At 73.2% G+C, this 57,671-nt stretch carries 45 protein-coding genes, 1 tRNA gene and 1 pseudogene (2 of these 47 cut by a window edge); 21 read left to right on the top strand and 26 right to left on the bottom strand.

The genetic code is table 11. The features are described 5' to 3' along the window. The 3 genes and pseudogenes from tsaD to alaS form a co-directional block, all read left to right on the top strand. On the top strand, positions 1–878 hold the 3' portion of the coding sequence (gene tsaD / locus ACFWRO_RS05825; RefSeq protein ID WP_384505428.1) for a tRNA (adenosine(37)-N6)-threonylcarbamoyltransferase complex transferase subunit TsaD. Its footprint begins 184 nt before the window's first position; 878 of the gene's 1,062 nt are visible here — the last part of the coding sequence; its start codon lies off the left edge, out of view; its stop codon occupies positions 876–878. After that, positions 875–1,573 (top strand): annotated as a pseudogene (locus ACFWRO_RS05830) (GNAT family N-acetyltransferase); the annotation flags it as partial. The gene tsaD and the pseudogene ACFWRO_RS05830, both read left to right, overlap by 4 nt. A gap of 200 nt (positions 1,574–1,773) precedes the next feature. Next, positions 1,774–4,419 carry an alanine--tRNA ligase gene (gene alaS, locus ACFWRO_RS05835; RefSeq protein WP_384505431.1) on the top strand — a complete coding sequence of 882 codons (2,646 nt, stop codon included), beginning with the start codon at positions 1,774–1,776 and terminating at the stop codon, positions 4,417–4,419. On the opposite strand, the gene ACFWRO_RS05840 is transcribed toward alaS, so the two are convergent. The 4 genes from ACFWRO_RS05840 to ACFWRO_RS05855 all read right to left on the bottom strand — a co-directional run bounded on the left by ACFWRO_RS05840 (position 4,406) and on the right by ACFWRO_RS05855 (position 6,445). Beyond that, the gene (locus ACFWRO_RS05840) at positions 4,406–4,987 is read right to left on the bottom strand and encodes a CGNR zinc finger domain-containing protein (protein WP_384504786.1); all 582 of its coding nucleotides are present in this window, start codon (positions 4,985–4,987) and stop codon (positions 4,406–4,408) included. The two genes, alaS and ACFWRO_RS05840, sit on opposite strands and share 14 nt — an antisense overlap. A 236-nt stretch (positions 4,988–5,223) precedes the next feature. Beyond that, positions 5,224–5,355 (bottom strand): hypothetical protein, encoded by a 132-nt coding sequence (locus ACFWRO_RS05845; protein WP_384505462.1) that lies wholly within the window; start codon positions 5,353–5,355, stop codon positions 5,224–5,226. A 71-nt stretch (positions 5,356–5,426) separates the two neighbouring features. Further along, positions 5,427–6,068, bottom strand: a complete 642-nt coding sequence (locus ACFWRO_RS05850) for a phosphoribosylanthranilate isomerase (protein ID WP_384504788.1) — start codon at positions 6,066–6,068, stop codon at positions 5,427–5,429. A 304-nt stretch (positions 6,069–6,372) separates the two neighbouring features. Next, positions 6,373–6,445: transfer RNA gene (locus ACFWRO_RS05855), tRNA-Arg, on the bottom strand. A gap of 302 nt (positions 6,446–6,747) precedes the next feature. Here ACFWRO_RS05855 and ACFWRO_RS05860 point away from each other — a divergent pair. From ACFWRO_RS05860 to ACFWRO_RS05875, 4 genes are all read left to right on the top strand, one after another. After that, positions 6,748–8,352, top strand: a complete 1,605-nt coding sequence (locus ACFWRO_RS05860) for a dynamin family protein (protein ID WP_384504791.1) — start codon at positions 6,748–6,750, stop codon at positions 8,350–8,352. 6 nt (positions 8,353–8,358) lie between these two features. Beyond that, positions 8,359–10,143 (top strand): GTPase, encoded by a 1,785-nt coding sequence (locus ACFWRO_RS05865; RefSeq protein WP_384504794.1) that lies wholly within the window; start codon positions 8,359–8,361, stop codon positions 10,141–10,143. A gap of 197 nt (positions 10,144–10,340) precedes the next feature. Continuing rightward, a complete protein-coding gene (locus ACFWRO_RS05870; protein ID WP_384504797.1) occupies positions 10,341–10,841 on the top strand; it encodes a single-stranded DNA-binding protein in 501 nt (166 codons plus the stop codon). Between the two features lie 278 nt (positions 10,842–11,119). Then, entirely contained in the window at positions 11,120–12,529 is a 1,410-nt protein-coding gene (locus ACFWRO_RS05875; RefSeq protein ID WP_384504800.1) for a Cys-Gln thioester bond-forming surface protein, read from the top strand. A 96-nt stretch (positions 12,530–12,625) separates the two neighbouring features. Here ACFWRO_RS05875 and ACFWRO_RS05880 read toward each other — a convergent pair whose 3' ends face one another. After that, positions 12,626–13,420 carry an SDR family NAD(P)-dependent oxidoreductase gene (locus ACFWRO_RS05880; protein WP_384504803.1) on the bottom strand — a complete coding sequence of 265 codons (795 nt, stop codon included), beginning with the start codon at positions 13,418–13,420 and terminating at the stop codon, positions 12,626–12,628. Positions 13,421–13,549: 129 nt separating this feature from the next. Between ACFWRO_RS05880 and ACFWRO_RS05885 the strand changes: the two genes are divergently transcribed. Together ACFWRO_RS05885 and ACFWRO_RS05890 are read left to right on the top strand one after the other, a co-directional pair. Continuing rightward, the gene (locus ACFWRO_RS05885) at positions 13,550–14,593 is read left to right on the top strand and encodes an RNA polymerase subunit sigma-70 (protein WP_384504806.1); all 1,044 of its coding nucleotides are present in this window, start codon (positions 13,550–13,552) and stop codon (positions 14,591–14,593) included. A gap of 96 nt (positions 14,594–14,689) precedes the next feature. Next, positions 14,690–14,965 (top strand): hypothetical protein, encoded by a 276-nt coding sequence (locus ACFWRO_RS05890; RefSeq protein ID WP_384504809.1) that lies wholly within the window; start codon positions 14,690–14,692, stop codon positions 14,963–14,965. Between the two features lie 22 nt (positions 14,966–14,987). On the opposite strand, the gene ACFWRO_RS05895 is transcribed toward ACFWRO_RS05890, so the two are convergent. Next, positions 14,988–15,389 carry a hypothetical protein gene (locus ACFWRO_RS05895; protein ID WP_384504812.1) on the bottom strand — a complete coding sequence of 134 codons (402 nt, stop codon included), beginning with the start codon at positions 15,387–15,389 and terminating at the stop codon, positions 14,988–14,990. Between the two features lie 244 nt (positions 15,390–15,633). Between ACFWRO_RS05895 and ettA the strand changes: the two genes are divergently transcribed. The 3 genes from ettA to ACFWRO_RS05910 are packed head-to-tail and all read left to right on the top strand — an operon-like array spanning position 15,634 to position 18,376. After that, positions 15,634–17,298, top strand: a complete 1,665-nt coding sequence (ettA, locus tag ACFWRO_RS05900; protein WP_384504814.1) for an energy-dependent translational throttle protein EttA — start codon at positions 15,634–15,636, stop codon at positions 17,296–17,298. Positions 17,299–17,300: 2 nt separating this feature from the next. Next, a complete protein-coding gene (locus tag ACFWRO_RS05905) occupies positions 17,301–17,732 on the top strand; it encodes an acyl-CoA thioesterase (protein WP_384504817.1) in 432 nt (143 codons plus the stop codon). Further along, on the top strand, positions 17,729–18,376 hold the full coding sequence (locus ACFWRO_RS05910; protein WP_384504820.1) for a hypothetical protein: 648 nt from the start codon (positions 17,729–17,731) through the stop codon (positions 18,374–18,376). Before ACFWRO_RS05905 ends, ACFWRO_RS05910 begins: the two co-directional genes overlap by 4 nt. An 86-nt stretch (positions 18,377–18,462) precedes the next feature. On the opposite strand, the gene ACFWRO_RS05915 is transcribed toward ACFWRO_RS05910, so the two are convergent. The 4 genes from ACFWRO_RS05915 to ACFWRO_RS05930 all read right to left on the bottom strand — a co-directional run bounded on the left by ACFWRO_RS05915 (position 18,463) and on the right by ACFWRO_RS05930 (position 26,381). Beyond that, complete coding sequence (locus tag ACFWRO_RS05915) at positions 18,463–19,416, bottom strand: ABC transporter ATP-binding protein (protein ID WP_384504823.1); 954 nt, start codon at positions 19,414–19,416, stop codon at positions 18,463–18,465. Further along, positions 19,413–22,235: an FtsX-like permease family protein gene (locus tag ACFWRO_RS05920; protein WP_384505434.1), complete on the bottom strand. Its 2,823-nt coding sequence runs from the start codon at positions 22,233–22,235 to the stop codon at positions 19,413–19,415. Before ACFWRO_RS05920 ends, ACFWRO_RS05915 begins: the two co-directional genes overlap by 4 nt. Positions 22,236–22,402: 167 nt before the next feature. Continuing rightward, complete coding sequence (locus tag ACFWRO_RS05925) at positions 22,403–25,807, bottom strand: ABC transporter permease (RefSeq protein ID WP_384504826.1); 3,405 nt, start codon at positions 25,805–25,807, stop codon at positions 22,403–22,405. A 169-nt stretch (positions 25,808–25,976) separates the two neighbouring features. Further along, positions 25,977–26,381, bottom strand: a complete 405-nt coding sequence (locus ACFWRO_RS05930) for a globin (RefSeq protein WP_384504829.1) — start codon at positions 26,379–26,381, stop codon at positions 25,977–25,979. Between the two features lie 97 nt (positions 26,382–26,478). Here ACFWRO_RS05930 and ACFWRO_RS05935 point away from each other — a divergent pair, with 97 nt between their 5' ends. Further along, positions 26,479–27,453, top strand: a complete 975-nt coding sequence (locus ACFWRO_RS05935) for a methyltransferase domain-containing protein (protein ID WP_384504831.1) — start codon at positions 26,479–26,481, stop codon at positions 27,451–27,453. 17 nt (positions 27,454–27,470) lie between these two features. Here the strand turns inward: ACFWRO_RS05935 and ACFWRO_RS05940 are convergent, their stop codons facing one another. The 14 genes from ACFWRO_RS05940 to ACFWRO_RS06005 all read right to left on the bottom strand — a co-directional run bounded on the left by ACFWRO_RS05940 (position 27,471) and on the right by ACFWRO_RS06005 (position 46,237). Beyond that, positions 27,471–28,661 carry an FHA domain-containing protein gene (locus tag ACFWRO_RS05940; protein WP_384504834.1) on the bottom strand — a complete coding sequence of 397 codons (1,191 nt, stop codon included), beginning with the start codon at positions 28,659–28,661 and terminating at the stop codon, positions 27,471–27,473. Positions 28,662–28,702: 41 nt separating this feature from the next. After that, positions 28,703–30,052 (bottom strand): VWA domain-containing protein, encoded by a 1,350-nt coding sequence (locus tag ACFWRO_RS05945; RefSeq protein WP_384504837.1) that lies wholly within the window; start codon positions 30,050–30,052, stop codon positions 28,703–28,705. A 56-nt stretch (positions 30,053–30,108) separates the two neighbouring features. Next, positions 30,109–31,452, bottom strand: coding sequence for a protein phosphatase 2C domain-containing protein (locus tag ACFWRO_RS05950; RefSeq protein WP_384504839.1), 1,344 nt, complete (start codon positions 31,450–31,452; stop codon positions 30,109–30,111). Positions 31,453–31,454: 2 nt separating this feature from the next. Beyond that, positions 31,455–33,983 carry a tetratricopeptide repeat protein gene (locus ACFWRO_RS05955; RefSeq protein ID WP_384505436.1) on the bottom strand — a complete coding sequence of 843 codons (2,529 nt, stop codon included), beginning with the start codon at positions 33,981–33,983 and terminating at the stop codon, positions 31,455–31,457. Between the two features lie 11 nt (positions 33,984–33,994). Then, on the bottom strand, positions 33,995–35,296 hold the full coding sequence (locus tag ACFWRO_RS05960) for a hypothetical protein (RefSeq protein WP_384504841.1): 1,302 nt from the start codon (positions 35,294–35,296) through the stop codon (positions 33,995–33,997). Positions 35,297–35,311: 15 nt separating this feature from the next. After that, positions 35,312–36,337 (bottom strand): glutamate ABC transporter substrate-binding protein, encoded by a 1,026-nt coding sequence (locus ACFWRO_RS05965; RefSeq protein ID WP_384504843.1) that lies wholly within the window; start codon positions 36,335–36,337, stop codon positions 35,312–35,314. Between the two features lie 47 nt (positions 36,338–36,384). Then, positions 36,385–37,875: a hypothetical protein gene (locus tag ACFWRO_RS05970; RefSeq protein ID WP_384504846.1), complete on the bottom strand. Its 1,491-nt coding sequence runs from the start codon at positions 37,873–37,875 to the stop codon at positions 36,385–36,387. A 330-nt stretch (positions 37,876–38,205) separates the two neighbouring features. Continuing rightward, entirely contained in the window at positions 38,206–39,183 is a 978-nt protein-coding gene (locus ACFWRO_RS05975; RefSeq protein WP_384504848.1) for an N-acetylglucosamine kinase, read from the bottom strand. Beyond that, on the bottom strand, positions 39,174–40,439 hold the full coding sequence (locus tag ACFWRO_RS05980) for a 6-phospho-beta-glucosidase (protein WP_384504850.1): 1,266 nt from the start codon (positions 40,437–40,439) through the stop codon (positions 39,174–39,176). The genes ACFWRO_RS05975 and ACFWRO_RS05980 overlap by 10 nt, the downstream gene beginning before the upstream one ends. A 9-nt stretch (positions 40,440–40,448) precedes the next feature. Continuing rightward, positions 40,449–41,345, bottom strand: a complete 897-nt coding sequence (locus tag ACFWRO_RS05985) for a carbohydrate ABC transporter permease (protein WP_384504852.1) — start codon at positions 41,343–41,345, stop codon at positions 40,449–40,451. A gap of 2 nt (positions 41,346–41,347) precedes the next feature. Further along, positions 41,348–42,310, bottom strand: coding sequence for a carbohydrate ABC transporter permease (locus tag ACFWRO_RS05990; RefSeq protein WP_384504854.1), 963 nt, complete (start codon positions 42,308–42,310; stop codon positions 41,348–41,350). A 19-nt stretch (positions 42,311–42,329) separates the two neighbouring features. Then, complete coding sequence (locus ACFWRO_RS05995; protein WP_384504857.1) at positions 42,330–43,667, bottom strand: ABC transporter substrate-binding protein; 1,338 nt, start codon at positions 43,665–43,667, stop codon at positions 42,330–42,332. Positions 43,668–43,778: 111 nt separating this feature from the next. Then, positions 43,779–44,993, bottom strand: coding sequence for an ROK family protein (locus tag ACFWRO_RS06000; protein WP_384504860.1), 1,215 nt, complete (start codon positions 44,991–44,993; stop codon positions 43,779–43,781). A 182-nt stretch (positions 44,994–45,175) separates the two neighbouring features. Further along, positions 45,176–46,237: a mechanosensitive ion channel family protein gene (locus ACFWRO_RS06005; RefSeq protein ID WP_384504863.1), complete on the bottom strand. Its 1,062-nt coding sequence runs from the start codon at positions 46,235–46,237 to the stop codon at positions 45,176–45,178. Positions 46,238–46,483: 246 nt separating this feature from the next. On the opposite strand from ACFWRO_RS06005, the gene ACFWRO_RS06010 reads away from it, so the two are divergent. Beyond that, positions 46,484–47,047, top strand: a complete 564-nt coding sequence (locus ACFWRO_RS06010; protein ID WP_384504865.1) for an HNH endonuclease — start codon at positions 46,484–46,486, stop codon at positions 47,045–47,047. A 69-nt stretch (positions 47,048–47,116) separates the two neighbouring features. Here the strand turns inward: ACFWRO_RS06010 and ACFWRO_RS06015 are convergent, their stop codons facing one another. Continuing rightward, positions 47,117–50,236: a beta-N-acetylglucosaminidase domain-containing protein gene (locus ACFWRO_RS06015; protein WP_384504867.1), complete on the bottom strand. Its 3,120-nt coding sequence runs from the start codon at positions 50,234–50,236 to the stop codon at positions 47,117–47,119. Positions 50,237–50,449: 213 nt separating this feature from the next. Here ACFWRO_RS06015 and ACFWRO_RS06020 point away from each other — a divergent pair, with 213 nt between their 5' ends. The 3 genes from ACFWRO_RS06020 (at position 50,450) to ACFWRO_RS06030 (ending at position 53,120) form a co-directional block, all read left to right on the top strand. Then, on the top strand, positions 50,450–50,671 hold the full coding sequence (locus tag ACFWRO_RS06020) for a hypothetical protein (RefSeq protein ID WP_384504870.1): 222 nt from the start codon (positions 50,450–50,452) through the stop codon (positions 50,669–50,671). A gap of 62 nt (positions 50,672–50,733) precedes the next feature. Further along, positions 50,734–52,863, top strand: coding sequence for a 4-alpha-glucanotransferase (gene malQ, locus ACFWRO_RS06025; RefSeq protein WP_384504873.1), 2,130 nt, complete (start codon positions 50,734–50,736; stop codon positions 52,861–52,863). A 20-nt stretch (positions 52,864–52,883) separates the two neighbouring features. Continuing rightward, entirely contained in the window at positions 52,884–53,120 is a 237-nt protein-coding gene (locus ACFWRO_RS06030; RefSeq protein ID WP_384504876.1) for a hypothetical protein, read from the top strand. Positions 53,121–53,214: 94 nt separating this feature from the next. Here the strand turns inward: ACFWRO_RS06030 and ACFWRO_RS06035 are convergent, their stop codons facing one another. Further along, positions 53,215–53,730, bottom strand: a complete 516-nt coding sequence (locus ACFWRO_RS06035) for a MarR family winged helix-turn-helix transcriptional regulator (RefSeq protein ID WP_384504879.1) — start codon at positions 53,728–53,730, stop codon at positions 53,215–53,217. Between the two features lie 105 nt (positions 53,731–53,835). On the opposite strand from ACFWRO_RS06035, the gene ACFWRO_RS06040 reads away from it, so the two are divergent. From ACFWRO_RS06040 to alc, 4 genes are all read left to right on the top strand, one after another. Further along, complete coding sequence (locus tag ACFWRO_RS06040; RefSeq protein ID WP_384504882.1) at positions 53,836–54,780, top strand: EamA family transporter; 945 nt, start codon at positions 53,836–53,838, stop codon at positions 54,778–54,780. A 26-nt stretch (positions 54,781–54,806) separates the two neighbouring features. After that, complete coding sequence (locus ACFWRO_RS06045) at positions 54,807–55,757, top strand: DMT family transporter (protein ID WP_384504885.1); 951 nt, start codon at positions 54,807–54,809, stop codon at positions 55,755–55,757. Between the two features lie 35 nt (positions 55,758–55,792). Then, entirely contained in the window at positions 55,793–56,713 is a 921-nt protein-coding gene (locus tag ACFWRO_RS06050) for a LysR family transcriptional regulator (protein WP_384504888.1), read from the top strand. A gap of 65 nt (positions 56,714–56,778) precedes the next feature. Next, positions 56,779–57,671 carry the 5' portion of an allantoicase gene (alc, locus tag ACFWRO_RS06055; protein ID WP_384504892.1) on the top strand. Its footprint extends 253 nt past the window's final position, so only the first 893 of its 1,146 coding nucleotides appear in the window; its start codon is at positions 56,779–56,781; its stop codon lies off the right edge, out of view.

The raw sequence follows: 57,671 nt of genomic DNA on the forward strand, positions 1-57,671 counted from the left end.
ACCAGGCGGGGCTGCGCCTCGGCCAGATCGACGCGGTCGCCGTCACGACGGGCCCCGGGCTCTCCGGCGCCCTCCAAGTGGGCCTCGCCGGGGCCAAGTCGCTCGCGTACGCGGCGGGGGTCCCGCTCTACGGAGTGCACCACCTCGCCGGGCACGTCGCCGCCGACACCCTGGAGCACGGCCCGCTGCCCTCGCCGTGCGTGGTCCTGATCGTCTCCGGCGGCCACACGTCCCTGCTGCTCGTACGGGACCTGGTGCGCGAGCCGATCCTGCACCTGGGCGACACCCTCGACGACGCCGCCGGCGAGTGCTTCGACAAGGTCGCCCGCATCCTCGGCCTGCCCTACCCCGGCGGGCCCGCCATCGACCGGGCCGCACGGGACGGCGACCCGCGCGCTGTGAACTTCCCCCGGCCGCTGACCCGGCCAGGGGACGACCCGTACGCCTTCTCCTTCTCCGGCCTCAAGACCGCCGCCGCCCGCTGGGTCGAGAAGCATCGCCTCCAGGGCCAGGACGTGCCGGTCGCCGACGGCGCCGCCGCCCTCCAGGAGGCCGTCGCCGACGTGCTGACCCGCAAGGCGCTCGCGGCCTGCGAGGCGTACGACGTGAAGACGCTGATCGTGGTCGGCGGCGTCGCGGCGAACTCGCGGGTGCGGGGCCTCGCCGAACAGCGCTGCGCCGCCGCCGGGGTGGAGCTGCGCGTGCCGCCGATGACGCTGTGCACCGACAACGGCGCGATGATCGCGGCCGTCGGCGACCTCCTCGTACGCTCCGGGGCCGAACCCGCGCCACTGAACGTGTCGATCGACCCGTCCGCGCCCCTGGAGTACGCCTCCCTCACCCCGCTGCCGGCTCCCTCGGTGAGAGCCGCTTCATGACCGCCACGTCCGTCGTCGTCCGGCCGGTCTCGGGGAGCCGCCTGCTCGCGCACGCGGACGGCGTACGCGCCGTGTACGCGGACGCGTTCGGCGCCCCGCCCTGGGGCGAAGGCCCGGAACGGGCCGACACGTACCTCCGCCGACTCCGCGCGGACGTGGACCGGCCGGGCTTCACGGCGGCGCTCGCGGTGGCTGGCGAGGGCGACGGCGATGGCAACGGCTTCGGCTTCGGTGACTGCGTCGGCGACTGCGACTGCGACTCCGACTGCGACTGCGACGGTGACTGCGACGGAGCCGGAGCCGGAGCCGGAGCCGGCGGCAGCGTCGGCGGCACGGTCCTGGGCTGGGCGACGGCCTGGACCACCCCGTCCCCCTTCCCCACCGACCGCTGCTACCCGTCGATAGCGGCGGCACTGGGGGAGGCCCGTACCGGCGACTGGCTGTGCGGCGCCCGTGAGGTCGACGAACTCGCCGTCGCCACCCGCGCGCGGGGCACCGGCCTCGGCGCCCGGCTGCTGCACGCGGTCACCGAGGACCGCGCCGACGGCCGCTGCTGGCTGCTGACCTCGGTCGCCGCCCGCGCCGCCCTCGCCTTCTACGAGCGAGCCGGCTGGACCCAGGCCACCCACCCCGCACCCGGGGGAGCCGGCCACGCCGCCTTCCTCGGCCCACGACACCCGGCCCGCACAGCCGCACCTCGGGCCTGTCGTTTGGATCCGGCCGGGCTCGCGGGCCCTGGCGCCGTGCCTCGCCGCGTTGTCGTCGGTTGCCAACGCTCCGCGTTGACGCCCTCCTCCGCCTTGCGATCCACGGCACCAGACCCCGCTCCCTGATCCGGCCTGATCCAAACGACAGGCCCGAGCCCCCTCCGACCTCCACTGGAGCAGTGAGCCCCTTGCGTACCGCCGACATCCGCCAGCGCTTCCTCGACCACTTCGCGGCCCGGGGCCACGCCGTCGTACCGAGCGCGCCGCTGCCCACGCCCGACCCGACGCTGCTGTTCGTCAACGCGGGCATGGTCCCCTTCAAGCCGTATTTCACGGGCGAGGCCACCCCGCCGTGGCAGCGGGCGGCGAGCGTGCAGAAGTGCGTACGGACGCTGGACATCGAGGAGGTCGGCAGGACCACCCGGCACGGCTCCTTCTTCCAGATGAACGGCAACTTCTCCTTCGGGGACTACTTCAAGGAGGAGGCCATCGCCCACGCCTGGGAGCTGTCCACCGCGTCCCGCGCCGACGGCGGCTACGGCCTCGACCCGGAGAAGATCTGGGTGACCGTCCACCACTCCGACACCGAGTCCCGGTCCATCTGGCGCGCGGTCGCCGGGCTGCCCGACGAGCGGATCGTGGCCCGCGGCGACGAGGACAACTTCTGGTCCATGGGCGTCCCAGGACCCTGCGGCCCGTGCTCGGAGCTGTACTACGACCGGGGCCCGGCCCTCGGCCGCGAGGGCGGCCCGGCCATCGACGAGGACCGGTACATGGAGTTCTGGAACCTCGTCTTCATGCAGTACGAGCGCGGCGAGGGCCCCGGCAAGTCCGGCTACCCGATCCTCGGTGAGCTGCCCCGCCGCAACATCGACACCGGCATGGGCCTGGAGCGCATGGCCACCCTCCTCCAGGGCGTGGACAACCTGTACGAGATCGACGAGACCCGCCCGGTCCTGGACCGGGCGGCGGACCTGGCCGGTGTCCGCTACGGCGCCGACGCGCGGTCGGACGTACGGCTCCGCGTCGTGGCCGACCACGTCCGCACCGCCCTCATGCTCCTCGCCGACGGCACCGCCCCCGGCAACGAGGGCCGCGGCTACGTCCTGCGCCGCATCCTGCGCCGCTCGGTCCGCTCGATGCGCCAACTCGGCTTCCACGACCGGGCCCTGCCCGAACTGCTGCCGGTGGCCCGGGACTGCATGGCCCCCAGCTACCCGGAGGTCGTGGAGTCGTACGCCCGTATCGCCGACCAGGCGTACGGCGAGGAGGACGCCTTCCGTAAGACGCTCAAGCAGGGCACGACGGTCCTGGACACCGCCGTCGCCAAGGTCAAGGAGGACGGCGGCCGTTCGCTGCCCGGCGCGCAGGCGTTCCTGCTGCACGACACCTACGGCTTCCCCGTCGACCTGACCCTGGAGATGGCCGCCGAGCAGGGCGTCGAGGTCGACCGCGAGGGCTTCGCCGCCCTCATGAACGCCCAGCGCGAGCGGGCCCGCGCCGATGCCCGCGCCCGCAAGTCCGGCGGAGCGGCCGACACGTCCGCCCTCCGTACCGTCCTGGACGCGCACGGACCGACGGACTGGCAGGCGTGGTCGACGCCGACGACGGAGTCGAAGGTCCTGGCGGTCCTGGGCGCCGAGGGAACGATCCCGGTGGCGAGGGAGGGCGAGTTGGCCACCGTGGTCCTGGACCGCTCCCCCTTCTACGCGGAGTCGGGCGGCCAGGACAGCGACGCGGGCCGTATCTCCGGCGCCTCGGGCGAGGCCGAAGTACTGGACGTCCAACGGCCGTTGCCGGGCCTGGTCGTCCACCAGGTCCGGGTCACCGCGGGCGAACTCGCCGCCGGGGACGCGGTGGTGGCGGCCGTCGACCCCGAGTGGCGGCTCGGCGCCCGCCAGGCCCACTCCGGTACGCACGTCCTGCACGCGGCCCTGCGCGAGATCCTCGGCCCGACGGCCCTGCAGGCCGGTTCCTACAACCGGCCCGGCTACCTGCGCCTGGACTTCCCCTGGCGCGGCGCCCTCTCCGCGGCCGTACGGAGCGAGGTCGAGGAGGCCGCCAACCGGGCCCTGCGCCGCGACCTGCCGGTCGGCGTCCGCTGGATGACCCTGCCGGAGGCGAAGGAGCTCGGCGCGCTCGCCCTCTTCGACGAGACGTACGGGGAGAAGGTCCGGGTCGTCGAGATCGGTGGGGCCTGGTCGCGCGAGCTGTGCGGCGGCACCCACGTCGAGCACGCCGCCCAGATCGGTACGGTCGCCCTGACCGCCGAGTCCTCGGTCGGCGCGGGCATGCGCCGCCTGGAGGCGGCCGTGGGCGTGGAGGGCTTCGGCTACCTGGCCCGCGAGCGCGACCTGGTCACCCGCATCGCCGAGCAGCTGAACGCGCCCCGCGCCGAACTCCCCGAGAGGATCGCGGGCCTCATGGACCGCCTCAAGGCGGCCGACCGCGAGAACGCCCGCCTCAAGGCACAGGCCACCGCCGCCCGCGCCGCCGAGCTCGCGGGCCGGGCGGTCGACGCGGACGGCACCCTGGTCGTCACCACGACCACCGAAGGCCCGGCAGACGAGGCCCGCGCCTTGGCCTTTGCGATCCGCGACCGCCTCCCGCACGAGCGCCCCGGCGTCGTCGCTGTCGCCACCACGGCGGGCGGTCTGGTCCTGACCGTCAACACCCCGGCCCGAGAGGCCGGCCGGGACGCGGCCGCGCTCGTCAAGGAGCTCCTCGGCGGCCGGGGCGGCGGCTCGGCGGAGATCGCCCAGGGCGGCGGCATCCCCGCCGGGGACCTCGCCACGCTCCTGGCCGACCTGCCGCGCCGGGTCACGACCCGCTGACGGCGGCGCCCTCCTGACGCTTGCGGGCCCGGTAGGCGGCCACGTTGGCGCGGGTGGCGCAGCGGTCGGAGCAGTAGCGGCGCGAGCGGTTGGTGGAGGTGTCGAGGTAGGCGTTCCGACAGGGCGCCGCCTCACAGAGCCCGAGCCGGCCGGGCCCGTACGCCGTGAGGTGGAAGGCGAGCCCCATGGCGCAGAGCGCGGCGTACCCGGTGGTGGCGTTGGACGAGTGGTCGGCGAGGTGCATGTGCCAGCGGGGCCGGCCCTCGTCGTCGATCTGGTCGTGACCGGAGATCTGCGGAGAGACCGGGAACTCCAGGAGGAGGGAGTTGAGCAGATCGACGGTCCGGGTGTGATCGCCCGCGTCGGCGGCGACGAACACGCCCCGCAGCCGCGCCCGTACGGCCCGGAACCGGGTCAGATCGGCATCGGTGACCCGCCGGGCCATCTGCGCGGCGGGCCCGAAGAGCTCCTTGACCACCTCGACGGAGCTGAGCGAGTCCTGACCCTTCGCCGGCGCCTCGGTGTTGACGAGGCGGACGGCGTACTCCGCGTACTCGGCCAGTTCCACTCGTAGTCCTTCGCAGTCCTTGATCCGTAAGCAACCTGGTGAGGAAGAGGGTATTACGGACGCGCCGGACGGGTTCCGCCCTGGCTTCAGCCCATCCGGCGGGAGTGTCAGACCCGCGGCGGGCGCCACGACGGCTCAACCTGTCGGTATGAAGGAGAACGCGGAGCCGAAGCGGATGACGCCCCACTTCCAAGTGACTCGCCGCGCAGCCCTGCGCGCAGCTGCGGTCACCGCCACTACAGCCGTACTCCCCTGGGGAGCGGCGGCAGCCACCCCGCCCCGGACATCCGATCCAGGCCCATCCCGCCCGCGCCCAGCCGGGCGATCAGGCGATAGGCGCCGATGTGGCTGGGGTCTTCAGCGGTCAACTGATCCACATCGGGCAAGATAGCCCAACTCCCCATGTGGTACGGGGTGATTGGGGTAGGTCACTACTCCTTCACGCGGATGCGGATCGCGGACCGCGGGCCACGGGCCCAGCGCCACGGGCCGCCGCCAGGAAGGCGCGGATCAGCTCCGGGTCCTTCACCCCGCGGCTGGACTCGATGCCGCTGGAGACGTCGACGCCCCAGGGGCGGGCGGTGCGGGCGGCCGCGGCGACGTTCCCGGGGGTGAGGCCGCCGGCGAGCAGCCAGCGGACCTCGGGGCCGGGGAGCCGCTTGCCGGTGAGGTCCCAGGTCTCGCCCGCGCCGGGGACGGGTGCGTCGAGGAGCAGCACGTCCTCGCCGCGCTCGCCGAAGGCGGGGGCCTCGTCGCGCACGGACGCCGCGCGGATGAAGGTCCGCCCGGCGGGCAGGGCGGCGCGCAGGGCGTCGAAGTACGCGAGGTCCTCGTGCCCGTGCAGCTGGACGGCGCGCACGCCGGTGGCGTCGGCGAGGGCGCGTACGTCGTCGAGCGGCTGGTCGCGGAAGACGCCGACGGTCAGTACGCCGTCCGGTACGCGGGCGGCGAGCCGGGCGGCCGCGTCGGGGTCGACGCGGCGCGGGCTCTCGGCGAAGACGAACCCGATGGCGTCGGCGCCGGCCTCGACGGCGACCTCCACGTCGCACTCGGTGCGCAGCCCACAGACTTTGACGAACATGGCAGTCACTGTACGCAGGCGCCGTGCGCGGGGCTTCCGACCTGAAGAAGCGTCAGTTTCAATGGGCGCCGCGGAGACTCACCGCGGTTCGAACCCGCGCCGGAGAGGGTCCGCGTGCCCCGCATCGGGCCCGGCAGGCCCGCGCCCGCCCCGATCGGGTGCGTGCCGACAAGGCGTCCGCCTCCCGCAAGCGCCCCGGGTGTGCCCCACCCCCGCCAAGGGCCACGTCCGACCCCCGCGACATCCACCCAGAACCGGCCATGACCAGCAAAAAAGACCCTCCCGAAGGAGGGTCTGTGCGGAGCGCCCCCGGCAGGACTCGAACCTGCGGCCAAGTGCTTAGAAGGCACCTGCTCTATCCACTGAGCTACGGGGGCCGGGTGGTGGGTCGGTGGCCGGGAGCCCCTGGTGGGTGGGGCTTGGCCGGTCGGGACAAGGATAGGGCTCCGATCCCCTTGGCCCGGTTGCTTCACCTGCGTGCCACGATGTGGAGGTTCGGTGAAGCGGAACGATAATCGCAGGCAGGTGCGATTCCCGCAGTGTTTTTCACGCCACTCGGCCCGGGTGTTGTGCACTCGTTATGCCTGAGGCGCCCGTCATCCTTCGTTCCGTCGGCGCGCAGGGCCCTTATACGCTTCAAAAAGGCTCCAAAATTGGGCATTCTTCGCATGTGGTGACCTTGGACGAACGGCCTCAGCTGATCGACGCACTCTCCGCCCTGCGCGACTGTGTCGCCGCCGTGCGTCTCCCACTCCCCCTCCCAGGCGCCCCACGCGCCCGCCAGAGCCGGGCCGAGCTGCTCGCTCAGCTCGACGACTATCTGGTGCCCCGGCTGAAAGACCCCCACGCCCCCCTGCTCGCCGTCGTCGGCGGGTCCACGGGGGCCGGGAAGTCCACGCTCGTCAACTCCCTTGTGGGGCGCCGCGTCAGCGAGGCCGGAGTGCTCCGGCCCACGACGCGTACGCCCGTGCTCGTCTGCCACCCCGACGACCACCACTGGTTCGCCGGCATGCGCGTCCTGCCCCAGCTCACCCGCGTCTGGCTGCCCCAGCACGACGAGGAGGCCGGCGACGAGCCCCAGGAGGAGAACGCGCTCCGCGTCGAGACCTCCACCGCCCTCGTCCCCGGCCTCGCCCTGCTCGACGCGCCCGACATCGATTCCCTCGTCGTCGAGAACCGGCTGCTGGCCGCCGAGTTGATCTGCGCCGCCGACATCTGGGTCATGGTCACGACCGCCTCCCGGTACGCCGACGCCGTCCCCTGGCACCTGCTCCGTACCGCCAAGGAGTACGACGCCATGCTCGTCACCGTCCTCGACCGCGTCCCGCACCAGATCATCGGCGAGGTCTCCCGGCAGTACGAGGCCCTGCTCGACAAGGCCGGGCTCGGAGAAGTGCCCCGGTTCACCATTCCCGAGCTGCCCGAGTCCGCGGGCGGCGGCAGCGGGCTGCTGCCCGACAACGCCGTCGCCCCGCTCCGCGCCTGGCTCGCCCACCGCGCCCAGGACCCCGCGGCCCGCCAGCAGGCCGTCGGCCGGACCGCCACCGGCGTCATCGACTCCCTGGACCGCCGGATGCCCGAACTCGCCGCGGCGGTCGCCGCCCAGTACGCCGCCGCCGTCCGGCTCGGCGGCGCCGTCGAGGGGGCGTACGCGGAGCAGCGCGAGCGCGTCCGGCAGCAGCTGGGCCGCGGCGCCGTCCTCGCCGGCGACGCCCGTACCCGCTGGCGCGGCTACCCCCGCGACAGCACCGCCGGCGAACTGCTCGACGCCCTCGTCGAGTCGCTCGCCGCGCTGCTCCAGTGCGCGGCCGCCGCCGCCGACGAACGCGTACGGGAATCCTGGCGCCGCGAACCCGCCGCGGCCGCCCTCGGCACCGCCCACACCGCGCCCGACCGGGAGGCGGCCGAGCGGATCGACATGACCGTACGGCGCTGGCGGCGCGAACTCGACGAACTGGCCGAGGAAGAGCTGCGCACCACCGAACGGCCCGGCACCGCCCGTACCGCCGCGCCCGATGCCGACACCGTCGCCGCCCTGCTCGCCGCCGCCCTCCTCGGCGGCCGCCGCACCCGCAGCGCCGGCGAGCGCCTCGCCGAACTCCTCGGCGCCCAGGCCGCCCTCCGCCTGCGCGACAAGGGCGGTGCGCTGGTCATGACGTACCTCGATCGCGCCCTGCACACCGAACGCGACCGGCGGCTCGCCCCCCTCGACGCCCTCGACGTGACCCCCGAGACGCAGGCGGAGCTCATCGCCGCGCTCTCCGTACTGCAGAAGGAGAAGTGAGGACCGGTGAGCAGTAGCACGGTGGACGATCGTTGGGACGACGGGCTGATCGCGCGGAGGGCGGCCGAGCGGGGCGCACACGCCCCTGAGGGCGCCCCCGACGACCCTGCGGAGGACAGCCTTCCGGCCCTCGGCGGGCAGTACGGCGGCTCCCTGCGCACCCGCCTCGACGCCCTGCACGAACTCGTCGGCCTCTCCCGTACGCGACTGGCGAACGACACGCTCGCCGAGGCCGGACGCGTACTCGACGAGGCCGCCGCCCGCCAGCGGCTCTCCGCCCGGCACACCGTCGTCGCGATCGCCGGACCCACCGGCAGCGGCAAGTCGACGCTCTTCAACGCCCTCGCCGGCGTCCCCGTCTCCGAGACGGGGCTTCGCCGCCCCACCACCTCCGCGCCCATCGCGCTCAGCTGGTCCGAGGGCTCCGCCGGACTCCTCGACCGCCTCGCCGTCCCCGGCCGGCTCCGCCGCCGCCCCCTCGCGGGCGGCGCCGCCGACGAGGACCTCCAGGGCCTCGTCCTGATCGACCTGCCCGACCACGACTCGGCCGTCACCGGCCACCGCGTCCAGGTCGACCGCGTCCTGGGTCTGGTCGACGCGGTGATCTGGGTCGTGGACCCGGAGAAGTACGCCGACGCCGCGCTCCACGAGCGCTACCTGCGGCCGCTCGCCGGCCACGCCGAGGTCACCTTCGTGGTCCTCAATCAGATCGACCGGCTGGGCGGCGAGTCCGTCGACCTCGTCCTCGACGATCTGCGCCGCCTCCTCGACGAGGACGGCATGGCCCTCGGCGAACACGGCGAACCCGGCGCCACCGTCCTCGCGCTCTCCGCCCTCACCGGCGAGGGCGTCGGCGAACTGCGCGAACTCCTCGGCCGATTCGTCCAGGAACGCACCGCCCCCGCGCTCCGCCTCTCCGCCGACGTCGACGCGGCGGCGGCCCGGCTCCGTACGGCGTACGTCTCCGACGGCCAGACCGGCCTGGGGGAGCGGGCCCGGGAGGATTTCGCGGCCCGGCTCGCCGTCGCCGTCGGCGCCACCGCGGCGGGCGAGGCCGCCGAACGCGTCTGGCGCCGGGGCGCCATCCGCGCCTGCGGCACGCCCTGGCTGCGGCTCTACCGCTGGTACGAACGGCTCCGCGCGCACGGCTCCACCGACCCCCGCCTCCAGGCGCCGCTCGAGGACGAACTCACCGCCCGGCAGCGGGTGGAACAGGCCGTACGGGTCGTCGCCGACGACGCCTCGCGCGGGCTCCCGGCGCCCTGGGCGCAGGCGGTGCGCGAGGCGGCGGCCCGCGGCGCCGACGGGCTGCCGGAGGCGCTCGACGAACTCACCACGACCATCGGCGACCCGGCCGCCCGGCCCCCGCGCCCGGCGTGGTGGCCTGCGGCCGTCCTGGCGCAGGTCCTGATGACGTTCCTGCAGATCTTCGGCGCGGTGTGGCTGGTCGGCCAGATCGTCGGCGTCGTGGAGCCCGGACTGCTACCGCCCGTCCTCATCATGCTCGGTGGCATCGCGGGCGGCCCGTTGGTGGAGTGGGCGTGCGCGGCCGCGGTGAAGGGGCCCGCCAAGCGGTACGGCCAGGAGGCCGAACGGAAGCTGCGCGAGGCGGCGGCCGCGTGCGGACGGGCCCGCGTCCTGGACCCGATCGCGGCGGAGTTGATGCGGTACCGGGAGGTGCGCGACCAGTTCGTGACGGTGTCGGGGACGCGCTCGGGGGCACGGATGGCGCGGCTCGGCGCGGTCGGCATGCGGTGGGGCGGTACGAGGCCGGGGGCGCGGCTGAGGTGAGCCTCGCGTGAGTCCGCACCCTTCGGGGTGACGGAGTTTTCCCCAACCCGCCCTCCCTCCACAGGCCTCGGCGCGCTTCGCCGAACGGGTCCACCATGAGAGTCATGACGTTCATGAAGGCCATGAACGTCATGGAGCGCACCGAAGCACTCTGAAAGGCCTGAATGGCCTGAAAGGCTCGAAACGGGGGGAACGGCATGAACGACACGATGGTGACGCTCGTCGGGAACGTGGCCACGAGCGTGGAGTACCGGGACACGGCGACGGGCGGGGTGGCCCGGTTCAGGTTCGCGGTGACCGCGCGCCGCTGGGACCGGGAGCGGGGCACCTGGTCGGACGGAAACACCAGCTTCTACACGGTGTTCGCGTGGCGGGCGCTCGGCGCGAACCTCGCCGCGTCGGTCTCGGTGGGGGAGCCGCTGGTCGTGCACGGCCGGTTGCGGGTACGGGAGGAGGAGGTCGCGGGCGAGGACGGCGCCGGGCTCCCGGAGGGCCGGCGCAGGACGTTCGTGGACGTCGACGCGGTCGCGGTGGGCCACGATCTGACGCGCGGAACGGCGGCGTTCCGGCGGGTGGTGAAGGGCGAGCCACGGACGACGGAACGTCAGGGGAACGGAGCCGGGGGAGGGGTGGAGCGGGACCCCTGGGAGGCTCCGGAACCCTCGAAGACGGCCCAGGTGCTCGAACCCGTGCGGTGACCGGGAGTTGTGAGGTGATTTGTCGACTCCGTGACCTGCGGATTCCCGCTCGGAGGCGCCCGGTCATAACGATTCTGAGTCGGTATGGTTATCAGCTCGTATGGGCGGGCACTCGGGGCTTCCCCGTACCTAGGATTCCCAGGTACTCATACGGGACTTGAGTAAGCACTTGAGTCGACAGTGAGTCAACCGGGTCTGTGATTCTGCTGGCGATGCGCTCCCCCCACGTGTCATGTCATGACGGATGGCACGGAGCAGCTCGCCCGGAGGGGAAATTCATGTTTTCTGTTCGGAGGCGCGGCGTTGCCCGCCTTGCCGCCGCGACCGTGGTCTCCGGCCTCGTCGCTGCGGGTGCGATAGCTGTAGCGGGACCGGCGCTGGCCGAGGACGGGGCTGACGGCACCGGCGGCGCGACCGCCACGCTGGGCAAGCTCACCGTCTTCGACACGGTCAAGATCAAGGGCAAGGGCGAGATCTCCGCCGGCCTGTTCCAGATGCAGGCGACGCCCGGCGGCACGCTGCAGACCTACTGCATCGACCTGTACACCGGCGCCAAGACGGGCCAGGAGTACAAGGAGGTCGGCTGGGACCAGTCGTCCCTGCACAACAACGAGAACGCGGGCAAGATCCGCTGGATCCTGCAGAACTCGTACCCGCAGGTGAACGACCTCAACGCCCTCGCGGCGAAGGTCGGCGCGAAGAACCTGACCGAGAAGACCGCCGCCGCTGCCACGCAGGCCGCGATCTGGCACTTCTCGGACAACGTCGACGCCAAGCCGGTCAACAAGGACGCCAAGAAGCTGACCGAGTACCTGGAGAAGGAGGCGGTGAACCTGGAGGAGCCCAAGGCCTCCCTCAGCCTCTCCCCGTCTTCCGTCGCCGGTAAGTCGGGCGAGCGCCTCGGCCCGATCACGGTCGACACCAACTCCGCCTCGGCCGAGGTCTCCCTCGCCCCGGGCGCCCCCGCGGGCGTCAAGCTGGTCGACAAGGACGGCAAGGTCGTCACCAACGTCGCCAAGGGCGGCCAGGTCTTCTTCGACATCCCGGCCGGCACCCCGGACGGCGCCGCCGAGCTCAAGGTCCAGGCCGACACGACCGTTCCGATCGGCCGTGCCTTCGTCTCGACGAAGGTCAGGAGCCAGACCCTGATCCTGGCCGGCACCAGCACCTCCAGCGTCACCGCCAAGGCCAACGCCACGTGGGCGAAGAAGGGCGCGATCCCGGCCGTCTCGGCCGAGAAGAACTGCGCCAAGGGCGGCCTGGACGTCACGGCCTCCAACGAGGGTGACGAGGACTTCAACTTCGAGGTCAAGGGCCAGAAGGTCACCATCGGCGCCGGCCAGTCGAAGACGGTCACGATCCCGCTCGCCGAGGACGAGGCCTACGACTTCACGATCACCGGCCCGAACGGCTTCGAGAAGAACTTCAAGGGCGTTCTCGACTGCAAGACGGCCACCCCGGGCCCGCTCCCGTCGGAGACCCCGTCGACCGAGCCCTCCGTCTCCACCCCGCCCACCGAGGGCACGCCCGGCACCTCCACGACGGGCTCCACCACCGGTGGTGGCGACCTCGCCGAGACCGGTAGCTCCAACGCCACCCCGATGATCGCCGGCATCGCCGCGCTCCTCGTGGTTCTCGGCGGCGGCGCGATCTTCTTCCTCCGTAAGAAGAAGACGGCCGGCCAGTAAGCACCGGTAGTACCCCGCCTCACGGCACCCGACGGCCCCGGCGCGCACTCCGCGCGCCGGGGCCGTCGTGCGTCCGCGTGCGGGTGCTAGCGGGTCCTAGTCGTCCAGGCTGCCCATCGTCAGGTTGACGGTGGTCCCGGTAAGACCGCTCGCGCGGTCGGAGGCCAGGAAGGCCGCCACGTGTGCCAGTTCGTCCAGGGACATGAGCCGTCGCGGGTGGGTCCGGGTCGCGAGAGCGTGCTGCCACTGCTCCCACGTCAGGCCCGAGGCCTCGGCGCGCGGTTGGAATGCCTCGCGGATCGTGCGGGTCTCCGGCATGGCCTGGGGGCGCAGGCCGACGACGCGGAGGCCGAGCGGGGCGAGTTCGGCGGACAGGGCGCGGGTGAGGGCTTCCTTCGCCGCCATCGCGGGGCCGTAACCGCCCACCAGGGGGATGCCGGTACGGGAATGGAGCGCGGTGACGGTCATGATCACCCCTGATCCCCGCTCGACCATCCGCCGGGCCGCGAGCCGCGCGGTCAGGAAGTACGCGCGCGTGTACGCCGTGATCGGCAGGGCGAAGCGTTCGGCGTCCAGGTCCGTCAGCGGGACGCCCAGGATCTCGGCGTTCGGGATGCCGACGGCGTCGAACGAGACGTCGAGCCGCCCCGCCTGCTCGGTCACCGACCGCAGGTACCGGTCCACCGCCCCCTCGTCGAGGACGTCCACCTCCGCCGCCACCGCCGACCCGCCGGCCGCGACGACGTCCTCGGCGACGGCTTCGACGGGGCCCTGGCGGCGCCCGGCCAGGAAGAGCTCCGCGCCCTCCGCCGCGAACGTACGCGCGACGGCGCCGCCGATCGCGCCCCCGGCCCCGTGGATCACAGCGACCTTGTCCTTGAGCAGCAGCATCACTCCGACTCCTCTCCGTTTCACTCCTCCCGAAGAGACAGACACCGCGCCCCACAGAAACCGGGCGCTCGCCCGTCGCCCGGTTCGCTGCCCGACCGGTGTCCGTACACGATGGAGGTGGTGGAGCCCATGACAGCCGACCTGACCACAGCCGACCTCATCACCAGGGCGCGGGACGGCGACGGTGAGGCGTTCCGCGCGCTGACCGAGCCGCACCGTCGAGAGCTGCACGTGCACTGCTACCGGATGCTCGGCTCCCTCCAGGACGCCGAGGACGTCCTCCAGGACACGTTGCTGGCCGCCTGGCAGGGTCTCGGCGGCTTCGAGGGCCGCGCATCCATCCGCACCTGGCTCTACCGGATCGCCACCAACCGCTGCCTCAACGCGCGCCGCTCCGCCCACCGGCGCCGCGCCCGCGAGTGGGACATGCCCGGCGTCGTACCGCCCGAGCCCACCCGGCGCGGCGAGGTCCCCTGGCTCGAGCCGCTGCCCGACGCCCTCCTCGACGGGGCGCTCGACACCCCGCTCGGCCCCGAGGCCCGCTACGAGCAGAAGGAGTCGCTCTCCCTGGCCTTCGTCACGGCCCTCCAGACCCTGCCGCCCCGCCAGCTAGCCGTACTTGTCCTGCGCGACGTCCTCGGATTCAAGGCGGCCGAGGTGGCCGAGATGCTCGACGCGACCGCCGGCGCGGTCGACAGCGCCCTCAAACGCGCCCGCGCCACCCTGAAGCACCGCAGCGCCGGCGCGGTACCCACCCCCGGAAGCCCCTCCGAACAGGCACTCGTGACCGCCTTCGTCCGCGCCTACGAATCCGGCGACCTGGACGCGCTGCTCGCCCTCCTCACCGACGACGTCCTCGTCTCCATGCCGCCGATCCCCCTCACGTACGAAGGCCGCCCCGCCGCGGCCCGCCTCTTCGCCGCGATCTTCGACTCGGGCCGCAGAGTCGACCTGATCCCGACCCGAGCCAACGCCCAGCCCGCCTTCGCCGCCTACCTCCGCACAAGCACAAGCACAAGCACCCCCACTGCCACCCGCCCCGCCTCAGGCCTCTTCGTCCTCACCCTCACCGCCACCCCCACCGGCGACCGCATCAGCGCTTTCACCCGCTTCGACGCGACCTTGCTCCCCCGATTCGGCCTCCCACCCACACTCCCCGGACACGGGGCGTGACCAACCGTCACCCGGCCGTACTGGTTTCTGGGTGCCCCTGTTCCAGGCGCGGAAACCTGCTGGCGGAGGCTTGCGAAGGCATGTGACGGTACGGCCATGGGCAATTCCATGGCGTATCCCGTTCTCCGGACCACCGACTCCGCAACGGCGTACATGCAGGCCAAGAGCCTGTGCGCGCTACTGGCGGAGCGCGATGACGAGGTCGGGCTCTTCGCCGTCGTGTTCCACGGCGAGGACGCCCAGTGGGACGGGTGGACCGATCACCACACCGTCTTCGTCCACGTGGGCAAGTTCGGCGACCTGCCCCGGGCCCAGGAACTCGCCGCACACATCGGCAGCAAGGTCCTGGGCGAGCCCCACATCGGATGGTGACAGGAGGGCGGCCGCACCCCACTCAGCGGTGATGGTCGGGCCGGCCTCGTGTCGCGGCAGCGATGACCGCGGAAAGGGCGGCGGTCGCGGCGAGGCTTCCCACCGTGACCGTCCCCACGCCGATCACGAAGAGGCCGCTGCCGTCGTCCGACCAGTCGTAGAAGGCGGCCACGGTCAGACCGGCGGTGGTGCCGAGCACAGCGCCCACGACGTGGCGCCGGGATGCGGCCCAGTACACCGGTACCAGCAGAGTCAGGACGAGCCCGATCACCTGCCACGCCTCGTAGGGCCCGGTCGTGGATCCGTCGGGGTGCACGTCACGAAGTTGGTCCCAGCCCAGCCAGGCGGCCCATGCCGCCAGCGCCACCAGAGCCAGCACGGGGATCACCAGCTGGGGAGCGAGTCCCAGTCGTCTTTGTCGCATGGCCCAAGGCTTCCTGCTCACCGCTGGGGCGACCAGCGCGCAGGTACTCAGCCACACCCGAGTACCTATGCCAAGCAACACAGGGGCCGAGGCCCTTGGCTACCGATAGTGACAGGTCCGCTACGCGGGTTGTCCCGGGAACCGGCAGATCAGGGGAGCCGCGCAGTACTGGTTTCCATCACGGGGTGGCGGTCAGGCAAGATGGGGTGTATCTGCCCACTCACTCTTTGCCGGACGGTTTCTCTTGGCTGAGTACATCTACACGATGCGCAAGACGCGCAAGGCGCACGGCGACAAGGTCATCCTCGATGACGTGACGCTGAGCTTCCTGCCCGGTGCGAAGATCGGTGTGGTCGGCCCGAACGGTGCCGGTAAGTCCACCGTCCTCAAGATCATGGCCGGCCTTGAGCAGCCGTCCAACGGTGACGCGTTCCTGTCGCCCGGGTACAGCGTCGGCATGCTCCTCCAGGAGCCTCCGCTCGACGAGTCCAAGACCGTCCTGCAGAACGTCCAGGACGGCGCCGCCGAGATCATGGGGAAGCTTCACCGCTTCAACGAGGTCGCCGAGCTCATGGCGACCGACTACTCGGACGCCCTCCTCGAGGAGATGGGCAAGCTCCAGGAGGACCTGGACCACGCCAACGCCTGGGACCTCGACGCGCAGCTGGAGCAGGCCATGGACGCGCTGGGCTGCCCGCCCGGCGACTGGGCCGTCACCAACCTCTCCGGTGGTGAGAAGCGCCGCGTCGCGCTCTGCAAGCTCCTGCTCGAGGCGCCCGACCTGCTGCTCCTCGACGAGCCCACCAACCACCTGGACGCCGAGTCCGTGCAGTGGCTGGAGCAGCACCTCGCCAAGTACCCCGGCACCGTCGTCGCCGTCACCCACGACCGGTACTTCCTCGACAACGTGGCCGAGTGGATCCTGGAGCTCGACCGCGGTCGCGCCCACCCCTACGAGGGCAACTACTCCACCTACCTGGAGAACAAGGCGACCCGCCTCAAGGTCGAGGGCCAGAAGGACGCCAAGCGGGCCAAGCGCCTGAAGGAAGAGCTCGAGTGGGTGCGGTCGAACGCCAAGGGGCGTCAGGCCAAGTCCAAGGCCCGTCTTGCTCGCTACGAGGAGATGGCCGCCGAGGCCGACAAGATGCGGAAGCTGGACTTCGAGGAGATCCAGATCCCGCCGGGCCCGCGTCTGGGCTCGATCGTCGTCGAGGTCAACAACCTCTCCAAGGCCTTCGGCGAGAAGGTCCTCATCGACGACCTGTCCTTCACCCTGCCCCGTAACGGCATCGTCGGCATCATCGGCCCCAACGGCGCCGGCAAGACCACGCTCTTCAAGATGATCCAGGGCCTCGAGACCCCGGACTCCGGCGAGATCAAGGTCGGCGAGACCGTCAAGATCTCGTACGTCGACCAGAGCCGCGCCAACATCGACCCGAAGAAGACCCTCTGGGCCGTCGTCTCCGACGAGCTGGACTACATCAACGTCGGTCAGGTCGAGATGCCGTCGCGGGCGTACGTGTCCGCCTTCGGCTTCAAGGGTCCGGACCAGCAGAAGCCGGCCGGTGTGCTCTCCGGCGGTGAGCGCAACCGCCTCAACCTGGCGCTCACCCTCAAGCAGGGCGGCAACCTGCTGCTCCTCGACGAGCCGACCAACGACCTGGATGTGGAGACGCTTTCTTCGCTGGAGAACGCGCTCCTGGAGTTTCCCGGTGCGGCCGTGGTCGTCTCCCACGACCGCTGGTTCCTCGACCGGGTCGCCACGCACATCCTCGCGTACGAGGGTGAGTCGAAGTGGTACTGGTTCGAGGGCAACTTCGAGTCCTACGAGAAGAACAAGATCGAGCGCCTGGGTGCCGACGCGGCCCGTCCGCACCGCGCCACGTACAAGAAGCTGACCCGAGGCTGAGCGTGCGCCACATCTACAGCTGTCCCCTGCGCTGGTCGGACATGGACGCCTTCGGGCACGTCAACAACGTCGTCTTCCTGCGGTACTTGGAAGAGGCGCGGATCGACTTCATGTTCCGGCTCGCGCCGGGCGACGGTTCGCCGTCGTTCTCCGGCGGGTCCGTCGTGGCCCGGCACGAGATCGACTACGTGCGCCCGTTGGTGCACCGGCACGCGCCGGTCACCATCGAGTCCTGGGTCACGAAGATAGGCGCGGCGTCGCTGACGATCGCGTACGAGATCAAGGACCCGGACGTGACGTACGTACGGGCCTCGACGGTCGTCGTCCCCTTCGACCTGGAGGCCCAGCGGCCGCGTCGCATCTCCGCCGAGGAGCGTTCGTTCCTGGAGGAGTACATGGACGACGGGATGCAGGGCGGGGCCGCCGCCGCATGATCGCACCGCTGCACTTCGCCGACGCCAGGGAGGCGGCGGACCTCGCCGCCTTCCTGGCCCGGCTGGTCCACTACGACCGCGCCGCCGCCGTCCGCCTCCAGGCCGGTGGCGGCGCGCTCGCCGTCTTCGGGCGGCCGCCGTCGTTCGAGGTGCTCGCGATCCGTACGGCACGGCTCGTCGACGCCGTGGATCTGGATGTGACCGTGTCCGCCGGTGAACTCCTCGAAGGCATCGAGGAGTCGGCCGGCAAGGCCGTCGTCCCCGACGCCGTCACCGGGCCTCCCTGGGCCGGTGTCCTGCCGCCCCGGGGTGGCTGGGAGCCGGTCGCCGGACTGCCCGGCGCGGCCGGTCTGCGGGGCGCGGTCGCCGTGGCCGTCGCCGAATTCCGGGCGCGGGACGAGGAGTTGCCCGCGGAACGGCGCACTCGGGCGGAGCGGGACCGGATCGGGCGCGAGATCTGGTCGCGTACGGTCGAGGCGACCGGGCTTCCGCTGCGGGCCGTCCACGCCGCACAGTCCCTCGGCTTCCTGCCGGGCGAGGGCGTGCCGGTCGCGCTGCTCGCCTCGGGCCCGTGGCTCCGGCTCCGTACGCCCTACGGGTCGATAGCCGTACGGACCCTCCCGTCCTCCCTGCCCTTCGCCTGAGCCGTCGACGAGGACGGTCCGGCTACCGGCGGTACCGGACTCAGCCCTTCGCGTCTTCGCCTGAGCCGCAGCCGACGCTGGCGCGCTCAGCCCTTCGTCTCGTCCGGCCACACCCCGATGTGGTCCTGCTCCAGCTCAAGCAGCACGCGGTGCTCCATGCCCAGGGACTCCGTGTACTCCGCCGGGAGTTGCAGCCTCCCCGCGCGGTCGAGCATCGCGTACTCGCGGGACACCAGCGACTCCTGGCCCTCCGCGTCGACCTCCGTGCGGCGCAGCACCTCGGAGGACGTGCGGCCGTCGCGGATGGCGACCGTGCGGCGTACCTCCGAGGCGACCGTCTGGTCGTGGGTGACGATCACGATCGTCGTGCCCAGCTCCTCGTTGGCGCGCCGGAAGGCCGCGAAGACCTGTTCGCCCGTCGCCGAGTCCAGCTCGCCCGTCGGCTCGTCGGCGAGCAGGACCGAGGGGGAGTTGGCGAGCGCCACGGCGATCGCCACCCGCTGCTGCTGTCCGCCGGACATCTGGTGCGGCCTGCGGTCCCGGCAGTCCGCCACCTCCAGCATCGCGAGCAGCTCCTCGGCCCGCTCCGCCTTCCGCCTCGACCGCACCCGCCCGCCCCGCAACTGCATCGGCAGCGCCACGTTCTGAGCGGCCGTCAGGTACGGGAGGAGGTTGCGCGCCGTCTGCTGCCAGACGAAGCCCACCACGTCCCGCCGGTACCGCAGCCGCGCCTTCGCGTCCATCGCGAGCAGGTCGCAGCCCGCGACCTTCGCCGCGCCGGCCGTCGGCACGTCGAGGCCGGCGAGGATGTTCATGAGCGTCGACTTGCCGCTGCCCGACGCACCGACCAGGGCCATCAACTCGCCCTCTTGCACCAGCAGATCGAGGCCCTGGAGCGCCTGCACCTCCACCCCGTCCGTGGTGAAGATCCGTACAAGCCGATCGCAGGCGATCAGGGCGTCGTGCCCGTACGAGGGGCGGTCGCGGTGCGCCGTCGCCCGCTGCTCCAACTCGGCCAGCGTGGTGTCGGTCGTCGTCATCGTGCGTCTCCTGCCCTGAGTTCCTTGATCGATCCGGTACGGGCCGACCACCACGCCTGAAGGCCCGCCGCGAGCGCGGCCAGCAGCACCACGCCCGCCGCCGGCAGCACCAGCGACCACACGTCCGCCCGCAGCGGCGCGCTGTCGAGCGTGGCGAGGCCCGGCGGCGCCGCCAGCGAGAGCCGGACCAGGTCCACGCCCGGAGCGAGCAGCAGGATCGTCGCCCAGCCGACGAGCGTGCCGCCGGCCGCCGCGAGCAGCGCCTGCGGCAGCGCCTCCAGACCGAGCAGGCGCCTGCCCTGCCGCCGGGTGAGGCCCATGGTCCGCAACCGGGCGAGCAGCGTGGCCCGTTCCGGCGCGGACTGCATCAGCGACAGCAGGAGGGCGAGGACGGCATAGCCCGCGCCCGCTCCGATCGCCGTCAGATAGATCCGCTCGGCGCCCGCCTGCATCGGCGAGTCGACGTACGTGGCGCGCCGCTCGGCCCGCAGCACCACCGAGAAGTCCGGGGACTTCGCCGCGACCGCCTTCCGCAGCGCCGCTCCGTCCAGCGCCGGGCCGGAGGCCAGCAGGACGGTGTCCTCGCCACGGGGCAGGTCGGCGCCGTTGACCAGCAGGAAGTCCTGCTCGGGCAGGGCCGGCGTGCCCGTCCGTACCGCCACGATCCGTACGGCGAACTCGCCTGCCGCCGCCTCCAGATCCCGCGGCTCGGTCCCGAGCCGCTCCGCGACCGCCGGTGAGGCGATCGCCGGCAGAACCCGCTTCTCGGCGCGGTCCGCACCCGTCGGCTTCAGCAGCCCCGCCGCGAACGGGCCGAAGCCCGTCCGGCCCGCGAGCCGGGTGTACGACTCCGGGTCCACGCCCACAAGCGCCGTCGTCCGCAGCTCCGGCAACCGGCCGGTTCCCGTCGGCAGTTCGACGCCGTACTCGACCTGGGCCGTGGTCACGTCCGTCACCCCCGCAGTCCCGCGCACCGCCGCCGTGAGGCCGTCCGTGAGCGGGACGGCATCGGCGTTGCCCGTCACCCGCGCGTCCGCGCCCGTCTCCAGGAGCGCCGCCCGGTCCCGCGCGTCGGCGACCCCGGCGAGCACCGAACCGCCGAACGCGGCCGTCGTCAGCGCCACGAGCAGCGCGAGCAGCGGCAGCGCGCCCGTCGCCGAGGAACGTCCGGCCCGGGCGAGCGACAGGAAGCCGACCGCGCCACGCAGCCGGCGCGCCGGGCGGGCCGCCCACCGCAGCGGCAGCGGATACAGCCGTACGAGGACGAGCGCGGCGATCAGCGCGACGAGCACCGGAGCCGAACTCACCAGATAGTCCCCGGAGTCCCCGGTGCCGCGCCGCCGCAGCGCGGCGACCGCGCCGACGGCCAGGACGAGGACGGTGAGTTCGGCGACCGTACGGCCCCGGGAGGGGCGGGCGTCGACCAGGTCCTCGCGCCCGCCGTGGGCGAGCGGCTTGCGGTGCAGGAACAGCGCCCGCAGGGGCAGCGCAAGGGTCGCGAGCAGCGCGACCGCCCCGGCGGCGGCGAGCGCGGGCAGGAACCGGGCCGCGGGGAAGGCGAGCGTCGCGAGCAGCAGCCCGAGCGCGGCGGCGGGCAGGGCCAGGACGGCCGTCTCGCCGAGCAGCCGGACGCCGATCCCGGCCAGGGACCCGCCGCGCGAGCGCAGCAGCGCCAGTTCGGCGGCGCGCCGGGCGGCGAACAGGCCGCCGGTCATGGCGAGGACGACCGCTGCGACCGCGCCGATGCCGAAGGCGGCGACGGCGACGACCGGCGCGATGGCCGACCGCATCCCGCCGTACGCCTCCAGGATCTCGTCGAGGCCGGTCGCGGTCGCGCCGGTCGGGCCCACCGTCTCCCGGACCCGCACCAGGTCGGGGCCGCCGGCGAGCGAGGCGAGCGCGCCGGTCAGCCGCTCCTCGTCCTGCGCGGTGAGCCGGCCGACGTCGGGGGCGAAGCGCCAGTACACCTCGGGCTCGCCGTTGCCCGCCATGATCGTGGTGGCACCGGCGGGCGGCAGCAGCAGTGCGGCCTGCCAGTAGAAGTACGTGCCGTTGGCCGTGGTCTTCGAGGCGTACGTCGGGGTGCGCAGGAGCGCGTCGGCGGACCAGTAGGCGCCCTGCGGGCGCAGCGGTTCGACGATCCCGACGACGGTCAGGGCGAGCGGCTCCTTGGCGAACAGATCCGGTACGTGGACGACCGAACCGACCTTCAGGCGCAGCGACTTCGCCGTCTCCCGGGTGACGGCGACCTCGCTCGACCGGCCGGGCTCCACCCGGGTGGGCAGCCGGCCCTCCCGTACGGTCGTGTGGCCGGCGAGCTCCGTCAGCGTGCTGAGCGTGAACTCGGGGGGCAGGCCGGACGGTTTCGGGAGCCAGGGGTCGAGCCCGGTGACCCGCTTGGTGGTCCGCACCCCGTGCGCGGATTCCGCCCGGTCGACGCGGAGCGGCGCGGGCACCAGCTTCTGGAGCTCGGTGCTCCGCTCCGCCAGCAGCTCCGGGGAGACCTCCCTCGCGCGGGCCTCCGGGGGGAGGTCGAGCGGCGGTTGGGTGCTGGTGATGTCGAGGACCGTGGTGCGGGGCGGCGCGCTCACGATGTCGTGGCGCAGGCCCTCGCTCTCGTACCCGTCGACGGTCCGGGGGAGGGCGGCGGCGAGGAACGCGGTGACCAGGACGAGCAGTGCGAAGGCCACCGCCGTCCCCGGCGCGGTCCGCAGCCGGGTCCGCACCCAGGGCGCGACGGCGCGGCTGCGTTTCGAGCCTGTGCGGCTACGGCGTTCAGCGGCCGACCGGGAGGCCGATCGGCCGTCCTTGCGGGGCATGGTGTCGGTCGCCTTCCTTGCAGAGGCCGTGCGGGTCGTGTCGTCGGCGGCGGCTGCCTTACGGGTCGTGTCGGCGTCGGCGGCGGCTGCCTTGCCGGTGGTGCCGTCGACGGCTGCCTTGCCGGTCGTCTCGTCGGCGGCTGCCTTTTCGGTCCCGTCGTCGCGCTTCACTGGTCCCCCTGGTGGCGCAGGGTCACGGCCGGGTCCGTGCGGCGCAGCGCGATCGCGGCGACGATCAGGAGCGGCAGCGCGGCGACCCCGGCGAGCAGCAGGGCCACGTGACCGGGCGGGAGTTGGACCAGGACGCGCGGGACGGGCTGGGCCGCCTGACCGGTCAGCACGATCAGGGGCACGACGGCCCGCGTCAGTACGGTGCCGAGCGCCACGCCCACCAGGAGGCCGATGCCCACGAGCAGGCCCTGCTCGGCCGCGATCAGCCGGGCGAGCTGGCGGCGCGGGGCGCCGAGCGCCCGCAACACCCCGAACTCCGCCGACCGTTCACGCGTCGAACCGGCCGCGCTCACCGCGAAGCCGACCGCCGCGAGCGCCGCCGCGGCCGCCGCGACGGCCATCAGCGCCGCGTTGGGGCCCGCGCCGAGTGGGTCGCCGAGCAGCTCGGCCGCCGCCTCGTCCCGTACGAGCACCTGGGCGGGGTCCGCGTCGGGCCGGGCGCGCAGGGCGTCGGCGACCTCGTCGGCGCGGCCGGGCGCGGTGGTCAGCCACCACTCGGTGGGCGCGAGGCTCGCGGTGGGGTCGGTGGAGAGGAACGCGTTGGCCGCCCGCAGATCCACCAGGAGCGCGCCCCCGTCGTCGGGCGTGGCGGCCGGGGAGCCCGCGGTGACGGCCGTCGCGCCGGGGCCCGTGGTCGGCAGCTCGCGGGCCGTGCCCACGATCGTCACGTTCAGCCGCAGACCGCCGAGGGACACCTCGACCTGGTCGCCCTTCTTCGCGCCGGCGGCGGTGAGGAAGGCGTCCGTGGCCACCCCGCTCAGCGTCTTGGGCGGCGCGGGGCGCGGGGCGGCGATCCGCAGTCCGTACTCCTGCTCGCCCCACAGCGGGTCCGGTGTCGTCGCGCCGGCGGACCAGCCGGCGGTGAACCCGACCGTGTACGGGGTCGCACCGGCGGTACGCCCGGTCAGCGCGACCGGCCTCTCGGGTTCGCCGTCCTCGACCGCCTGGTAGTGGGTGGGCCAGGAGGCGAGCGAGCGCACGGCCTCGACCGGCCGCTCGGTGCCGTTCTCGTGGCGGGAGAGGAGCCCCTCGATCGCGAAGGTCTGCGGCCCGCCGCTCCCTTCGAGGACCACCCCGTCGAGTTCGACGCCGGTCAGCCTCATCGGCCCGAGGGGCACGGCCTCCGCCCCCGGAGCCCCCTGAGCTCCCTGAGTCCCCCGAGCGTCCTGCGCCGCCAGGTCGAGCGTGAGCCGGTGGCGCTGCCCGTCGGAGGGCAGCGGGCCGGCGAGCTTGCGGTACGGGATCCCGTACTGGTCCTCCACGACGACCGTCACCTGGACCGGCTCGGTGCCGCGCGGCGCCGTGCGCCGCAGGTCGAGGACCAGGCCCCGGGTGCCTTCCGGGAGCGCGATCCCGGGGTCCGGACCGTCGGCCCGCCCCGCCAGCGAGGACAGCAGTCGGCCGGTCGGGACGTCCGAGAGGTCCTCGCGGAGCCGGAAGTCGTCGGCGGCGTGCTCGATGTCGAGGGCGAGGACCGTCCCGGTGCGGTTGCCCGCGAGGCTCGTCGTGGAGCGGTGCGCGGGGGCGACCGAGTCGACGCCGGGCAGCGTCGTGAACTGCGCGGCCTGCGCCGGTTCGACCGCGCCGTTGGTCAGGACCCGGACGGCCGTTCCCGTACGGAAGTCGGCCCGGTCCTCCTGCGAACGCTCCCAGGAGGCGCTCTGCCCGATGGCCAGCATGCCCATCGCGACGGCGAGCACGAGCAGCAGGACGGGGCCCGCGCCGCGCAGCGGTCGGCGGCTGAGCTGCCAGCCCGCGAGCGCGGCCGGCAGCCCCCGGCCGCTCGCGGCGCGCCGCTCGGCGAGCCGGGCCGTGGGGGGCAGCAGCCGCAGGGTCAGGACGGTGCCGGCGAGCAGCGCGAGCGCCGGGGCGGCGACGAGCAGCGGGTCGATGCCGAGCGCGCCCGCGCGGTCACCGGTGAGCGCCCCGGAACCCCCGTCCACGGAGTCCACGCCCTCGGCGGCGCCGCCGGTCTGCCGGTCGAGCTGCCAGTACGCGACGGCCGCGACGACCAGCAGGCCGACATCGGCCCCGGCCCGCACCGGCGCCGGCAGGGACGCGGCTCGCTTCTTGCGCAGGCTGACGCCCGCGCCGTCCCCGGTGCTCAGCGCGGGCGCCACGACGGCGGCCGCGCAGCACACGGCGGCGAGGGCCGCGACCAGCCACACCTGGCCGAGCGGGATGTCGTCCAGCCGGACCCCGAGCGCGCCGAGCGCGGAGCGGTCCGCGAGCAGCCGGGTCAGCGGCCCCGCGAGCAGCGGGGCGATCACGGCGGCGGGCAGCGCGAGCAGCAGCGCCTCCACGGCGGCGAGCCCGGCGATCCGGCGCCGCGAACCGCCCCGGGCCCGCAGCAGCGCCGTCTCCCCGGACCGCTCGGTGCTCAGCAGCCGGGCGACGAGCAGCAGGGCGTACGCGGCGAGCAGCACCAGCTGCACCGCGACGATCATGAGCGTGGACCGGGAGACGAGCAGGGCCCGCTCGGTCTGCGCCAGGACGGTGGGCAGCGAGGTGCGCGCGGTGACGGTCGTGCCGAACGGGGCGATGTCGGTGGCGAGCGCCTTCGGCTCGGCCGAGGCGGCGGCGCTCAGCGCGCCGATGCGCTCGGTGGTGACGCCGGTGTAGTCGGCGGACGCCAGCCAGGACGTCTCGCCCGAGCTGACCCGCCCGGCGGCGAGCACGGCGGGGTCGGCGAGCAGCGGGCCGTACGTCGTGAAGACGACGGTCTTCACCCCGCGGCCGCCCGCCTTGTCCAGCTGCCAGTAGAGGTCGCTCTGGTCGACGGGCCGGTAGAGCCCGGTGACCCGGGCCCGCACGGGCTTCCCGCCGAGCCGGTCGGTGAGGTCGAGGACGGTTCCGGGCCCGATCCGCAGCCGCTTCGCCGCCTCTTCGGGGACGGCGACGTCGATCACGGCGCCCGGGGTGTCGACCGGCCAGGCGCCCTTGACGAGAGCGAGCCGCGACCGGTCGAGGGCCGCGACATGGGTGAGGTCCGGTTCGCCCTGGCGCGCGGCCGGGCTCTGGAGGGTGCGGGGGAGCGCGTACGGGCCCGAGAGCTCCAGCTTCCGTACGCTCACCGGCAGCCCGTCGAAGGTCCGGCCCGCCGACGCGCGCACGGCGGCCTCGGCGCTCTCCCGCTTGTCCACCGGCACCTGCCCGGTGACGACGAGCGCGGCGCCGGGCGCGGCCCGGCCCTGGAGGGTGCCCTGCAGGGCGGCGTTGCCGATGGAGCCCGAGAAGGCGGCGAGGGCGGCGAGGACGGACGTGGTCAGGAGGACCGCGAGAAGCGCGGCGGCGAGCAGCAACCGGTGAGCCCGGACGCGCAGCAGTACAAAACCGGTCACGCATCCCCCTGAACCCCGCCGAACGTTCGTCCGATGCTTTCAGAGGGCACGTGCCGCTGGAAACCGCTTGCACGGGGACCTTGACTGGATCGTGACCGTTATCCGGGGTTCAGGCTCCGGAATCCGTCACTCCGCGCCGTCAAGCAGGGCGCCTGGTCACTCCGCGCCGTCACTCCGCGGTGTTCACCATGGAGGCCGCCGCGTACGTCAGGTACTTCCACAGCTGGCTCTCGTGCTCGGGGGCGAGACCGAGCTCGTCCACCGCCGCGCGCATGTGCTTCAGCCAGGCGTCGTGCGCGGCCCGGTCGACCTGGAACGGCGCGTGCCGCATCCGCAGCCGGGGGTGGCCGCGGTTGTCGCTGTACGTGCGGGGACCGCCCCAGTACTGGATCAGGAAGAGCACGAGACGCTCCTCCGCAGGTCCGAGGTCTTCCTCCGGGTACATCGGGCGCAGCAGCGGGTCCTCCGCGACCCCCTGGTAGAAGCGGCGGACGAGCCGCCGGAACGTCTCCTCGCCACCCACCTGCTCGTAGAAGGTCTGCTCCTGAAGTGTGCCGCGCGGAATCTCCATCACCGTTCCATCGTCTCAGATGCCCGGACCGAGGACCGGGGGTCTAGGACCACCGCCCGGAGCGCTCGCCCAACCACCACCCACGCAGGACAGTGGAGACATGGGCGCTCAAGGGGACGAGTACGCCGACGCGGGTGCTCGGGCGCGACGGGTGCTCGTGCGGGAGATCGAGGCGTACGGCGTGCTTCACGATCCCGCCTGGTACGCGGCCTTCTCCGAAGTGCCCCGGCACCTGTTCGTCCCCTACTACTACGTCTCCGGGGCCGCCGGCTACGAACGTCTCTGGTCCGGCGACCCCGACCCCGCCCGCCGCGCCCGCTGGCTGCGCGGGGCTTACCGGGACGTGCCGCTGGCCACCCGGGTACGGGACGGGGAGCTGGTCACCTCGTCCAGCCAGCCCTCCCTGATGGCCCAGATGCTGGAGGCGCTGGACGTACGCGACGGGGACGACGTCCTCGAGATCGGCGCCGGCACCGGCTACAACGCCGCCCTGCTCAGCCACCGGCTCGGCGCCGAGCACGTCACGACCGTCGACATCGAGGAGGAGATCACCGAGTCCGCCCGCGCCCATCTCGCCGCCGCCGGTCACCGGCCCGCCGTGCTCACAGGCGACGGCGCCCGGGGCTGCCCGGCGCGCGCCCCCTTCGACCGGATCGTCGCGACCTGCACCGTGCCGTCGGTCCCGTACGCCTGGCTCGCGCAGTGCCGCCCCGACGCGCTCGTCCTGACCCCGCTCTCCACGGGGCTGCTCCTGCTCCGGGTCGGCGACGAGGCCCACGCCGAGGGGCGCTTCCTCGCCACGTCCGCGTACTTCGTCGCCCTGCGCGGCGGCAACGCCCGCTTCCCGCGCGGGCGGCCGATGGGGCTGCCCCGGCACGTCTTCGAGGACGATCGCTTCCAGTTCCTGCGCACGCTGACGGAGGAGACCCTCGACGTGCGCGAAGCGCTCTCCCTCTGGCAGCGCGAACGGCGGCCGGAGCGGGAGCGCTTCGGGGTGACGGTGAGCGGGGGCCGGCAGTGGGCCTGGCTGGACGACCCGGAGGGGCCGTACGCCTGGCCCCTCCCGAGCGGCTGAACGCGCCGCGCGCTCCGCTATCCGCGCCGGATCGTGATCGTCGTCCAGGCGCCGACATGCACCCGGTCGCCGTCCTGGAGCTGGACCGGCACGTAGGGCTGAATCGGTTCCTCGGCGCCGTTGATCGTCGTGCCGTTGGTGGAGTTCTGGTCCACCACGGCCCACGAACCGTCCGGCTGCTGCACGAGCACGGCGTGCTGGTGCGAGACGCCCGGGTCCTCCGGCGGCACCGACAGGTCGATGTCAGGGGACTCGCCCGTGGAGTGGCGACGGCGGCCGATGCCGATCTGGTTGCCCTGGAGCGGCAGGTGCTGCGCGGGGGAGTACGCGGGCAGGTTCAGGCCCGAGGCCTCCGGACCGCTGCGCTGCATCATCGCCAGGAAGTAGTCGCGGTCAGGGCCGATGTACGCCGACCAGCCCCCGGCGGGCCGCGGCGGCTGGTACTGCGGCTGCGGGGCCTGAGGAGCCTGGGGGGCCTGCTGCGCCTGCGGGGGCGCCTGCTGGTGCGAGGGCGGGGGCAGTACCCAGTCGTCGCCGCCGGGCGGCGGCCCCTGGTGCTGCGGAGGTGCCTGGTGCTGCGGTGGTCCCTGCTGGAACCCCTGCGGCGGCGCGGGCGGCGCGGGGGCCTGCGGCGGCGCCTGGAAGAAGGAGGGCGGAGGCGGCGGCGGTCCCTGCTGGAACCCCTGCGGCGGCTGCATCTGCGGCGGCGGCGTGGGGTCGGCGGAGAGCGGCTCGGCCGGCCGGTTCACCTGCGAGGGCCGCGAGCCCTGGTACTCGTACGGATCCGGCTGCGGCTGCGGCGGTTGGGGCTGCACGGGCCGGGGCGGGGTCTGGAAGCCCGGCGGCAGGTTGAGCCCCGGCGGCGGGCTCTGCTGCGGCGTGGGCGGCGCCACCGGCGTGTACGAGGTCGCGGTGTTGGTCAGGAAGTTCCAGCGGCACTCCTCGCAGAACGGGGCCATGGCCTCGCGCGGGGTGCGGCACTGCGGGCAGAGTTCGGCCTGGGCGGTCGCGTTCGGGTCGTAGCCCCCGGGACCGGGACCCTGGCCGGGAGCGCCGGGGCCGCCGGGCCCCGGGTAGCCGTACGCGGGCGGCGGCGGGGGAGGCGGCGGTACGGCACCCGCCGGCGCACCCGCCCCGGTCATGCGGTGTCCGCAGACCTCGCACCAGTCGTCGGAGACCGACTGGTGTCCGTTCGGGCAGGTCGGCATGTCGGTGCTTCCCCCTCTCGTCGTCCGGCCCCCTGGCCGGGCTACTTCTTGACGCGAACCGTCTTGGTGGAGCGGGTCTCGAGTGTCATCTCGTCCGCTTCCGCGACCTTCGCCTTCAAACGCACAGTACCCGTCGCCGCGTCGACGACGTCGACCACCTTCGAAAGCAGTTTCGCAGTGTCCTCGTTGCCGGAAGCGGCCGCCAACTGCACCGCGCGGCCCAGCTTGGCCGTCGCCCCGTCGTGGTCTCCGGACTTGCGCGCGTCCAGGCCCTGCTGGATGACCTGCGCCAACTCGGCCTGGCCCGTGTAGTGCGCGACCTGCGGGTTGATGGACGTGGACATCGCCATGTCGTCCGTCCACACGGCCCGTACGAGCCCCTGGCCGAGCGTCGTCGGGGTGCCGCCGAGCCCGTCGGGGACGATCAGCGAGACCCGGGCGGCGAGCATCTCCTGCCCGATCCCGGCCTGCGGGACCCGCACACAGACGTGGTAGTCGCGGGACTCGTCGCCCCACGAGCCGGTGGGGTAGTCCCCGGCGCGCGGCCCGGCCTCCGTGCGGCGCGCGGTCAACTCCGCGACCGTCGGGGCGACCTGCTTGACGAAGACGATCTCCACGCCGACCGGGGTCCACAGCCGGAGCGCGACCTCCGCGACCTCCTTGCCCATGGCGTTCTCCACCATCACCGTGAAGTCCGTTGCCAGGCCCTGTGGATCGGCCACGATGTCGGCCGTGCCGAGAAGCGCCGAGGCGATCCCGGTGACCTCCTTGACCTCCCAGTCCGTACCGACACCGCGCGCGTCACAGGTGAAGCGGCCCGCGCTCGCGTCGAGCGCGGCGCGCAGGTCCTCGGGCGACTCGTGCTCGTTGCGGCCGTCGGTGAGCAGGATGCCGTGCCGGATCGACACGTCGGCGGAGCCGAGCAGCCGGTCGGCGAGGCGCAGCCAGGTGCCGATCGCCGTACCGCCGCCGGCGCTGAGGCGGCGCAGGGCGTCCTTCGCCTGCCCGCGCGTGGCCGGTCCGGCGACGGCGAGCCGGCCGTTGCCGGGGTAGACCTCGTTCGCCACGTGCGTGCCTGCGACGACGGCGAAGAGGGTGCCGTCGCGCAGGGCGTCGATGGCGGCGGCGGTCGCGTCCCGGGCGCCGCGCATCTTGGTCGGCGGGTAGTCCATGGAACCGGAGCAGTCGACCATGATCACCACGGCCGCGTCCGCGCCGTTGCCGCCGAGGCCCGTGCCGTTGCCGCCGAGGCCCGCGCTGCCGCCGGTCCCGCCGCCGGTCGAGGAGACCGTGACGATGGCGCTGACGTCACGTCCGCCCTCGGGCAGGAACTCGTTCTGGTACACGGCCACCGAGAACTGGGGCGCGCGCGACTTGGAGAAGTTCGCCATGAGTTGAGGCTCCTCGACAAACAAGCGTGAAGGGGGACAAGAAGGCCGGCGACCGCTCAGGCCGATCCTGCCCCTTGTGGAGAGAGGGTGAACGGCAGCAGCGCCACTGTTACGTTGTCGTGGCCCCCGCCGTCCAGGGCGTGGCCGACCAGCACCTGGGCGCCGTGCAGCGGCCGCCCGGCGGCGTCGGCGGGCACGACCCGGGCCATCTCGTCGGCGGCCTCGGCATAGTTCCAGAGCCCGTCGGTGCAGACCACGACCACGCCCGGGCGGTCCGGCTTGAACGCGGCGGTGTGCGGCTCCAGTTCGTACGCGTCGGCGCCGAGCCAGCCGGTGATGGCGTGGGCGCGCTCGTCGGCGTACGCCTCCGCCTCGTTCATCAGGCCCGCCGCGACCATCTGGGCGGCCCAGGAGTCGTCCTGGGTGAGCCGCGCGGGCGGCGAGGTGCGGTCGTCCGGCACCCAGTACGCCCGGCTGTCGCCGACCCAGCCGACGATCAGCAGGCCGTCGGCGACGATCGCGCCGACGATCGTGCAGGCCGGGGCGTTCTGGTGGCGGTGCGGGTCGGACTCCGTGCCGTCCTGGCCGGGTTCCTCGGCGAGGACGTTGACCGCCTCGGCGGCGGCGACGATCGCCTCGTGCATGGCCTGCTGCGGGTGGGTGCCGCGCGGCAGGGCGGTGAGCAGCGACTGCCCGGCCGCGCGGGCGGCGGCGGCCGAGGCCTCGTCGGGGCGGGTCGCCGAGGAGACGCCGTCGCAGACGATGGCCAGGGTGGCGGGGGAGCCGTCGGGCAGCGCGGTGGCCGAGACCGCGAACGCGTCCTCGTTGCGGTGGTGGCGCAGGCCCCGGTCGCTGACGGCGGCGACCGAGGAGAGCTCCTCCTCCATGTGGTCGCGCTCGCGCGGCTGGGCGTGCCCGCAGTTCTCGCAGTACCCGTCCGCGTCCACGGCCCCGGACCGGCAGGCCACGCACAGCTTGGCCCCTGCGGGCGTCCCTGCGGGCGGGGTGGCGCTCTGCGCGGCGGCGGCCCGGGGGTCGGGCGCGGCAAGCGTGAAGTCGCCCGCCGGAGCCGCCGGAGTCTGTGGTTCTTCCGGCGGCGCGGCGGCCCTCGGGGTGTCCGTACGGACCGCCATCGTCGGCAGGTCGTGGCCGCCCGAGTCGGTGCCCGGGAGGTCGCCCGGGTGCTGGGTCGCCGTGGAGAGGGAGTTCGGGTCGCGCGACGGGGGCTCGGGCCAGGCCACGGGCGTACCGATGGCGACCGTCGGACGGTCCGGCCCCGCGGCCGCCGCCGGTACGGCCGCGAGGTCGTAGCCGCACGCCCCGCAGAACCGGTCGGCCGAGTCCACCGGCTCCGCGCAGCCTGGGCAGGCGGACAGGTCGTTCTGGGGCATCTGGGACATACTCACACCCACGTCCGGGGGCGGAAACGGTTGGCCCGCTCCACCAGTTCGATCCTCTCCTCGCCCCGCTGGGCGAGCCGGGCGAGCACCCGGTACGAGCGTTCGAGGCCGAAGCGCAGCCCGCGCTCGTCCAGTTCGCTGCCGAGCAGCCGCGCGCCGTCCGGAGCCGCGCCGGGACTACCGGAGAGTACCCAGTCCAGCGCCGAACCGAGGACCTCCGTCGACAGCCGCTCCTGGCGCACCGCGTCCAGACCGAAGCCCTGGAGCGCGGAGACCTGCGCGGCGGCGGCCGTCAGGTCCGCGCCGAGCGGCTCGTGCGCCGCCCGCCGGCGCAGCCGCGCCCGCACGGCCGCGACCCGGGCCGCGGTGTAGTGGATCGACGCCTCCGGTACGGACTCCAGGGTCCCCACGGCTCCAGTACGGTCGCCGGCCGCGAGCCGGACCCGGGCGAGCGCGAAGGCGGCGCTCACGTGGTTCGGGTCGGTCGCCCACACCAGGCGGTAGTACTCGGCCGCGTTGTCCAACTGGCCGAGCACCTCGGCGCAGATGCCGAGGGCCAGCTTGGGGGCGGGCTCGCCGGGGAAGGCGTCGTAGATCGCGTCGAACGACAGCGCCGCGTTCTCGTGGTCGCCGGTCACCAGCGAGGTGATGCCCCGGTACCAGACGACCCGCCAGTCGTCCGGGTGCCGCTCCTCCAGCGTGGTCAGGGCGCGCCCGGCGGCGCCCGGGTCGTCCAGCTCCAGGCGGGCCCGCAGCTCGCGCAGCCGCAGCTCGAGGGAGGGCGCGGGCGCGGTCTGCAGGGCGCTGATCAGCTCGGCGGGCGCGGAGGCCAGCAGACCGGCCAGGAAACCGGCGTTGGGGTCGGTCGGGTCCACGCGCGGCACGGGCAGCGCGAGCGCCGCGGCCCGTCCGTCGAGCGGCGCGAGGAAGGGCCCGTCCGGTACGGCTACGGGGGCACCGCCCTGCGCGGGAACCGGAACCGGAAGCGCCCCGCCCTGCGGCCCTGCCGGCAGGGCCTTGCGGCGGCCGCGCGCGCCGTCGCCCGCCCGGGCCCCGAGGGCCGAGACGTCCCCCGTCAGCTCCGTGAACAACTCCGTGTCGGTGACCCGCAGTTCCGTCCCGAACAGCGTCGAGAGCGCGGGGCGCGGGCGGCCGGTCTGGAGGGCGACGACCTCGCGCAGGACGCCCGTCAGCTGCTCCGCCATCTCCTGCGCGGAGGCGAAACGGCGCGCCGGGTCGGGGTCCGTCGCGCGGACCAGGAAGCGGTAGAACGACTCGTACGTCCGCAGGACCTCGACGCTCGAAGGGTCGGGCAGCGAGTCGACGAAGACGTTGGTGTAGCCCTGGAAGTCGAAGGCCAGCACGGCGAGCGTGCGCGCCACCGTGTACAGGTCGCTCGCCACCGACGGGCCGACCTCGGCCACCTCCGGCGCCTGGTAGCCGACCGTGCCGTAGATCGCGGACTCGTCGTCGTCCATCCGCCGGACCGCGCCCATGTCGATCAGCTTGAGCTGGTCCTCGGTCTGGATCGCGTTGTCGACCTTGAAGTCGCAGTACAGCAGGTTCCGGCTGTGCAGGTGCCCGAGCGCCTCCAGGGCCTCGATCCCGTACGCGCAGGCCTGCTCCACCGGCAGCGGGTCGCGCCGGCCGTCCGGCGACCTGCGGTCGTTGGCGATCTCCTTGAGCGACTTGCCGCCGACGTATTCCATGACGATGTAGCCGTCGAGGGAGCCGGTCCGCGGGTCGAGGTGCTCGACGAAGTTGTAGATGCGGACGATGTTGGAGTGCTCGATCTCGGCGAGGAAGCGGCGCTCGGAGATCGCCGCGGCCATCGCGTCCTGGTCGCCGGTGTCGAGCAGGCCCTTGAGGACCACCCAGCGGTCGGAGACCGCCCGGTCGACCGCCAGGTAGACCCAGCCGAGACCGCCGTGGGCGAGACAGCCCACCACTTCGTACTGCCCGTGCACGACGTCCCCGCCGGTCAGCTTCGGCACGAAGGAGTACGGGTGGCCGCACTTGGTGCAGAAGCCCTCCGTACGGCCCGTCCGCTCGCCCCGCGAACGGCCCACCGGGGCGCCGCAGTCGGAGCGCGAGCAGAATCGCTTCCGCTCGGGAACCTCGGGGTTCTCCATCACCGCCGCGCGCGGGTCGGGGCGCGGCACCTCCGGGATCGTCACCAGGCCCGCGCCCAGCCGGTTCCGGCCGGACTGCGCCGTCGACGAGCCGGAGCTGCGCACCGACACCGAACGGCCGCTGGACCCGCCCGACAGCGAGCGCGAGAGCCGGCCGGAGACCGAGCGGCGCGAGGTCGAGGAGCGGGAGGAGCGCGAGGAGGACCGGGACGAGGCCCGCGAACTCGACCGCGACGAACGGGACTCCTTGCCGGACACGGCCATGCCGGTCGGATTGGACTGGAGCATGCCCCCGGGCGAGACGACGGGGGCGAGCCCACAGGTGTCGCAGTACAGCTCGCCGCCACCCATGTCCTCGTACGAACCCTCACAGGAGGGACGCTGACAGCTGCTCACCACGGACTCCCCGCTCACCACTGGTTCCCCCTGACGTCTCTCGGGCCGGACAGCACCTCGGCCACCGCCTGCTGGTACCGCAACACCGTCTGCTCGGCGACACGCAGGTCGCAGGGCGCGCTCCACAGCATCCGGCGCGCCGCGTCGTACCGCTCGATCAGGAGCGGGTCCTCCGCCGCGCCGAGCCGGGCCACCTTCGCCTTGTACGCGTCGAGCCGTCCGCGCAGCTCGGCGCGGACGGCGAGCGGCGCGGTGACGGCGGTCAAGGACGCGCGGGCGCGCTGCAGTTCGTCCTCGGCCTCCACCTCGAGGGACTCAAGGAGCGGCGAGAGCCGGTGCCACTGGGCGTGCCTGCGGTACTCGGCGGCCGTCGCCAGGCGCTCCTGGAGGACCGTCGGCGGGCCGCTGACGGCGGGCACCTCGGAGGCGGCGATCTTGGCGAGGACCTCGCCGCGCGCCACCCGTGCCTCGGCGAGCGTCCGGTCGGCGCGCGAGAGGACGTCCCGCAGCCGCAGCAGCCGCTCCTCGGAGTCCTGCCGGACCGCGAGGACCGCCTCGATCTCGCGCCGGATGTCCTCCAGGGCGCGCGCGGCCCGGTCGTACCGCTCGGTGTCGGGACGGCCGCCGCCCGGCGCCGAACTCCCGGAGGCGGGGCGCCAGAACGCCAGTGGGTCGGTGATGACCTGGGACCGCAGCGCGGTCAGCTCGGCCGTGATCGACTCCAGCTCGTCCCCGGACGGATGCTCTCCCGGCCGGACCCCGACGGAGTGCGCGAGCGAGCGCGTCCGGCCGAGCTCGGCGGCGAGGAGGTCTATCCGCGCGGGCAGCGCGGACCAGACCGCGTCGGCCGTCACGACCATGTCGAGCGAGGACGCGTACAGCTCGTTCATCCGGGCGACGAGCCGCTCCAGGCTGAACCGCTCGGAGAGCCGGGCGGGCCCGGTCAGCGTCGGCGCGGCCGGCGCCTGGGCACCGCCCGCGACGTGCACGCTCTCGCCCCGCAGCCGGTCGGTCAGCTCCACGAGGTCCTCGCGGCTGGCCCAGCGCCTGCGCGCCCGCAGCTCACGGGCGCCGTACAGGGCGCCGGTGTACGCCTCGAAGTACGTCCAGAGCAGGGTGATCGTGCGCTCGGTGGACTGCCAGCGGTCCCGGGTGGTCCCGGTCAGCTCGGCGCCTTCGAGCAGCCTGCGGCCCGCGTGGTCCTGGAGCGCCAGCAGCGAGTCCTCGATCGCCTTGTGCTCCGCGCCGAGCCGCGCCAGCGCACGGTCCACCTCGTCCCGGTCCATCACAGGGCCGGGGGTGCCCGCGACGCCCATCGATCACCTCTCGCTCTACTTGTACAGGGGTGCGGGCGGCCCGGATATCCCGGGCAGGTCCGCCTTCAGCCACTGGTCGTACGCCGCCCGCCACGCGCCCTTGCGGTACTCGACGAGGACCTGGTTGACCCGGCGGACCAGGTCGTCGTTGCCGAGCTTGGCGGCGACTCCGTAGTACTCGGTGGTGAACGGCTCGCCCTTCAGCTCCACGGCCGGGTCCTGGGCGGCCTGTCCCGCCGCCAGCGCGTTGTCGGTGAGGACGGCGTCGACCTCGCCCAGCTGGAGCCGGGCCAGGCAGTCCAGCTGGTTCGGGACGGTCAACAGGTCCTTGTCCGCCTTGGTGCCGTCGCCCTCGTCCTTGAAGGTGGCGCCGAAGGAGTTCTTCTCCAGGGCTTCGTACGCCGTGGAGCCCTCCGCCGTGCAGACCCGCTTCCCGGCGAGGGAGGAGTCGTACCCGGTGATCGTGGAGTCGTCCTGGGCCGCCAGGACCTGCTGGCCGACCTGGAAGTAAGCGGTGGAGAAGGCGACCTGCTGGATCCGCTTGCAGTTGATCGTCATCGTGCGGACGACGAGGTCCACCTTGCCCGAATCCAGGGCGGCGACCCGCTGGTTGGTGGGGATCGTGCGGTAGATGATCGCGTCCTCGCTGCCCAGGAGATCCTTGGCGATCGCCTTGGCCAGCGTGATGTCGAAGCCTTCCAGCTGCCTGCTCTCGGGGTTGAAGTACCCCCAGTTGTAGCTGTTCTGGTCGACGCCGACGACGAGCTTGCCGCGCGCCTTGATCGCCTGGACGGCCGGGCCGTCCTGGGTGTCCGGGGTGAGCGAGGCCTCCGGGTTCTGGCAGGTGTCCGACCTGACCTGGACGCCCGTGCCGACGCCGGGGCCGGTCACCGGGCCCGCCGCCGCGGAGCCGCTCCCGCCGTGCGCGAGCGGCAGCAGGGTCAGCGAGGCCGTGAGACCGCAGGCCACGGCCATCGCGGCCACCCCGCCCCAGCCGCGCGGGCGCGCCAGGGGGCGGCGGCCGCTCAGGAGCGCGGCCATGCCGTGCCTCCTCGCGCCGTCGACGCTCTTCCGCATCCCGCCCCCTCTCACCGGTACTCCGCCAGCCTGCGGTTGATGCCCATGATCGCGCCCGCCGCGCCCAGGATGCCGAGCGCGGCCGCACCGAGCGGGAGGCCGGTGAGCGCGCCCCTGCCGCCCTCGGCGGCCTGGGTGAACTCGCGCTGCTCGTGGTCCAGGGCTTTCTTCAGGGCCGCGTCGACCTGGTCGAAGGAGTGCCCGGTGGACTCGTCCGGGCCGGCACCGGCGTCGTCGGGTCCGACGACGCCGACGCGCGCGCCTTCGTAGTCGCCCGAGTCGTCCTTCTCCCGGGCGCTCTTGTGGCGCGTCTGCCACTCGGCCGTCCGCTCGGCGGCGGCGGCCAGCGGGTCGCGTCCGGGGTCGTCGTCGGCGAGCTCGCGGGCCTCGGCGAGCGAGTCCGTCAGGGTCTTCATGCTCGCGGCGTAGTCGGTCTCGTACTTGTCGTGCTTGCCGTCGTCGGTGAGGACCGCGCCTCGCGCGACGAGCGTCAGGTTCTCGTTGGCCCGGGCCTTCAGGGAGCTGATCCGGGCGGTGTTGAGGACCTGGAGCGAACTCTGTCCGTGCGCGCGGGCATCGTTCAGGCCGGCGCGGGCGACGGTGTGCGCCGCCGCGAGCCAGAGCAGCACGACGACGCAGGCGGCTGTCGCGGCAAGCAGCCCCTGGTTGAAGACCCGGTTCGTCCGCGCGTACGTGCGGCGCTGGGTCCGGACCAGGACGGCGAGGACGGCGATGCCGAGGGCGATCGAGAGGAACGGCCAGTCACGGGCGTCCTCGTCGTCCTGGGCGAGGCGCGCGGTCTCCGCCTCGTAGAGCCGCTCGGCGGCCGGCAGCAGCTGCGTGGTCATCAGCTGGTTCGCGTACCGCAGATAGGCGCCGCCGAGCGGCAGGCCCTGCCGGTTGGCGGCGCGGGCCCGCTCGATCAGGCCGGTGTACTGCGGCAGTCGTTCGTTCAGGACGGTGATCTCGCGGGCCGACTGCGCCGAGCCCTCGGTGCTCGCCGCGGCCTTCACCAGGAGGCGGGACGCGGTGCCGATGTCGTCCCTGTACCGCTTCTGGAGGTCGGCGGGGTCCCGCTCCTTGGAGAGGAAACCGCTGGCGGCGGCCGTGTCGGCGTCGGCGAGCGAGCGGTAGATCGCGGCGGCGTCGGCGCTCAGCGGCTGGCTGCGGCTCACCACGTCGTCGGCCGAGCCGGCCCGGTCGGACACCTCGTAGGCGGTGACGGCCCCGAACGCGACGACCAGCAGGGCCAGTACGGCGCCCAGGATCTGCAGCCTGCCCGGCTCCGTCGTGGCGGCACGGCGCAGCACCACCCGGACCTCGCCCCAGGCCCCGCGACCGCCGGGCGCGCCCGCGGGCGACGAGCCGGGGGAGACGGAGACGACGTAGGCGGCGGCGGGCGACGCGCCGGGCGGTGGCGCCTGCGCGGGCACGCCGGTCCCCGGGCGCACGGGCGTGGAGCCCGCTGCCGAGGCGGCAGGCGCATTCGGCGGGTGTGTCAACGTGGCCTCCCCCTCGGTCCGACGTTCCCGGCCAGCAGTATGGCGTCAGGGACCCCGCCCGCACACCAGGATTGACTGGATCTTGTTTCCATCGTGCCCCATCGCGCGCCACCCCCGTGGGCGAATCCCCTGCTATGAATACGCTTTTCGGACGTGATCGGTTCCCTCACGCCCCTCCCCGAACGGGTGAACCACACGCGGGCGAACGACCGACTGGCGTGAGCAACGACCGGGGGGACGACGACCCGGGCGAACGACGACCGGGGGCGAAACGACAACCGGGGCGCCCCCGCGAAGGGAGCGCCCCGGCGTCACCACGCCTGTGGGACTTCAGGCGTAGTGGCCTCGCAGCCGCGCCGCGGCCTCCGGCCCGGCCGCCACCGCGTCAAGCGCGAGGAGCGCCGCGCCCAGCACCGGCGGGGACGTGACCACCCCGATCACGGCCTTCGGCGCCTTGGCCGCGAGGAGTTCGGCGATCCGGCCGTCCAACTCGGGGTGCCGCGCGGCCAGCACGCTGCCGCCGAGCATCACCGGGGCCTCCTCGTCGAGCAGGTCGAGCCTGCCGAGCGCGACCGTCGACAGCGCGGCGACCTCGTCGGCAAGACGGTGCACCAGCGAGCGGGCGACGGGGTCGCCCTCCGCGCTCGTACGGAACAGCACGGGCGTCAGCTCGTGGCGCCGCTCGTACGGGATGGACCCCAGGTGCAGCGCCTCGATCAGCGCGTACATCGTCGGAAGGCCGAAGTGCGCGGGCAGCGTCCGGACGAGCGCGGTCGGCTCGCCCCGGCCGTCCTCCGCGCGGGCGGCGAACCAGAGCGCCTCCTCGGCGAGTCCGCTGCCGCCGCCCCAGTCGCCGGAGATCTTGCCGATCGCGGGGAACCGGGCGGTGCGGCCGTCGGGCAGCATGCCGACGCAGTTGATGCCCGCCCCGCAGACCACGGCGACCCCGCGCGGCTCGTCGAGCCCGGCGCGCAGGATGGCGAAGGTGTCGTTGTACACCCGGACCGACGGGGTCCAGCCCCTCGCCTCCAGGGCCGCGGTCAACTCCGCCTCCTCCACGGGGAGATCGGCGTTGGCGAGACAGGCGGAGACGTGCGCGAACTCCAAAGGCAGGCCCGCCTCGGCCGCGGCCCGCCCGACGATCTCCGCCAGCGCGTCCACCGCCTCCTCGACCCCGACGACCGGCGGCTGGAACCCGCCGCCGCGCGCCGCGCCGAGCACGCTCCCGTCCGCCCCCACGACCGCCACGTCGGTCTTGCTGTTGCCCGCGTCGATCGCCAGGAGCGCGTGGTCGAGGTTCACGCCCACGCCAGGTGCTCCCGGTTGTGCGCGATCAGCCGGTCGGTGAGCCCGTCGGCGTACGCGTGCTGCCCGACCAGCGGGTGCGCGAGCAGCGCCTTGAACACCCGGTCGCGGCCTCCGCGCAGGGCGGCCTCAAGAGCCAGGTCCTCGTACGCCGTGACGTTCGCGATCAGCCCGGCGAACAGCGGGTCGAGCGGGGGGACCGGCAGCGGCACCGGGCCGTTCGGCCCGACCGCCGCCTGCACCTCGATGACGGCGTCGTCGGCGAGGAACGGCAGCGTGCCGTTGTTGTACGTGTTCACCACCTGGTACGGCGAGCCACCGCCACCGAGCAGCGAGGCCGCGAGGTCCACGGCCGCCTCCGAGTAGAAGGCGCCGCCGCGCTTGGCGAGCAGGGCCGGCTTCTCGTCGAGCGCCGGGTCGCCGTACATCTCCAGGAGTTCCTTCTCCATCGCGGCGACCTCGGCCGCCCGCGAGGGCTTGGTGCCCAGCTCCCGTACGACCTCGTCGTGCGCGTAGAAGTAGCGCAGGTAGTACGAGGGGACGACACCGAGGCGGTCCACCACCGACAGCGGCAGACGCAGGTCCTCGGCGATGGTCTCGCCGTGCGCGGCGAGCAGCCGCGGCAGCACGTCCTCGCCCTCGGGGCCGCCGAGGCGGACCCCGGTCTCCCAGGTCAGGTGGTTGAGCCCGACGTGGTCGAGGTGGACCTCGGACGGGGCCACGTCCAGCAGCTTCGCGAACTTCCGCTGGAAGCCGATGGCCACGTTGCACAGGCCCACGGCCTTGTGACCGGCCTGGAGCAACGCGCGCGTGACGATGCCGACGGGGTTGGTGAAGTCGATGATCCAGGCGTCCGGGTTGGCGCGCCGGACCCGCTCGGCGATGTCCAGGACCACCGGCACGGTCCGCAGGGCCTTGGCGAGACCGCCGGCGCCCGTGGTCTCCTGGCCGACGCAGCCGCACTCCAGCGGCCAGGTCTCGTCCTGGTTCCGGGCGGCCTGCCCGCCGACCCGCAGCTGAAGCAGGACGGCGTCGGCGCCCGCCACCCCGGCGTCGACGTCGGAGGTGGTGACGATCTTCCCCGGGTGGTCCAGCTTGGCGAAGATCCGCCGCGCGAGCCCGCCGACCAGTTCGAGCCGGTCGGCGGCCGGGTCGACGAGGACGAGTTCGGTGATGGGCAACGTGTCGCGCAACCGCGCGAATCCGTCGATCAGTTCGGGGGTGTAGGTGGAGCCGCCCCCCACGACAGCGAGCTTCATAGTGTTCAGCTAGCCCTTCACTCCGGTCAGTGTGACTCCCTCGACGAACGCCTTCTGGGCGAAGAAGAAGACGAGGATCACGGGGGCCATGACCAGTACGGTCGCGGCCATGGTCAGGTTCCAGTCGGTGTGGTGCGCGCCCTTGAAGGACTCCAGGCCGTAACTCAGCGTGTACATCGCCGGGTTCTCCGACGTGTAGATCTGCGGTCCGAAGTAGTCGTTCCAGCAGTAGAAGAACTGGAACAGCGCCACGGCGGCGACGCCGGGCTTCGCCATCGGGAGCACGACCTTGAGGAGGGTGCGCAGCTCGCCGCAGCCGTCGAGGCGCGCGGCCTCGATGTACTCGTTGGGGATCGTCAGCAGGAACTGGCGCAGCAGGAAGATCGCGAAGGCGTCACCGAAGGCCATCGGGATGATCAGCGGCCACAGGGTGCCGGAGAGGTCCATCTGCTTGGCCCAGAACAGGTACATCGGAATGATGATCACCTGCGGCGGCAGCATCATCATCGAGATGACGAGCAGCAGCGAAAGATGCCGGCCCCGGAAGCGGAACTTGGCGAGCGCGTACGCCACCGGGATCGAGGACACCACGACGAGCGCGGTGCCGAGCCCGGCGTACAGCAGGGAGTTCTTCCACCAGTCGAGGAAGCCCGGGGTCTTGAAGACCCGCACGTAGTTGTCCCAGTGCCAGCTGTTCGGGGTGAGGTCGCGGGTCAGCGCCTGCTGGTCGCTCATCAGCGAGGTCAGGAGGACGAAGACGAACGGCAGCACGAAGAACAGGGCCGCGGCTATCCCGAGGGAGTGCACGGCGATCCAGTGCAGGAGCGCCTTGCGGCGCGCCGTCCGCTCGGCGGGGCCCGCGGACGCCTTGCGCACGGTCCTGTCGAGCGTGGAAAGGGAGCTCATGGTCAGTCACCCGAGCCGATCAGGCCGCCCCGCCGGCGCATGAGCAGCGCGGTGAAGGCCATGGAGAGCGCGAACAGGACGAGGGCCACGACGCTGGCCGCGCCGTAGTCGAAGCGGCCGAAGCCGAGGTTGTAGACCAGCTGCGGCAGCGTCAGCGTCGAGTCGTCCGGGTAGCCCGGCTCGAAGGTCTGGCCGGAGCCGCCCATCACACCCGACGCGACCTTCGCGGCCACGATCGGCTGCGTGTAGTACTGCATCGCGCCGATGATCCCGGTGACGACCGCGAAGAGGACGATCGGCGAGATGTTGGGCAGGGTGACGAAGCGGAACCGCTGCCAGGCCGAGGCCCCGTCCAGCTCCGCCGCCTCGTACTGCTCCTTCGGTACGTCGAGCAGCGCGGCCATGAAGATGACCATCAGGTCCCCGACGCCCCACACGGCGAGGACGGTGAGGGCCGGCTTGGCCCACGCGGTGTCGTTGAACCAGGAGGGCGCCGGGATGCCGACGGCCTCCAGGACCGAGTTGACCGGTCCCGTGCCCGGGTTGAGCAGGAAGACGAAGGCCAGCGTCGCGGCGACCGGCGGGGCCAGGTACGGCAGGTAGAAGAGGGTGCGGAAGACCCCGGCACCCAGCTTGATCTTGGTGATGAGCAGGCCGATGCCGAGACCGAACGCCACCCGGCAGGCGACCATGACGACCGCGAGCCAGAGGGTGTTCTGCATCGCCGGCCAGAACTTCGGCAGGTCGGAGAAGACGTACGTCCAGTTGTCCAGGCCCCGCCAGGTCGGCGGGTTGATCCCGTCGTACTTCATCAGGGAGAAGTAGACGGTCGAGACGAGCGGGTACGCGAAGAAGACGCTGAAGCCGATCAGCCAGGGCGACATGAACGCCGCGGTGCGAAGCGCGTTGCGCACGCGCTTCGACCGCAGCGCCGCCCGGCGCCCGTCGAGGGTGTCGGAGGACATGAGGTACCGGTCCCGGGTCTTACTTCGCCTGGGCGATGTCGCGGTCGATCTGCGCGGCCGTGTCCTCAAGGCCCTTCTTCAGGTCCTTGACCTGGCCCTTCTCGTACTTCTGGGCGAAGTCCTGGAAGGTGTCCTGGTACGTCGAGCCGTTCACCGCGCCGTCGGAGGTGGAGGACTTCGGGTGCCCGGCGATGTCCAGGAAGACCTTGAAGTTCGCGTCGGCCTTCAGCTTCGGCGACTTCAGGGCCTCCAGGGTGGAGGGGACGTTGCCGATGGCGTTGGCGAAGTCCACCACCGCGTCGGTGTCCATGGTCATGTACTTGATCAGTTCCCAGGCCGCGTTCTGCTTCTTGCTCTGCGGCGCGATGCCGATGATCGTGCCGGAGAGGTAGCCCTTGCCGTACTCGGCCACCTCGTCGTCGGCGACCGGCAGCGGCGCGACGCCGACTTCGAAGCCGGCCTTGGCGTCCTTGATGAAGTTCAGCCGCCACTCGCCGTCCAGCTGCATGGCGACCTGGCCGGTGTGGAAGGGGTGCTTCGCGCCCCACTCGTCACCGAAGGTGGTGCGGTACTTGTCCAGCTTCGCGAACCCGCCCAGGCCGTCGACCAGCGACTTCTGGTAGGTCAGCATCTCGGCGAAGCCCGGGTCCTTGGCGAGGAGCGACTTGCCGCTCTCGTCGAAGTACTTGTGGTTCCACTGCGACATGTAGTGGGAGGGGACGGTCTCGTAGCCGAGGTAGTTCGGCATGAAGCCGAGCTGCTCGTAGCTGTCGCCCTTCTCCTTCGTCAGCTTCTTCGCGACCTGGGAGAACTCCGACCAGGTCTTCGGCGGGGCGGTGATGCCGGCCGCCTTGAAGGCGTCCTTGTTGTAGTAGAGCCCGTACGCGTCGGAGAGCAGCGGCAGCGAGCAGCGCTTGCCCTCGAACTGGGTGTAGTCCTGCAGCACCTTCGAGAAGGTCTTGTCCAGGTCCACCTTGTCCTTCTCCAGGAAGGGCTTGAGGTCCGCGAACGAACCGGTGTGGCAGAACTTGCCGACGTTCGACGTGGTGAAGGAGGCGGCCACGTCCGGGCCGTTCGAACCGCCCGCGCGCAGCGCCTGGCTCAGCTTGTCGTCGTTGATGTTGCCGACGACCTTCACCTTGATGTTCGGGTGGGCCTTCTCGAAGCGGGCGACGTTGTCCTGGATCGCCTTGGCCTCCGAGGGGGCCGACCAGCCGTGCCAGAAGGTGATCGTGGTCTGCGCGTTCGGGTCGTCGCTCGCCTTGTTGTCCGCCGAGCCGGTACAGGCCGAGGCGAGGAGGGCGATGGAGGCGGTGGCGGCGAGCGCGACGGCTGCTCTGCGCGTGCGTGCGGGCATGACAAGGACTCCCTGGGGCGGACGGGCGGAACTACGGGGGCGGGGAACTGCCGGCTGTTCTGACCGGACGAGCGGTGGTTCGGGCGCGGGCGCGCCTATCGGGACGCGTGCCTATCGGGACGTGTCGAAGACCTCGTCGCGGGTGGTCGCGAGGGCGCTCTCGAGCGCCCCGCGCAGGACGGGGTCCCGGTCGACGCCGCCGAGGACGAGTCTCGGCCGGGAGGCGGCGAGCTCGGCCAGTTCGGACTGGACGCGCTCGCGCAGCGGCTCCCCGCCGGCGACGATCGCGTCACCGGAGAGGACGACGAGTTCGGGGTCGAGTACGGCGACGAGGGAGGCGAGACCGGTGGCGACGCGCTCGGCGTACTGGTCGAGCAGCGCCGCGTACCGGGGGTCGTCCCCGTGGTGGGCGGCGGCGTGGTGGAGCAGCCGGGCCGCGGTGGCCACATAGGGCTGCTCGGGAGTCTCGATGGAGAGCGACCGGGCGATCCGGGGTACGGACTGGACGCCGGCGAGCTCCTGGAAGCCGCCGGAGTTGGCCTTGGTGACCTGCCGTACGAGCGGGGTGCCGGGCACGGGCAGGAAGCCGACCTCGCCGGCGCCGCCGGTGAAGCCGCGGTGGAGCCGGCCGCCGAGGACGAGGGCGGCGCCGAGGCCCTCCTCGTTCCACAGCAGCACGAAGTCCTCGTGGCCCCGGGCGGCGCCCAGGCGCTGCTCGGCGACGGCCACCAGGTTGACGTCGTTCTCGTACTCGAACGGCATCGGCAGCACGGCCGCCAGCTCCTCCAGGAGCGTGGGGGAGTGCCAGCCGGGCAGGTGGGAGGCGTACCGCAGGCGGCCGGTGGCCGGGTCGAAGGCGCCGGGGGTGCCGATGACGAGCCGGTGCACGTCGGCGCGGGTGATCCCGGCGTCCTTGACGGCGCCGTCGAGGGCGGTGGTGACCTGGCGGACGACGCCGTCGTTGCCGCGGCCCGGGGTGAGCAGCTCGAACTCGCCGACGACCGTGCCGGTGACGTCGGCGACGGCGGCGCGGATCCGGTGCGGGTTCGCGTCGATGCCGGCGGCGAAGGCGGCCCGCGCGTTCACGGCGTACAGCTGCGCGCTGGGTCCCGGCCGGCCCGCGGTGGTCCCGGTGGCGACGACGAGCCCGGCGGCCTCCAGACGGGCGAGCAGCTGGGAGGCGGTCGGCTTCGACAGGCCGGTGAGCTTGCCGATCCGGGTGCGGGACAGGGCCCCGTGCTCCAGGAGCAGATCGAGGGCGGCGCGGTCGTTCATGGCCCGCAGGACGCGCGGGGTGCCGGGGGTACCCGGGGTCGTACCGGCCATGACGACGCACCTGCCTCACTACACTGTTAGGAAAGTTTCCTATTCGGTGGGAGGACGGTAGGGCGGCCGTCACCGGGGCGTCAATACCCGGGAACGCGCGAAGCCCCCGAAGGCAACCAAAGCGTTACCTGCGGGGGCTCCGTGCGCCAGTGGGCGGGTGCGGGTTACTTCATGAGGTGCGGCTACTTCATGAGGTCCGGCTTCGGCAGCGGGCTGGCCGCCGCGCCCTGCGGGGACGTCGGCGAGGCGAAGACCGAGGGCGCCGCCATGGACGCCGTCGGGTCCGCGGGGGACTCCTCCGCCTGCGCCGGGAGGCCGCCGACGATCCGGATGCCGGCCTCGTCCAGGCCGCGCTTGATCCGCCAGCGCAGCTCGCGCTCCACGCCCAGGGCCTTGCCCGGCATCGTCTTCGCCGAGACCCGGATCGTCATGGAGTCGATCAGCACCTCGGTGAGGCCGAGGATCTCCACCGGACCCCACAGCCGCTCGTTCCACGGCTCTTCCTTCGCCATGGACACCGTGGCCTCGTCGATCACCGACTTCACCCGGTCCATGTCCTCCGTCGGCCGGACCGTCACGTCGACCGCCGCCGTCGCCCAGCCCTGGCTGAGGTTGCCGATCCGCTTGATCTCGCCGTTGCGGACGTACCAGATCTCGCCGTTGTCGCCGCGCAGCTTCGTCACCCGCAGACCGACCTCGATGACCTCGCCCGAGGCCACGCCCGCGTCCACCGAGTCACCGACGCCGTACTGGTCCTCCAGGATCATGAAGACCCCGGAGAGGAAGTCCGTGACCAGGTTCCGCGCGCCGAAGCCGATCGCGACACCGGCGACGCCGGCGGAGGCGAGCAGCGGCGCCAGGTCGATCTTGAACGCGCCGAGGATCATAAGACCCGCCGTGCCCAGGATCACGAACGACGCGACCGAGCGGAGCACCGAGCCGATCGCCTCCGAGCGCTGGCGCCGCCGCTCGGCGTTGACCAGGAGCCCGCCGAGCGCGGTGCCCTCCACGGCCTGCGCGGAGCGGTTCATCCGCTCTATGAGCTTGGTCAGCGCGCGCCGGATCGCCATCCGCAGAAGGAGGGCGACGACCAGGATGAGCAGGATCCGCAGGCCGGTGTTCAGCCAGGTGGACCAGTTCTCCTCCACCCAGCCCGCGGCGTTCGTCGCCTTCTCCGCGGCCTCGTCGAAGGTGACGGGGACCTTCTGCGGATCGTCGGCGGTCTGCGGGGCGGACCAGAGCACGAGAAACCTCCAGGCGTGGCGTACGCGAACATCCACACTAACGGGGCACAAGGCGTGCTCCTGTTGTGCTGTTCGAGGGAGAGACCGACCTCACGCGGGGATGTACCCGGTGACGATGCCGATGTGGTCGAGAACACTCCAAGCCCGTTACGGGTACGTGGTGGCGCTCCGACCAGGCATGAGGAGAGACTGAGAGCAGTTCGTCCCGGCGCGAGCCACGCGCCGCCGGCGTATTAGGAGGCATCCGTGCCGCATGTCCTGGTCCTCAACGCGTCGTACGAGCCCCTCGGCGTCGTACCGCTCCGCCGCGCGCTCGTCCTCGTCCTCGAGAACAAGGCACTCTGCCTCGAGGAGTCCGGCGCCTTCCTGCACAGCGAGACCCGCGTCATCCCCGCACCGAGTGTGGTCCGGCTGAAGCGGTTCGTGCGGGTCCCCTACCGGGGGCCCGTTCCTCTGACCCGCAGAGCCCTCTTCGCCCGTGACGGCGGGCGTTGCATGTACTGCGGTGGCGTCGCAACCAGCGTCGACCACGTCATTCCGCGCAGCCGCGGGGGCACGCACGCCTGGGAGAACGTCGTGGCGGCCTGCCGCCGCTGCAACCACGTCAAGGCCGACCGGCACCTGCACGACCTGGGCTGGCGGCTGCGCCATCAGCCCGCGCCGCCCAGCGGCCTGGCCTGGCGGATCATCGGGACCGGACATCGGGACCCACGCTGGCTGCCGTACTTGCAGCCGTACGGCGCCGACGACGTGATGGCCCGGATCGACGCCGTCTCCATCGCCCCCACGGGGGCCGTGAAGGCGGGTTGAGCCGGGCCTTCGTCGTCCGTACGCCGTCCAGAGCCGGGGGCGCCGCGCCGGGGCGCCCCCGGCTCGGCTCTACCGCGGCTGCTCGGGCTGCTCCGGCGTCTCGGGGATCCCAGGCACCGTGGGTGTCTCGGGCGTCTCGGGTGCCTTGGGGGTGGCCGGAGGGGCCACCGCGTACGTCTCCACCGACCAGAGCGAGTAGCCGTACTTCGTCGCGCGCGTGTCGCCCTGGACCCGCAGGAAGCGGGTGTCCGCCGCGTCCATGCGGACGCTCTCGCGGCCGCCCCGCCCGTCGGCGACGGTGGCCGCCGTGCGCCAGGTGCGGCCGTCGGGGGAGACCTGGATGCGGTAGCGGGAGGCGTACGCGTCCTGCCAGTGCAGGACCACCTGCCCTATCCGGGCCGGGTCCGCCAGCTCCAGCTGCCACCAGGCGCCGTCCTCCGCAGGGGAGGACCAGCGGGTGGCCGGATCGCCGTCCAGGGCCGAGACCGCCGGGAAGTCGGGGGTCTCGTCACCGGAGGACGCGGCCGTCGCCGTGCGCGCCAGGTCCGGGCCCGCCGTGCGCGGGAACGCGCGGACCGTCAGGACCCGCTCCTCGCCCGCGAAGGAGACCGGCACCCGGTACTCGCCCACGGGCACGTCCGGGGCGACCGACACCTGGAGCGGCACCGTCGCGCGCGTGCCACGCGGAATCCGGGCCTCCGCGGGCATCCGTACCTGGATGCCCTTCGGCGCCCGCGCCGTCAGCGCCCCGCGCACCTCGTCGGTGGACCGGCCCACGAGCCGGACGTCGACCCGCTGCGCGGGCCCGCCGATCTCGGCGTCCGTCGCGGACCGGGCCAGCTCCAGCTCGGCGCGCGGCTCGTCCGCGAACCACGGCACCAGGGAACGCACCTTCGGGGCGACCGGTCCGGTCGCGCCGTCCCACACGACCCGGACGGCCTCCGCGCGCAGCCCCTTCATGTCCGTCTGCGTCCAGCCGGTCGGGGAGACCGGGCCGAGCGCCCGCCAGCCCTCGCCGTGGACGTACGCCTCCACGCGCGCGGAGTCCCCCGAACCGGGCTCCGTCATCACGGTCACCGCGTCCACGGGCCGTGAGCGGTCGAGGCGGAGGGTGTACGCGTCCGGCTCGACGGCCACGTCCGCAGGACGCCCGGTCGTGCGCTCGCGGTCGGCGCCCGTCCAGGCCGCGGCCTCCGTCACCGCGCGCGTGAGGAAGGGGTCGAGGACGCCCGTTCCGACGGTCGCCCCGCTCGCCCGCGCCGCCTCGCGCAGCGGCTCGAGGCGGAGCTGGGCCTGCCAGGCGGCCGCGCCGTCGCCGCTGCCCTGGGCGAGCAGCATGTCGACCGCCGTCTCGCCCGCGAGGCCGTAGCGCGAGAGCTGCTCCAGCCAGGGCCCGACCTCGTCGTCCAGGGTGCCGTCGGCGGTCGCGGCGAGCCGCCGCGGGGCCTCCCGCATCACGGTGAACGCCGCCCGCAGCTCGCGCGCCGCCTTCTCCCGTACCGCCCGGTCCTGGGACGTACGGGTGTTCCAGAACGCGGTCATCAGCGGCTTCAGGTACGCCGACTCGCCCGCCGGGTCGAGCAGCGAGGAGGCGTCGTTGCCGGCCAGGGCCCGCAGCGCCTCGCGGGCGGCCGGGTTCGGTCCCGCCAACTCGTCGACGGCGGCCCGCCAGGACTCCTGGGGCCGGTAGCCCTTCGGGTTCCAGGCGTAGTCGGCGGCGGTGAAGAGCGGGATGCGGGAAGCCGCCGGCTGCTCCATGGCGTTGGCGAGGAACGCGGCCGAACCGGCCGCCACGGCCGGCTCGCGGCCCTGGGAAGGGCCGAGGAAGAGCCGGTCCTGGGCGTAGTCGTTGACCGGGTAGTTGTCCATCGTGACCAGCGGCCTGCGCAGCGCGTCGCGGGCGCCGGCCAGGTCGCGCCCGGTGATGGCGCGCGGTACGGCGCCCACGCCGGTCCAGGCGACCTGCACCCCGGTGTCGAGGCCGGCGGCGAGCGCCGTGCGGTACGCGGTCGCCCCGTCCTGGTAGTACTCCGTCGGCATCAGCGTGAGCGGCTCCGCGCCCGGGTACCGCTCGGCCAGGTGCCGGGCGACCGCGTTCGCCACGCGCGCGTGGGCGGTCGCGCCCGCCTCGGGCCCGCGCCCGAAGGTCTCCCGGTCCTTGGAGCAGTGCCACTCGCTGTAGCTGACGTCCTGGAACTGGAGCTGGAAGGAGCGCACCCCCAGCGCCCACATCGCGTCGACCTTGCGGGTCAGCGCCTTCACGTCGGCGTCCGACGCCAGGCACATGGACTGCGCGGGCGCCACGGCCCAGGCGAGGGTCACGTGGTTGGCGCGGGCCCGTTCGGCGAGCGCGCGGAACTCGGCGCGCTGTTCGGCCGGGTAGGGGTCGCGCCACTGGGTCTGGCGGTACGGGTCGTCGCCGGGCGCGTAGAGGTACCGGTTCTGCTTGGTGCGGCCCATGAAGTCGAGCTGGGCGAGCCGCTGTTCGTGGCTCCAGGGGCGGCCGAAGAAACCCTCGGTGAGGCCGCGCACGGCGGTGGCGGGCCAGTCGCGGACGACGACTCCGGGGATCAGCCGCTCGCCGGCGTCCTGACCCTCGGCATGACTCTCGGCGTCCTGACCATCGACCTGACCTCCGACCTGACCTTCGACCTGACCTTCGGCGTGACCCTCGATCAGCTGACGGAGCGTCTGGACGCCGTGGAAGAGCCCGTCCGGGCCGACGCCGTCCAGGGCGACGGTGTCCCGGCCGCCCACCGGGCCCGTCGCGAGCCGGTAGCCGCCGCGCGGCAGATCGCCCCGCTCGGCCACGCGCAGCGCCCGCAGGGCCTCCTGGGAGGCCGTGGGGCCCACACGGAGCACAGGGCCGCCGCCCGGCAGGGTCGTGTGGACGGTCCGTACGCCCGCCGTCCGCAGCACCTCGCGCAGCGCGGCGACCGCGTACGGGTCGGCGTCGGGGTCGACGAGCAGCGTCACCTCGCCGCCGAGCCGCACGGCGGGACCCGCCTCCCGCAGGGACTGCGGGCGCGGCCACACGGCAGGCTCGGCCGGACTCTGAGGTACGTCGGGGGTGGTGACGGGGGAGACCGGGACGGCCTGGGCCGCCCCGGGGACGCCGCCGCCGAGGAGCCCGCCGATCACGGCGGCGGCCACGGCCGTTGCCGTCCGCTTCCTGCGCCCGAGGTGCACGCCGAACTCCTCTCTGCTCCCCCGTTGGTCACGAGTAGGTCACGACCCCACCACCCGTCCGGCGGGGTGTCAACGTGCGTGGCCGATGTGCCCGGTTTGCCCGCCCGGCTTTCGGCGAGGTGGCACCGCCGCGCCGACTTCCGCCGGTAAAACGGGGTGCGGTGGGTAGGGCTTGGTCGTTCCACCTGTCGAGACGAAGCCGGGAGTACCCCCGTGACCGTGACCACCCCCCACTTCACCGAGATACCCGTACCGAAACAGGGCCCGCTCACCAGCGAGCCGCCCCTCGCCGACCAGGCGCCGCTGACCAGCGAGCCGCCGCTCGCGGACGCGGCCCCCCTCACCAGCGAACCGCCCCTGACCCCGGCGGCCCCGCTCACCAGCGAACCCACCGCCCCCTGGACCTCGGGCGGCACGGAGTCCTCCGGCATGTGACCGCCGGGCCGCGCCGGGCCGCAGGCGAGGTCCACCACCGACCCAGACCTCTGGAGTGTGAAGTGACCCTGGCCCGCCTCGCCGCCCTCCACGGCGTCGCCACCGCGTACGAGCCGTCCGAGGGCGTCACCGTCCAGGTGCCCGACGCCACGGTCGTGGCCGTGCTCGCCGCCCTCGACGTCGACGCCGGTACGCCCGAGGCCGTCGCCGCCGCCCTGGAGGCCGCGCGGCGGGCCGAGGAGGCCCGGTTGCTCCCGCCGACGCTGGTCCGCTGGCAGGACGGCCCCGCGCGGCCCCCAGAGGGCCTGCCGCCCGGCACCCGGCTCCGCGTGACCACCGAGTCGGGCGAGGTCCTGGAGGGCGCTGAGGTCGTGGAGGGCGTCGAGGGCGCTGAGGGAGTCGAGGGCGCCGACTGGGGCGGCCTGCCGCTCGGCGTCCACCGGATCGAGGCACTGGCCCCCGACGGCCGGAGCGACACCGGCACGCTGATCGTCGCCCCCGCGCGCGTGGACCGGCCCGAAGGGCGGGTCTTCGGGCTGCTCGCCCAGCTGTACTCGGTGCTCTCCGCGCGCTCCTGGGGCATGGGCGACCTCGGCGACCTGCGCGAACTCGCCACCTGGGCGGGCCGGACGCACGGCGCCGGCTTCGTCCAGGTCAACCCGCTCCACGCGGGCGTGCCCGGGGCGCCCACCGACCCGTCCCCGTACCGCCCGTCCTCCCGCCGCTTCCCCGACCCCGTCCATCTGCGGATCGAGGACGTCCCGGAGTACGACTTCGTCGGCCCGGAGTACCGCGACCGCCTGGACGCGATCCTCGCCGACGCCGCCGAGCTGCGCGAACGCGTGCTGCGCAAGGGCGCGTTGATCGACCGGGACGCGGTGTGGGAGCTCAAGCGGCGCGCCCTTGAGCTCGTGGCGACGGTGGAGCTCGGCCCCGGCCGGCGCGCCGAGTACCGCGACTTCCTCGCCGAGCGGGGCCGCGCCCTGGAGGACCACGCCACCTACCAGGCCCTCGCCGAGCGGCACGGCCACCACTGGCGGTCCTGGCCACAGGAGCTGCGCGATCCGCGCGCGGCCGCCGCGGCCGTCCGCGCCGACGGCGAGCTGACGGCCCGGGTCGACTTCCACTGCCGGCTCGCCTGGCTGACGGACCGCCAGCTGGCCGCCGCGAGCACGGCCGCGCGGGAGGCCGGGATGGCGGTCGGGATCGTCCACGACCTCGCGGTCGGCGTCCATCCCGACGGCTCCGACACCTGGGCGCTCCAGGACGCGTTCGCCGCCGGCATGTCGGTCGGCGCCCCGCCCGACGCCTTCAACTCCCGCGGCCAGGACTGGGGTCTGCCACCGTGGCGCCCCGACACCCTCGCCGCCTCCGGCCACGCCCCGTACCGAGGTCTCCTGCGGGAGCTGCTTCGTCACGCTGGCGCGCTGCGGATCGACCACGTCATGGGCCTGTTCCGGCTCTGGTGGGTCCCCGAGGGCCGCGAACCCACCGAAGGCACCTACGTCCGCTACGACTCCGAGGCGATGCTCGCGGTCCTCGCCCTGGAGGCCCACCGCGCCGGCGCGGTCGTCATCGGCGAGGACCTGGGCACCGTCGAGCCGGGGGTGCGCGACGGGCTCGCGCGGCGCGGGGTGCTCGGCACCTCCGTGCTCTGGTTCGAACGGGACTGGTCGGGCACGGGCCGCCCGCTGGCCCCCGAGGAGTGGCGCACCGACTGCGTGGCCACGGCCACCACGCACGACCTGCCCTCCACCGCCGCGCGGCTCTCCGGCGACCACGTCGACCTGCGCCACCGGCTCGGGCTGCTCACCGGCGACCTGGGACACGAGCGCGCAAGGGACGCGGCGGAGGCCGGCGAGTGGCTGACGTGCCTGGAGCGGCTCGGACTGCTCCCGGAAGGCCCGGGCGACGAGGAGGCCGAGGTCAGGGCCGTCCACCGGTTCCTGCTGCGGACACCGGCCGCCATGGTCGGGGTGTGGCTGCCCGACGCGGTGGGGGACCGGCGGCCCCAGAACCTGCCCGGGACCTGGGACCAGTACCCCAACTGGCGGCTGCCGGTGGCGGGCCCGGAGGGGCAGCCGATGACCCTGGAGGAGCTGGCCGCCTCGCCCCGGGCACACCGCCTGTTCGAGGTCTTCGCCCCCCTCGCCGGGTCCCGTACGGCACCCCCGGACGCGCGCCCCGTTTAGCTGTTCGCTACGTTTGCACCGTGGACAAGAAGAACGCCCTGCGCGCCGGTGCTGTCGCGGCCGGTACGACGCTGATGATGCTGCTCATGTCGTCTCCCGCGCTCGCGCTGACCCGCGACGACGGTGACGACCCGGCCCCCAAGCTGAGTGTCGTGGAGACCGTCGGCCTGTTCGTGGCCGCGCCGATCGTGCTGTTCCTGGTGATCGCCGGTCTCGTGATGGTGCTCGACAAGTCCGACAGGCCCAAGAAGGCCTGAAGACCTCATAGCTCTTCGAGGGCGCCGCGCCGGTACATGAGTACCGGCGCGGCGCCCTCGCGTGTACGCGCGGGCTTGGGGCCTCCGCCCAGGCTCAGGCCACCGTCGTCGCCAGGAGCTTGCGCAGCAGCCCCGCCAGCTGCTCCGCCTCCTCGGGCGTGAGCGCGGTCTCCAGCGCCTCCCGCTGCTGCGCGAGACCGGCGCCGACGGCCTGGTCCACCAGCTCCATCCCGCGCTCGCTGAGCGTCACCCGCAGCCCGCGCCGGTCGTTCGGATCGGGGCTGCGGCTGAGCAGGCCCGCCTTCTCCAGCTTGTCGAGCCGGCCCGTCATCCCGCCCGTGGTGATCATCAGCGTGGCGGTGAGCTCGCGCGGCGAGAGGGTGTAGGGCGCTCCCGAGCGGCGCAGGGTCGCCAGGACGTCGAACTCCCCGAGCGACATGCCCCCGTAGGGGGAGTACGCCTTGTCGACCCGGCCGCGCATCGCCCCGGCCAGCCGGTAGATCCGCCCGAAGACGGCCATCGGAAGCGTGTCCAGGTCGGGGCGGACGACCGCCCACTGGTCGGTGATGGCATCGACGGCGTCGTGCGTCGCGGGTTCTGTGCGGTCCATGCCCGAAAGCATCTCACGAGGAAGCCACTTGCCAGTAAGTAGCTTATTGCTAAGCTACTTACTGGCAAGTGGCTCACCAATCGCTCCGACAAGGGGGGACCCGTCATGTCCCGCAAGGCCGCCGTCGTCGCCCTGACCGCGCTCGCCCCGATCTCCTGGGGCTCCACCTACTTCGTCACCACCGAGTTCCTGCCGCCCGACCGGCCTCTCTTCACCGGCCTCATGCGCGCCCTGCCCGCCGGGCTCCTGCTCCTCGCCGTCACCCGCAAGCTGCCGCGGGGGGCCTGGTGGTGGAAGGCGGCGGTCCTCGGGGCGCTCAACATCGGCGCCTTCTTCCCGCTCCTCTTCCTCGCCGCGTACCGGCTGCCCGGCGGCGTCGCGGCGGTCGTCGGCTCCGTCGGCCCGCTCTTCGTGGTCGGCCTGGCCGCGCTCCTCCTCGGCGACCGGCCGACCGTACGGGCCCTGCTCACCGCCGTCGCCGCCGCCTTCGGCGTCAGCCTCGTCGTCCTGAAGGCGGGCGCCGCCCTCGATCTCGTCGGCGTGCTCGCCGGACTCCTCTCGGCGGTCTCGATGTCGGCCGGCACCGTCCTCACCAAGCGCTGGGGCAGGCCCGAGGGGGTGGGCGCGCTCGCGCTCACCGGCTGGCAGCTGACCGCCGGCGGCCTGGTGATCCTGCCGATCGCCGCCCTCGTCGAGGGCGCCCCGCCCGCCCTGGACTCCACGAACCTGCTCGGCTACGCCTACCTCGCCCTCGGCAACACCGCGATCTCCTACTTCCTCTGGTTCCGCGGGATCGAGCGGCTCAGCGCCTCGTCCGTGACCCTCCTCGGCCCGCTGTCGCCGATCACTGCGGCCGTCGTCGGCTGGGTGGCCCTCGGTCAGGCGCTCGGCCCGGTCCAGCTCGCCGGCATGGCGATCGCCTTCGGCGCCACCCTCTTCGGCCAGCTGAACCCCCGTACCCCGAAGGGCACCACCAAATCGTTCATCTCAACTGAACAGAACGATCGGAAACTTTCGATGGACCTGGAGGTTTCCTCGATGCGACGGTAGAGGCCACCCCGACCGAAAGGATCACCGTGGCGCTCCTGGACCACGTCCGTACCGCCGGGACCGACCCCACCGCCCCGCGCCACCTCGCGCGGGGCGCGGGCGTCGGACTCCTCCTCGCGCTCGTCGCCACGGTCGTCTGGTCCGGCAGCTTCGTCGCCTCCCGCGCCCTGCACGACTCCGTCCCGCCCGTCCAGGCCGCCTTCTGGCGCTGGATCGTGGCGATCCTCGCCGTCGCGCCCTTCGCGGTCCGCGAGACCTGGCGGCAGCGCGCGCTGATCCGCCGCCACCTCGGCTTCGTCACCCTCGCCGCGCTGCTCGGCGTCACCGTCTACAACACCCTGGTCAACCAGGCCGGACTCACCACCTCCGCAGGCAACATGGGCATGATCATGGCCGCGTCCCCGGTCCTCATGGCGGTGTACGAACGGCTCGGCGGCGCCCGCCTCGGCGCCCGGCGGGTGACCGGCATGCTGATCGCCTGCGCCGGCGTCCTGCTCCTGGTCGGCGAGGGCGCCCTGCCCACCCGGCTCACGGCGGGCGACCTGTGGATGCTGGCGGCGGCGGTCAGCTTCGCCTCGTACAGCGCCCTGCTCAGGCGCCGCCCCGCCGAACTCGGCGGCCTGGCCTTCCTCTTCACCACCTTCGTGCTCGGCGCCCTGATGCTGCTCCCGGCGTACAGCGTCAGCCTCGCCGTCCAGGGCGGCTTCGAGCCCACGGCCGGCACGGTCGGGCCCCTGGTCTACGTCGGCGTCCTCTCCTCCGCCGTCGCCTTCCTCGCCTGGAACAAGGCCATCGCCCTGATCGGCGCGGCCCGCGCCGGAGTCGTCTACTACCTCCAGCCGGCCTGCGTGGCCCTCCTCTCGTACGCCCTCCTCGGCGAGGAACTCGGCCTCCTGGGCGGCGCCTGCATGGCCCTGATCCTCGGCGGCGTCGCCCTTGCGAGCGCCCAGGCCGCCCGGGCCAGGGCCCGGACGTGACGGATCCCCGTGGGGCGCCGGGTAGGTTGCGCCCCATGACCGAGTGGGACATCAAGAAGCTCCAGATCCTCCGTACCCTCCGCGACCGCGGCACCGTCACCGCGACCGCGGAGGCGCTGCTCATGACCCCCTCGGCCGTCTCCCAGCAGCTCACCAACCTGGCCAAGCAGCTCGGCGTGCAGCTCCTGGAGGCGCAGGGGCGGCGGGTCAGGCTCACCGACGCCGCCCACCTCGTGCTGCGGCACGCCGAGGTCGTCTTCGCCCAGTTGGAGCGCGCCGACGCCGAACTGGACGGCTATCTGCGCGGCGAGGCCGGGCAGGTGCGGGTGGCCGCGTTCTCCACGGCCGTCCCCGCCCTCGTCGTCCCCGCCGTCCAGCAGCTGCGCGCCGCCCACCCCGGGCTCCAGGTCAAGGTCCGCGAGGCCGAGGCGGCGGAGGCGTACGAACTCCTCGGCACCGGCGACGTCGACCTCGCGCTCTCGCTCGCCGCCCACGCCCCCTCCGCGCGCGACCCCAAGTTCAGCCGCGTCCCGCTCCTCGCCGACCCGCTCGACGTCGCCCTGCCCGCCGACCACCCGCTCGCCGACGCGCCCGGGCTCCGGCTCGCCGACCTCTCCGCCGAACACTGGATCTTCGGCGGCTCCGGACCCTGGTCCGAGATCACCACCGCCGCCTGCGAGGCCGCCGGGTTCGTCCCCGAACAGGCCCACAGCGCCTCGGGCTGGACCGCCATCCTCGCCATGGTCGAGGCCGGGATGGGCGTCGCGCTCGTCCCCCGGATGGCCTCCGCCGAGCGGCGCGGCGAGCGCGGGGTCGTCATGCGGGTCCTCTCCGCCGACCAGCCGCGCCGTCATGTCGTCGCGGCGGTACGGCGCGGGGCCGAGGAGGGCCCCGCGGTGGCCCGGGTTCTCGCCGCGCTCCGGCAGGCGGCCGTCCAGCGCGAGACCGTTCAGTAGAACTGAATACACCTGTCGAAAACATTCGATGGACCCGCTGCGTCCTGGAAGCGCACAGTCGTTCCATGAGCCTCGACGAGAACGCCGCGAACGCCGACCCGCACGCCAACGACGCCGCCCCCTACGGCGGCGGCGACCCGTACGCCGACTACCGCACCGGTGACTTCCCCTTCACCGAGCTCGTCGACCTGGCCGACCGTCGCCTCGGCGCCGGTGTCGTCGCCGCCAACGACGAGTTCTTCGCCGAGCGCGAGAACCTCCTCGTCCGCGAGCGCGCCGTCTTCGACCCGGAGCACTTCGGGCACAAGGGCAAGATCATGGACGGCTGGGAGACCCGCCGCCGCCGCGGCGCCGACGCCGAGAACGTCTTCCCCGCCCCCGAGGACCACGACTGGGCGATCGTCCGCCTCGGCGCCGCCGGCGTGATCCGCGGCATCATCGTCGACACCGCCCACTTCCGCGGCAACTACCCGCAGCGGGTGTCGATCCAGGCCGCCGCCGTCGAGGGTTCGCCGAGCCCGGATCAGCTCCTCGCCGACGACGTGAAGTGGGAGGAGCTCGTCCCGCCGACCCCCGTGCGCGGCCACGCCGCCAACGGCTTCGCGATCGACGTCGAGCGCCGCTTCACCCACGTACGGGTCTGCCAGCACCCCGACGGCGGCATCGCACGCCTCCGCGTCCACGGCGAGGTCGTCGCGGACCCGGAGTGGCTGGAGCTGCTCGGCACCCTCGACCTGATCTCCGTACTCAACGGAGGCGTGTACGAGGACGCGTCGGACAAGTTCTACTCCTCGCCGACCCAGATCATCCTGCCCGGCACCTCCCGCAAGATGGACGACGGCTGGGAGAACCGCCGCCGCCGCGTCCGGGGCACCAACGACTGGGTCCGCTTCCGGCTCGCCGCCCAGGGTGCCGTACGCGCCGTCGAGATCGACACCGCGTACCTCAAGGGCAACTC

Origin of the sequence: Streptomyces sp. NPDC058579 (assembly GCF_042718575.1) — a bacterium.
Lineage (GTDB): Bacteria > Actinomycetota > Actinomycetes > Streptomycetales > Streptomycetaceae > Streptomyces.

What these genes read in the sequence shown, in the direction of transcription:
- ACFWRO_RS05920 (WP_384505434.1), bottom strand. Translation starts at nt 22,235, where the DNA reads ATGCCCCGCAAGGACGGCCGATCGGCCTCCCGGTCGGCCGCTGAACGC.
- ACFWRO_RS05890 (WP_384504809.1), top strand. Translation starts at nt 14,690, where the DNA reads ATGGGCAATTCCATGGCGTATCCCGTTCTCCGGACCACCGACTCCGCA.
- ACFWRO_RS05965 (WP_384504843.1), bottom strand. Translation starts at nt 36,337, where the DNA reads ATGGCCGCGCTCCTGAGCGGCCGCCGCCCCCTGGCGCGCCCGCGCGGC.
- ACFWRO_RS05935 (WP_384504831.1), top strand. Translation starts at nt 26,479, where the DNA reads ATGGGCGCTCAAGGGGACGAGTACGCCGACGCGGGTGCTCGGGCGCGA.
- ACFWRO_RS05880 (WP_384504803.1), bottom strand. Translation starts at nt 13,420, where the DNA reads ATGCTGCTGCTCAAGGACAAGGTCGCTGTGATCCACGGGGCCGGGGGC.
- ACFWRO_RS06035 (WP_384504879.1), bottom strand. Translation starts at nt 53,730, where the DNA reads ATGGACCGCACAGAACCCGCGACGCACGACGCCGTCGATGCCATCACC.
- ACFWRO_RS05960 (WP_384504841.1), bottom strand. Translation starts at nt 35,296, where the DNA reads ATGGGCGTCGCGGGCACCCCCGGCCCTGTGATGGACCGGGACGAGGTG.
- ACFWRO_RS05940 (WP_384504834.1), bottom strand. Translation starts at nt 28,661, where the DNA reads ATGCCGACCTGCCCGAACGGACACCAGTCGGTCTCCGACGACTGGTGC.
- ACFWRO_RS05950 (WP_384504839.1), bottom strand. Translation starts at nt 31,452, where the DNA reads ATGTCCCAGATGCCCCAGAACGACCTGTCCGCCTGCCCAGGCTGCGCG.
- ACFWRO_RS05995 (WP_384504857.1), bottom strand. Translation starts at nt 43,667, where the DNA reads ATGCCCGCACGCACGCGCAGAGCAGCCGTCGCGCTCGCCGCCACCGCC.
- ACFWRO_RS06040 (WP_384504882.1), top strand. Translation starts at nt 53,836, where the DNA reads ATGTCCCGCAAGGCCGCCGTCGTCGCCCTGACCGCGCTCGCCCCGATC.
- ACFWRO_RS05985 (WP_384504852.1), bottom strand. Translation starts at nt 41,345, where the DNA reads ATGAGCTCCCTTTCCACGCTCGACAGGACCGTGCGCAAGGCGTCCGCG.
- ACFWRO_RS05990 (WP_384504854.1), bottom strand. Translation starts at nt 42,310, where the DNA reads ATGTCCTCCGACACCCTCGACGGGCGCCGGGCGGCGCTGCGGTCGAAG.
- ACFWRO_RS05875 (WP_384504800.1), top strand. Translation starts at nt 11,120, where the DNA reads ATGTTTTCTGTTCGGAGGCGCGGCGTTGCCCGCCTTGCCGCCGCGACC.
- ACFWRO_RS06000 (WP_384504860.1), bottom strand. Translation starts at nt 44,993, where the DNA reads ATGGCCGGTACGACCCCGGGTACCCCCGGCACCCCGCGCGTCCTGCGG.
- ACFWRO_RS05915 (WP_384504823.1), bottom strand. Translation starts at nt 19,416, where the DNA reads ATGACGACGACCGACACCACGCTGGCCGAGTTGGAGCAGCGGGCGACG.
- ACFWRO_RS05850 (WP_384504788.1), bottom strand. Translation starts at nt 6,068, where the DNA reads ATGTTCGTCAAAGTCTGTGGGCTGCGCACCGAGTGCGACGTGGAGGTC.
- ACFWRO_RS05895 (WP_384504812.1), bottom strand. Translation starts at nt 15,389, where the DNA reads ATGCGACAAAGACGACTGGGACTCGCTCCCCAGCTGGTGATCCCCGTG.
- ACFWRO_RS06050 (WP_384504888.1), top strand. Translation starts at nt 55,793, where the DNA reads ATGACCGAGTGGGACATCAAGAAGCTCCAGATCCTCCGTACCCTCCGC.
- ACFWRO_RS05910 (WP_384504820.1), top strand. Translation starts at nt 17,729, where the DNA reads ATGATCGCACCGCTGCACTTCGCCGACGCCAGGGAGGCGGCGGACCTC.
- ACFWRO_RS05885 (WP_384504806.1), top strand. Translation starts at nt 13,550, where the DNA reads ATGACAGCCGACCTGACCACAGCCGACCTCATCACCAGGGCGCGGGAC.
- ACFWRO_RS05980 (WP_384504850.1), bottom strand. Translation starts at nt 40,439, where the DNA reads ATGAAGCTCGCTGTCGTGGGGGGCGGCTCCACCTACACCCCCGAACTG.
- ACFWRO_RS05870 (WP_384504797.1), top strand. Translation starts at nt 10,341, where the DNA reads ATGAACGACACGATGGTGACGCTCGTCGGGAACGTGGCCACGAGCGTG.
- ACFWRO_RS05945 (WP_384504837.1), bottom strand. Translation starts at nt 30,052, where the DNA reads ATGGCGAACTTCTCCAAGTCGCGCGCGCCCCAGTTCTCGGTGGCCGTG.